We start from the raw sequence: 56672 nt of genomic DNA on the forward strand, positions 1-56672 counted from the left end.
TGTCTCGCGGCAAACACTGACCTGTAGGAGCGCACGAGCACCGCGAGGCCGCGATAGCGGTGGATCAGACAAGACGCCATCGCTGCCTCGCGGTGCTCGTGAGCTCCTACAGAAAAAATTAAAAATCAGGCAGTTGCTTTTCGTCGGAGCTAAAAAGCAACGCGAGGTAGCGATGACGGTGTGTCATATGTCCATCGGGCAAACAACCAGGACAAAAAGGTTACGACATCTTAATGAGAAAAAATGTCATTTGCGGATAGTATGTGTTCTCGAATTCCCCAACCCGGCGAACATTGATAAACGCGATTGCCGGGGAACGCCTTAAGGACATCGCCATGAGTCGCTCCGCCGCACGCCCTTCTTCTTTCGCCAAAGCCTTCATTGCCGCCACCGGCTTGTGGCTACTGGCCCAGACCAGCCACGCGGCGGAGTTGCCGCAGCGCTGGGTGTCTGCGGGAGGCTCGGTGAGTGAATGGATCGTCGAGCTGGGGGGAGAGTCTCGACTGGTGGCCGTCGACACCACCAGCCAACATCCGGCCAGTTTGGAAAAGATGCCGAAAATTGGCTATCAACGTCAGCTAAGCGCCGAAGGCGTTCTGGCGCTGCGTCCGGATTTGCTGGTCGGTAGCGAGGAAATGGGGCCGCCACCGGTGCTGGATCAATTGCGCCGGGCTTCGGTGCGGGTCGAAATGCTGTCCTCCAAACCTGAACTCCCGGCACTGGAAAACAACCTCAAGCACCTGGGCGCCTGGTTGGGCGAACCTGAACAGGCCCAGGCACACTTTGCAGCCTTTCGTGATGCATTGAATAGCCTGTCCAGCCGCCTCGCGAACAACAAAGACCAGTCACCACGAGTACTGCTGCTGGTCGGCGGCGCCGGTGACCGGCCGCTGGTAGCAGGCTCGGACACCCTGGGTTCATGGTTGCTGACCCAGGCAGGCGCTACCAACATCGCCACCCACCAGGGTTACAAACCACTGTCCAGCGAGATGCTACTGGGGCTGGACCCAGCGTTCATTGTCATCGCTGATCGACGCATCAATGGCCCGGCTGCAGCGCAGGCACTGGTTGCGCAAAACCCCGGCCTGGCCAGCAGCCGCGCAGTGCGCGAAAACCATTTGTTGCCACTGGATGCCACGCTGCTGGTCGGCGGGCTGGGCCCTCGCCTGCCCGCCGCAGCCGAAGCGCTGGCAAAGTCTTTCCGACCAACCCTTACTACGACGATCGCTCATAAACCATGAGCCTCAGACTTCAGGCCAGCCCCTTATTTATCGGCCTTGGTGCGCTGACGCTGGTCAGTGTGCTGCTGTCATTGACGCTGGGCCCGTTGAATCTCGCATTGATGGATACCTTGCGCGCGTTGGCGCACATAACGGGTTTGCCAGTCGACGCCGACCAACAGGCCGTGTTGGTCATCGGTCAGATCCGCCTGCCCCGTACCCTGCTAGGAATTGCCGTGGGCGCGGTGCTGGCAATCACTGGCGTGGCTATTCAGGCACTGTTTCGAAATCCGTTGGCTGACCCGGGTTTGATCGGTGTTTCGACAGGCGCAGCGCTGGGCGCGGCGTTTGCGATTTGTCTGGGCGGTATGGCTGCGCCTGCCTGGTTCCAGCCTTACCTGCTTTCGCTGTGCGCGTTCGCTGGCGGGCTGGGTGTCACGGCCATTGTTTACCGACTCGGCTACCGGGCCGGACAGACCCGGGTCGGCATCATGCTGCTTGCCGGGATCGCAATCACCGCCATGGCTGCGGCCTTGATCGGGTTACTGGGTTATCTGGCCGACGATGCAACGCTTCGGCAATTGACCTCATGGAATCTGGGAAGCCTCAACGGCGCCAGTTATGCACGCCTCTGGCCATTGCTGCTGATCGTACTTGCAGTCGCCGCCTGGTTGCCACGCCGGGCTGCTGCCTTGAACGTGTTGTTGCTGGGTGAATCGGAAGCCCGCCATCTGGGCATTGAAGTTGAACGACTCAAAGCCGAGCTGATTTTTTGTACCGCACTGGGGGTTGGCGCTGCGGTGGCCGCTGCCGGTCTGATCGGTTTTATCGGGCTGGTGGTGCCGCACTTGCTACGGTTGTTGGCAGGCCCTGATCATCGACTGCTATTGCCCGCGTCCCTGCTCGGCGGCGCAAGCTTGTTGCTGTTGGCAGATACCATTGCGCGCATGTTGCTGACGCCAGCCGAATTACCGCTGGGCATCGTCACCGCCTTGCTGGGCGCACCGTTTTTCCTCTATCTATTGATCCGTCGGGGGATCTGATGCTCAGCGTCTCTGGCCTTGGCCTGCAAACCGGTGACAACTGGCGTTTGCGCGACATCGATCTGAGCCTCTTCGAAGGTGAAGTGCTGGGCGTGCTCGGCCCTAATGGCGCGGGCAAAAGCAGCCTGTTCGGTGCGATGAGTGGGGAGCTTTCGCCGAGCTCTGGCGAAGTGCTGCTGGAAGGACAACCACTGAACAAATGGACCGGGCGCGAACGGGCGCAGAAAATGACGGTGCTACCGCAGACGTCCACGCTGGAGTTCGACTTTCTGGCGAACCAAGTCGTGAGCTTTGGTCGCCTGCCACACGACAGCGGTGCCCAGGCCGACGCCGAAATCGTCGAGCAGGTGCTGGCGCACTGCGCATTGGGACACCTGACTCAACGAACGTATACGCAGCTGTCCGGGGGCGAACGCCAGAGGGTGCAACTGGCTCGCGCCCTCGCCCAGCTCTGGCCTGCGGCATCCGGCAAAACCCTGCTGCTGGACGAACCCACCGCAGCCCTCGACCCACGTCACCAGCACGCCTCGCTGCAACGGATTCGCCAGCTGGCTGCCGACGGCGTCTCGGTGGCGCTGGTACTGCACGACCTTAATCTGGCTGCCCGCTACTGCGACCGGCTTCTATTGCTCGCCGAAGGGCGCATCCATGCGCTGGGTACTCCTGCCGAAGTCTTGCAGCCGCATTTGCTACATGAGGTGTTTGGTCTCGAAGTGCTCATTCAGGAACACCCCATGGATGGTTACCCGGTGGTGATCGTTCGCTAAGTCAGTGCGGTCTGACGTGGGACTGGTTTTAGCGGGGGGAAGCGTATTTCTGACGATGAAGATATCAAAGAACGCTGATTCAGAGGCGTTGATGTGGATTGACTTTGGTCGCCGCAATTAATTTGACGCGATTGGAATCAGCATCCCCGTCTTAAACAAATCGCCCAACGTCTCCGATACCAACCAGGCCTGTAGGAGCTGCCGAAGGCTGCGATGACGGCATATCAGGATAAATGCTTCGCAGCCTTCGTCAGTTCCTACAGAAAGCGCATTTCAATTCAGCAAGATGGCCCTGCTTTTCTGACACAGCGCTGTCGAACCAGCCGTTCTTCGCGGGCAAGCCTCGCTCCAACAGAAACCCTGGACCCGACAGGAGTTATAAGTAGTCTGATAAGCGCGAACGTGTCGCCAGACAACATACGATGAATAAACAACCAAAACGCAGACGCAAAAAATCCCGATTTGAGCACCAAGCTTAAATCAGGCTTTTTTGTGAAGATGGTCGGGGTAAGGGGATTCGAACTCCTGACATCCTGCTCCCAAAGCAGGCGCGCTACCGGACTGCGCTATACCCCGGGTGAAACTTTTAAAGACGCCTCAACCAGCCGTCTGCGATTTGATGCGAATGGCATCAGATCTATAAGATTCGGCCCCGGCATTGCTGCTGAGGCCAAAAATGGTGGGTCGTGTGGGATTCGAACCTACGACCAATTGGTTAAAAGCCAACTGCTCTACCAACTGAGCTAACGACCCAAAAATGGTCGGGGTAAGGGGATTCGAACTCCTGACATCCTGCTCCCAAAGCAGGCGCGCTACCGGACTGCGCTATACCCCGATACAGCTACATGTTGAAATCTGGCTCCACGACCTGGACTCGAACCAGGGACCCAGTGATTAACAGTCACTTGCTCTACCAACTGAGCTATCGCGGAACTTATCGATTTCAGATGCAACTTTTACAACTTACTGCTCTGAACTAACGCGCTGTTAACTTGTTAATTCAACCTCTTCGATGTGTTTGCATCGCTGCGTTCACGTCTCTGAGGCGCGCTATTCTACAATTTTAAAAAGAGGTGTCAACCCCTTAAATTGCTTTTAAGACAATGATTTGCGATTTTTTTTCAGATGGCCTTTCAGCCTTCGCAAATCCATCCATTCGCAGCGCCGGGCTCGTCTGGATATGCATCACCGACGAGCCCGGGCTGCTGACGAAATCAGTTAAACACGATTTCGTCGTCAACCACTGTGCCGGTCACACTGGAGCCCGGCATGAACCCACCTGACAGAATCAACTGCGCCAGCGGGTTCTCGATCCAGCGCTGGATCGCTCGTTTGAGCGGCCGGGCACCGTAAACCGGGTCGTAACCCACAGCGATGAGCTTATCCATCGCCTCAGGGCTCAGCTCCAGCTTCAACTCGCGCTCGGTCAGACGACTGCGCAGACGAGCCAACTGGATATCCATGATGCCTGCGATCTGATCGCGGGCCAGTGGCTCGAAGATCACCACTTCATCAATCCGGTTCAGGAACTCCGGCCGGAAGTGATTGCTGACGGCATCCATCACCGCTGCACGTTGCGCTTCACGGTCACCCACCAATTCCTGAATCTGCGCCGAGCCCAGGTTGGAGGTCATCACGATCACGGTATTGCGGAAATCCACCGTACGACCGTGGCTGTCGGTCAGGCGGCCGTCTTCAAGCACCTGCAGCAGGATGTTGAACACATCCGGATGCGCCTTCTCCACCTCGTCCAGCAGGATCACGGAGTAAGGCTTGCGACGTACCGCTTCAGTGAGATAGCCGCCCTCTTCATAACCTACATAGCCTGGTGGGGCACCGATCAGTCGAGCCACGGAATGCTTCTCCATGAACTCGGACATATCGATACGCACCATCGCCTCTTCAGTGTCGAACAGGAACTCAGCCAGCGCCTTGCACAACTCGGTCTTACCGACACCGGTTGGGCCGAGGAACATGAACGAACCACTTGGGCGATTCGGATCAGACAACCCGGCACGGGAACGACGGACCGCGTTGGAAACCGCAACCACCGCTTCGTTCTGACCAATCACGCGCTGGTGCAGCAAACTCTCCATGCGCAGCAACTTGTCGCGTTCGCCTTCAAGCATCTTCGACACCGGAATCCCGGTCCACTTGGACACGACCTCGGCAATCTCTTCTTCCGTGACCTTGCTGCGCAACAACTGGTTCTCGGGCTTGCCGTGCTGGTCGACCATTTGCAGGCTGCGTTCCAGGTCCGGAATGATCCCGTACTGCAATTCGGCCATGCGGTTCAGGTCACCACGTCGACGAGCTGCTTCCAGCTCCTGACGCGATTGTTCAATCTTCTGCTGAATCTGCGCAGAACCGGTGACTTCGGCTTTTTCCGAAGTCCAGATTTCTTCCAGGTCCGCGTATTCACGATCCAGACGGACAATTTCTTCCTGAAGTTTTTCCAGACGCTTGATCGCGGCTTCGTCGTCTTCTTTCTTCAGCGCCTGAGATTCAACCTTCAGTTGGATCAGGCGACGCTCAAGGCGGTCGAGCACTTCTGGTTTGGAGTCGATCTCCATGCGAATCCGGCTGGCGGCTTCGTCGATCAGGTCGATGGCCTTGTCCGGCAACTGCCGATCAGTAATGTAGCGATGGCTCAGCTTGGCCGCCGCAATGATCGCACCGTCAGTGATCGCCACTTTATGGTGGACTTCGTAGCGCTCTTTCAGGCCACGCAGGATCGCAATGGTGTCTTCCTCGCTCGGCTCATCCACCAGCACTTTCTGGAAGCGACGCTCAAGGGCCGCATCCTTCTCTATATATTGGCGATATTCGTTAAGCGTGGTCGCACCCACGCAATGCAACTCGCCACGAGCCAGGGCGGGCTTGAGCATGTTGCCCGCATCCATGGAGCCTTCGCCCTTACCGGCGCCGACCATGGTGTGCAGTTCGTCGATGAACAGGATGATCTGGCCGTCCTGCTTGGAAAGCTCATTGAGCAACGACTTCAGGCGCTCTTCGAACTCACCGCGAAACTTGGCACCGGCGATCAGTGCGCCCATGTCCAGTGACAGCAAGCGCTTGCCCTTCAGGCCATCCGGCACTTCACCGTTGATAATGCGCTGGGCCAGACCTTCAGCGATGGCGGTCTTACCCACGCCAGGCTCACCAATCAGCACCGGGTTGTTCTTGGTCCGACGTTGCAGCACCTGAATGGTCCGACGGATTTCGTCGTCACGGCCGATCACCGGGTCCAGCTTGCCTTCTTCGGCGCGCTTGGTCAGGTCGACGGTGTATTTATCCAACGCCTGGCGCGACTCTTCGACATTAGGGTCGTTGACCGCCGAGCCGCCACGCAGGTTGCTGATGGCGTTCTCCAGCGCCTTCTTGCTGACGCCTTGGCCAAGCAGCAATTTGCCCAACTTGCTGTTTTCATCCATGGCCGCGAGCAGCACCAGTTCGCTGGAAATGAACTGGTCACCCTTCTGCTGCGCCAGACGATCAGCCTGATTGAGCAGACGTGCGAGATCCTGCGACATGTTGACGTCGCCGGTCGGGTTCTGGATTTTCGGCAGATGGTCGAGCTCTTTGGTCAGTTCTTTGCGCAGGCTGTTGATGTCAAAGCCAACCTGCAACAGCAACGGCTTGATCGTACCGCCCTGCTGGTCAAGCAACGCCTGCATCAAATGTGCAGACTCAATGGCCGGATGGTCGAGACCTACCGCCAGGGATTGGGAATCAGATAACGCTAACTGTAATTTGCTGGTCAATCTATCGATACGCATTAGTCACCTTCCTATATAAGCAGGCCGGAGCAAATAAACACACCTATGAAAAAAACCTGCTGGATGCCCACTACATGCGGGCAATTGCGTAAGATTCAAGCAGAAATTGATTGACGCAGGTCAACATTGCACGAAGAAGTCTAGATGATCGTGCGTTCCACAGTCACCTCGGCCCTGTAGGAGCTGCCGAAGGCTGCGAATCGCGGTGTGTCAGCATCACCTCTTTCGCAGCCTTCGGCAGCTCCTACAGAAATTGTGCTGAAATTCGCGAAGTGGCCAGGCCCTTCAATACGGATTCAGACATGCCGCCGCAGAGAAAAAAAATCAGGCGCGATCAATCCAGATCAACGAAGCAAAGCGGCCGTTGCGAGCGCTCTGGCGGTAGGAATAGAAGCGAGGATCAGTGAAGGTATCGAAGCCACCGCCATAAACAGCAGTGATCCCGTGAGCGGCCAGCCGCAGGCGGGCCAAAGCATAAATGTCGGCCATGAACCGGCCGGAATTTTTGCTTGGGATAAAAGCTGCGTCCGTTTGCGGGTGCGTGCTTATAAAAGCTTCGCGAACCTCTGCGCCGACTTCGAACGATGGTTGACCAATGGCAGGCCCCAGCCAGACCAGAATCTCGCCGGGCGCAACTTGCAGACTATCAGCCGCCGCCTCCAGCACACCGGCAGCCAGACCACGCCAACCGGCGTGAGCAGCCGCCACACGCGTACCGGCCCGATTGCAGAAAAGAGCAGGCAGGCAATCGGCAGTCATGATGGTGCAGGCGATGCCCGGCGTGGCAGTCCAGCTGGCGTCAGCCTCGACCACTTGAGTCGGGTCAGCCTCGGCAACCACCACACCATGCACTTGTTTGAGCCAGGCAGCCTGAATATTCAGCTCCGAGGTCAGACGCAGGCGATTGGCGGCGACGGCTTGCGGATCGTCGTCAACGTGATCGCCCAGATTGAAGCTCTCAAACGGCGCCAGACTGACGCCGCCGTTACGGGTTGTGACGCAGGACTTGATCCCCGCAGGCGCGGGCCAGTCGGGAATCAGCCAGTCACTCACCCGATGAACGCCTCGCGATCCTGCTTGAGCAGCGACAGCAGCCAGACGAAATCGTCAGGCAACGGCGATTCCCAGCTCATGCGCTTACCGGTGGTCGGATGATCCAGCTCCAGGAAGCGAGCATGCAGCGCCTGACGCGGGAAGGTTTTCAGCGAATCGACCATGGTCACGCTGGCGGCTGGCGGGATGCGGAAACGACCGCCATAGGCCTGATCGCCCACCAACGGGTAGTTGATGTGCGCCATGTGGACACGAATCTGGTGAGTACGACCGGTTTCCAGCTTGACCCGCACATGGGTGTGGGAGCGGAAACGCTCAAGCACGCGGTAGTGACTCACCGCCTGCTTACCGCCTTCCATGACCGCCATGCGCTGACGTTGCTGACCGTGACGGCCAATCGGCGCGTCGATCTTGCCACCGGCAGTGACAACACCGATCACGATGCACTCATAGATGCGGCTCACGGTACGGCTTTGCAGCTGGGTCACGAGCTGGGTCTGCGCTTGAATCGTCTTGGCGACCACCATCAGACCGGTGGTGTCCTTGTCGAGACGGTGCACGATACCGGCACGCGGCACATTGATAATGTCCGGCACGTGGTGCAGCAAGGCATTGAGCAGCGTGCCATCAGCGTGACCGGCAGCCGGGTGCACGACCAGACCAGCAGGTTTGTTGATGACCAGGATCTGATCGTCTTCATAGACGATATCGAGTTCGATGTCTTGAGCGAGCCATTCGCCCTGGGCCTCCTGCTCGGCGATCAATTGCAGAACAGCACCACCGTGCACGATGTCACGAGGGCGAAGTACGCCTCCGTCCACCGTCAAACGGCCGTCCTTGATCCAGGCAGAAAGGCGCGAGCGCGAGTGCTCAGCGAATAATTGTGCGGCGACTTGATCGAGGCGTTGACCGCCCAATTCGGACGGCACCTCTGCGCGAAGTTCTATATTTTCGGACATGGCCAGACTAGGTGGCGGCTAGCCTTTGGTTTCGGCAGCGCGCTTGTGGTTAAATACGGCGTCTTTTGCCCCGGGGGTTCCGCGGGGTGCTCATCATAACAGGACGGTCACGCCCAAGACAGCGACCGTTATAGGGACGCAAGCCGCCATGCAAGTGAAACACCTGCTGCTGATAGCCATCCTCGCACTCACCGCTGCCTGCTCGTCGAAGGAAGTGATTGACGAAAACCTGAGCGAAGTCGAGCTGTACCAGCAGGCGCAGGCCGATCTGGGTAACAACAGCTATTCGACGGCCACTGAGAAGCTCAAGGCGCTGGAGTCGCGTTATCCATTCGGTCGCTATGCTGATCAGGCACAGCTCGAACTGATTTACGCGAACTACAAGAACGGTGAGCCGGAAGCTGCGAAATCCGCTGCCGAACGCTTCATCCGCCTGCACCCGCAGCACCCGAACGTTGACTACGCCTACTACATGAAAGGCCTGACTTCGTTCGACCAGGACGTTGGCCTGCTGGCGCGCTTCCTGCCGCTGGACCAGACCAAACGTGACCCGGGTGCCGCTCGCGACTCGTTCAACGAGTTTGCGCAACTGACCAGCCGCTATCCGAACAGCCGTTATTCGCCGGACGCCAAGCAGCGCATGATTTACCTGCGCAACCTGCTGGCTTCCTACGAAATCCACGTAGCGGACTACTACCTGACTCGTCAGGCTTATGTTGCTGCCGCTAACCGCGGCCGTTATGTGATCGAAAACTTCCAGGAAACCCCATCTGTGGGTGACGGCCTGGCGGTGATGGTTGAGTCCTATCAGCGTCTGCACCTGGACGACCTGGCTGCTACCAGCCTGGAAGTACTCAAGGCTAACTATCCAAACCATCCGCAACTGGTCGATGGTCAGTTCGTGCCTCGCGAAGCCGAAGCGGATAACCGCTCGTGGCTGTCCAAGGCAACACTGGGCCTGATCGAAAGCAATCCGCCGCTGCCGCCGGGTGAAACCCGCGCCAACCAGGACGTGATCAAACAGTACGAAGATGCCAAACAAGCCATCCCTCGTGATCTGCTGCCAGAAAACCAGGAAGAGCTCGACGAGCAGGAACACGAAGCCGAAGGCAACAACGACCGTTCGTGGTTCAGCTACATGACGTTTGGTGTGTTTGACTGACACCTGCGTTAATAAAAAAGAGGCCTGCGGGCCTCTTTTTTTGTGTCCCGATATTGAGCTCTCTGTAGATATCAACGCACCGTGCAATTGATTTGTAGGAGCTGCCGAAGGCTGCGAGGCGGTGTGTCTGGAGAATTGCTTCGCAGCCTTCGGCAGCTCCTACAGAAAACTCCCCCGCCATCGAATTCTCTTTGAGAAAGACCAACTTCCCGACTAAAACCGGTCCCAGGTTGCCGGCGATATAGAAGTTAGCGGCATTGCCCCTGTTAGACCCGCGCCCTGAGAGACACAACCTGCCCTCCTTCGCTACACTGCAAAATCTAAAATCACTAAGCTGGAAATCATGATTCGCTTACTTATGTGGGTCGCGCTGATCGCGGCGGTAGTGTGGTTCGTCAAGCGTCTGCTCAACCCGCCAGCCCCACGTCGCAAAGCACCGCCACCCGAAGAAGTCGCTGCGCCAATGGTCCGCTGCGCCCAGTGCGGCGTGCACTTGCCTCGGGACCGAGCCCTGAGCCAGGGACAACAATGGTATTGCAGCGAGACGCATCGCCTGGAAGGCCCGGCGGCACGTGATCGCTGAAACACTCTCGCTGGGCAGCCCTCAGGCCCAGCGCATTCTGCGTCTGTACCACCTCTATCGACTGACCATCGGCATCATGCTGGTGCTGTTGATCTCCAGCAGTCTGGACATCGAACTGCTGGAAATGGCCAATCCGAACCTGTTTCGCGCCGGATGCTGGCTGTATCTGGTTTCCAACATCCTCATCGTCGTACTGCTGGAGCGCCCCACTCGTCAGGCGCAGCTGTTTACCCTGGCGATGGTCGACGCCCTGATGCTCTCAGCCCTGTTCTATGCCGGGGGCGGGCCACCCAGCGGGATCGGCAACGTCCTCATAGCCTCCGTAGCCATCAGTAACGTATTGCTACGCGGTCGCACAGGCCTATTGATAGCGGCCGTCGCGGCCATCGGCATCATCTACCTGACCTTTTACATCAGCTTCAGCACCCCCGCTGCGGCAGGGCATTACCTCCAGGCCAGTTCGCTGGGTGCGCTGTGCTTCGCCGCCGCAGTACTGGTGCAGGCACTGACGCGACGCCTGCACATCAGCGAGGCCCTGGCCGAGCAACGTGCGGCAGATGTCGACAATCTCGAAGAACTCAACGCCCTCATTCTGCAACGCATGCGCACCGGCATCATCGTACTGAACGCCCGGCGTCGTGTGCTGCTGGCCAATCAAAGCGCTCTGAATTTGCTGGGCTATGAGCAATTGACCGGGCTGGTTCTCGATACCTATTCGCCGCAGTTGGTGTCACGTTTGCGCCAATGGCTGATCAATCCCGTGCTGACACCGCAAAGCATTTCAGTCTCCTCTACAGGCCCGGTCCTGCAACCGGGCTTCGTCGCACTCAACCGGGGTGATCAACGCCAGACGTTGATTTTTCTGGAAGACCTGTCGCAGATATCACAACAGGCTCAACAGCTGAAACTCGCCGCATTGGGTCGCCTCACAGCGGGCATCGCTCACGAAATTCGTAACCCGTTGGGTGCGATCAGTCATGCCGCGCAGTTACTTAACGAGTCCGATGAACTCGGCAGTGCTGATCATCGCCTGGGGCAGATCATTCACGAACAATCGCAACGCATGAATCGGGTCATCGAAAACGTTCTGCAGTTGTCCCGCCAGCGCCACGCCGAACCACACTTGCTGGACTTGAAAACGTGGCTGGAACAGTTTGTCGACGAGGCTCGCAGCAGGTTGAACGCCGGTCAATCGATTCACCTGCAAATAAACCCTGCTCCACTGACCACTCGCATGGACGCCGAGCAGCTCAATCAGGTGCTCAACAATCTCGTACAAAATGCTTTGCGCTACAGTGGTAAGAGCCATGAGCGTGCGCAAGTGTGGATCAAGCTGTTTCAGGCCCCGCTTAGTGATCAGGCCATTCTTGAAGTACTGGACGATGGCCCCGGCGTCCCTCAAGAACACATGACAAAGATGTTTGAGCCCTTTTTCACAACGGAAAGCAAAGGCACCGGCCTGGGCCTTTACCTTTCACGGGAGCTTTGCGAGAGCAATCAGGCGCATCTGGACTACACATTTCGGGAAGGTGGCGGCAGCTGTCTGCGTATCACCTTCGCCCATCCGTTGAAGTTGAGTTGACCATGAGCCAGCGGCAAAAAATCCTGATAGTCGATGATGAGCCGGACATTCGCGAACTGCTGGAGATCACTCTGGGGCGGATGAAACTCGATACCCGGAGCGCCTGTAACGTCAAGGAGGCCCGCGACTGGCTGGCCCGCGAGCCATTCGACCTGTGCCTGACGGACATGCGCTTGCCGGATGGCAATGGTCTTGAACTGGTGCAGCATATCCAGCAGCGCCACACACTAACGCCGGTGGCCATGATCACCGCCCACGGCAGCCTGGACACGGCGATTCACGCGCTGAAAGCCGGTGCTTTCGATTTCCTCACCAAACCGGTGGACCTGAGCAGGCTGCGGGAGTTGGTGGGCAGCGCTCTGCGACTCAAGCCGCCAATCCAGCCAGAACCGGGCATTGCTCGTCGCTTGCAGGGAGACTCGCCGCCCATTCAGGCATTGCGCCAGCAAATCAGCAAACTGGCGCGCAGCCAGGCACCGGTCTACATCAGCGGAGAATCCGGCAGCGGCAAAGAGCGAGTCGCGCGCCTGATCCATGAACAAGGGCCACGCGCAGAGCAGCCGTTTATTCCGGTGAACTGCGGTGCCATCCCGTCGGAACTGATGGAAAGCGAGTTCTTCGGCCATCGCAAAGGCAGCTTCAGTGGGGCTCACGAAGATAAACCGGGGCTGTTTCAGGCGGCCAACGGCGGGACGCTGTTTCTGGATGAAGTTGCCGACCTGCCGCTGGCCATGCAGGTCAAAATGCTGCGGGCGATTCAGGAAAAATCGGTTCGTAGCGTTGGCGCTCAGCAGGAGTTGGTGGTGGACGTGCGCGTGCTGTGCGCCACACACAAAGACCTGCAAATTGAAGTGGCCGCCGGGCGCTTTCGTCAGGATTTGTACTACCGGCTCAACGTGATCGAGTTACAGGTGCCACCGCTGCGTGAGCGGCGCCAGGACATCGAGCAACTGGCCGCACATGTCCTGAAACGCCTTGCCGATGAGTCGTCGCAGCCCCCTGCCCGACTTGATCCGCAAGCGCTGGAGGCACTCAAGAGCTACCGCTTTCCAGGTAACGTACGCGAACTGGAGAACATTCTCGAACGCGCTTATACCTTGTGCGAGAACAATCAGATCAACGTAGCCGACCTGCGCCTGGTGCAACCGTCAGCACCGTCGGAGCAAGACAGCGCCAACCTCGCCGACATCGACAACCTTGAAGACTATCTGGAAAGCATCGAGCGCAAACTGATCCTGCAAGCGCTGGAAGAAACCCGCTGGAATCGAACTGCGGCGGCACAGCGCCTGAACCTGACGTTCAGGTCAATGCGCTATCGGCTTAAAAAGCTTGGGTTGGAGTAGAGCACTTGAAACTGTAAGACGTTCGCGCAGCAACCTGGCCCCTGTAGGAGCTGCCGAAGGCTGCGATCCCGGTACGTCAAGAGAAATGCTTCGCAGCCTTCGTCAGCTCCTACAGAAAATGCATTTCAAGCCAGCGAGGCGCCTTGCCTGCCACACCGCCTCGCGAACAAGTTCGCTCCTACAGAAGCCCGACTACCCTGCCCGCTGGTGAATACGATGCTGGATTTATCACCGGCTCACGTCCGACCAGCAGGTCTGCCAGCAACTGGCACGACGCAGGCGCCAGTACCAGGCCGTTGCGATAATGGCCGCAATTGAGCCATAGCCCGGCAAACCCGGGCAGCTCGCCGATGTAGGGAATACCTTCAGGCGAGCCCGGACGCAGCCCGGCCCAATGACCAACCACCTGAGCGTCAGCCAACGCAGGCAGCAGCTCGACCGCAGAAGCCTTGAGGCTTTCCAGCGCGATATCGGTGGGGGTCTTGTCGAAGCCTTCGTGCTCCAGCGTGCTGCCGATCAGAATATGCCCGTCGCGCCGTGGGATCGCGTATCGCCCCTTGGCAAGCACCATGCTCGGCAGAAAGTCCGACGCGCATTTGTACAGGATCATCTGGCCCTTGACCGGCTCGACCGGCAGTTCAAGACCAAGCGTCTTGAGCAACTCGCCACTCCAGGCCCCGGCCGCCAGTACCACCTGATCGCCGAGAACATCTCCGGAAGAAGTACTCACGCCCAGCACCTGGTCGCCCTCGCGGACAAAACCCTGCACTTCACAGTGCTCCTGGACGGTGACATTGGGCAGCGCCAGCAAGGCGGCTTTAAGGGATTTGACCAGCCGCGGATTGCGCACGTTAGCGACGTTAGCCATGTAGATGGCCCGTGTGTAGCCCTCGCCCAATACGGGCACCGCATCGTGCACCGCAGAGATATCCACCGAACTCAACGGTCGCCCCTCGCGCACCGCCCAGTCCAGCGCCTGCTGTTCATCGTCCAGATCCAGCCAGTACAAACCGGTGGTGTGGACTTCCGGATCGACGCCTGTCTGTGCAAACAGGCGTTCGGCGAGTTGTGGATAAAAATCCTGCGACCAATGCGCCAGCGCTGTCACTGCAGCGCTGTAACGCCAGGGATAAAGTGGAGAAACAATGCCGCCGCCCGCCCAGGAAGACTCTTGCCCTACATCGGAGCGTTCCAGCAGCACGACCTTTTCCACTTCGGATGCGAGGTTGAAGGCCGTCAACAGACCGATCACACCTCCGCCAACAATCACGACCTGCCTGGACATCTTGCTCTCGTTCAAAAAGGGCGATCAGCGGCCCCAGCAGTCTTTACTGGCCAGACCCGTGGAGTTGCTGATAGCGCCGGTATTGGTAATGACGAAATTGCCGCACTTGTCACCGTTCATCATCGACCCCGCCACAGGTGTCGCAGTCAACGTGAACGTCTGATCGGCCCGAACTGCCGCGATGGTGTAATAAGCGTTACCGGGCGAAATAATCAGGTTTACCGCCGCATTGCCTCCGGCCGCAGCGACATCCGTATATTTCCCGTTGCGGGAGAAGAACCGCTCAAGTGCCTGAGTCTGCTCAGTCAACAGGCTGGCAATCTCCGCCCGATGGGTACGCCTCACATACTCCGTGTAACTGGGGTACGCAATGGAGGCAAGAATACCGACAATCGCCACGACAATCATGAGTTCCATCAAGGTAAAGCCTGTTGATCTGCTGCGCATACGCCGTATTCCTACTGTATTTGCCGCCACATGATGCGTTGGTAAACGTTGTTGCCGCTACCATCACCCTTCGTTGGAAGACGAATGAAGTTACCGCTGGAATCGATGATATACATGTTGTCATCCGCGCCAGCCAGACCGGCCACAACAGCGACCAGGTTAGGAATCCCGGTACCGATCGCGATACCGGCGACACGCGAATCGGCAGAATCGATCTTGCCATCGCCGTTGGTATCCAGAATCGAGTAGTTGAGCATCCCGCCTTTCGCGGCATCCAGCTGGAACACCCGCCCGGTGCCCGTGCTTTCACAAGGGTCCGCAGAGTTGACTGCAGCGGTGGTGAAAAGGATCCGGCCACGGGTTGTTTGTGCCGGGTAGATCACCCGCTCGCCGACAAAAGGTTCAGTCGTATTCAGAAGCAGATACCAGCCCCTCTTTGACGCCCAATCAACGTCATTGCTGGAGGTCGTGGTGTAAGAGGCGCCGTTGCCGGTGATGGTGCCCGTGATGGTTTGTGGCTGCAAACCACTTTGCGTCACGTCACCTACACCGGTATCGGGATCCCAGACGGCATAAAACCCCTGTTGGTCAGTGGTGGTTTTATCCGCGACCTCCATGAATTTACCGGTGCCGAAATAGACCATTTTGCCGTTGGTAGGATGGTCTACCAGCAGAGGCTGCACGGTGATCGGCTGTGTAGCACCACCCGGTGCGGTAAACAGGGGTTTGTTGCCAAAGGCGACGCCCCAACTACTGGCGGCCGCGCCGCTCATGTCGAACTTCCACATGCGCCCTTTCAAGTCGCCAGCATAGGCCGCTTGCACAACGTTCTGCGCGTTGACCCGCAATTTTACGGAAGACAGACCGTTGTCCGCTGCGGCATAGGCGGCCGGAATCGGTATCTCTCTGATCACGGCTCCGGTGGCAGCGTTGAGCACGAACAATGATGCGTTACCAGTAAAGCTGCCGTAGCCATTACCCACTACGACAATGCCGGTGCCGTTGGCCATACGCGCCACATCAGGCTTTGAATAGGCATAACCGAGGTTGTTGTAGAGATTGGTCGGCGTAGAAGTATCGGGGGCCTTGACCTCCCATAATGCGCCGATGTTATTGGCAGAACCCTGAAACAGACTGATCGCAAAGAACGCCTTGCCACCGGCGCCGGTGCCGCCGTAAGCAACGGTCGACCAAGTGCTTCCGATCTGGGTATCGAAGACGCCAATCTGACCGTCGACCGTAAACTTGTGGACCCCGGAACCATAAGTCGTCGACGCAATGGTCGCCAGTGACGTCAGTGCAGTTGACGGCATATATGCGTAGCGACGAGCCCCCGTGGCGGCATTGATGACGTTGAAAAAACCGTCATTGGCGTTAACCAGCAGGTTGAGGTTCATGTTGGCTGCTTTGGTCGTCAGATACGTCGCGTACGAGGTATTACCGGTCAGGTCCGCAGAGGTCTTTTCGGTAGGCTGCGCAACCGTAAGGGGTGAGTTGATGATGTCGCCCAACAAGCGAGTGCGGGTGCGCAACCGGGCGTTCGCAGTGCCTTGAGTCCACGCAATGAGCTGCGCTCCGGTGACACCTGTTGGCAAGGTTGCATTGAGGGCAGTCTGTTGTGGCGTGGAAAAATTAGTGAAGTTGAGGGTGATCTTTGCTGACGTGGCAGTGTTCCACGACTCGAAAACCGGAGGAGTTGCCGTGCTGGTGATTTGCGAGTCGGTGCTCCAGGCAGGCGTGGTTTGCTGAACGCCGGTGGTGCCATCCAGATTGTAAGCCCTGATCGTGCCGTGCCAGTCAGTCGGGTCATACAGGGTTTGATAGATCCGGGTGGAAGACGTGAGCGTCGAAGAACTCGCCGCCCCGCCGCCGCCCGAACCGGCTTTGGCATAAATATCACTCAGTGTCAGGTTGAGCGCATTGGTTAATCCTGCGCTGTCGTTAGTCTGGTAGTACTTGCCGTGCCCATGGTTGTCGTCGGCAGCGTCGATCAGCATCTGGTCCGCCAGCGTAAAGCCGATGGTGTAGGTACTCATGTTCTGCTTGTTGAAACCGGTGGTATCCCAGCTTTTGCCAGTCAGGTCAGTGCCATCCGAGGTTTTTCGCATATCAATGTCGTAGGCGAATTTAGCCAGGTCATCGAGGTAAAACGTACTGCCCTCGTCGTCACCCACCAGGGTGCCGTCGTTGGCGGCATTTAAATCCCAGTTGGGCAGCGACCGCGAGGAGTCGGCAAGGTCATCCGGATCGTTGGTGGGAAACGTCCGGTCATAGGTCGGCAAACCATCAGTGATCACCACGCCATAGTTCTTCTGGCAGCGATACTGAATCGGGCTGGTATACGTCGTTGGGGGGCTTGGGTAGTACGAAGTCATCCCCCGGAAATAACGCGTGATCTCATAGTAGGTTTCAGCCATCGGGGTATTGGCCGATGGCGTCAGCGCCGCAATGGAGTTTTTCAGATTATTGATATTGGTCGTGGCCTGCGCCTGAGTCACCGGCGTGGGCTGGTAAACCGTCGCGGTCACCGGTGAGAGGTCGGCGACAGGCCTGGAGATTCTGCCGCCGGGGCCGAGGTCGAAATTATTGGGGTCATTAAATTGGGCAAGGCCAATGCGCAACGAAGTGTTGTTGGTCACCAGATTGGTGGCGACGTTTTTAGCAATGTTCATCCGGTAATCGTTGGGGATGTTGCCGGTCGTGTAGTCCCTGAACCCCAGTAAGTTCTGCGGGACCTGATCTATCAACCAGGATAGGTAGTTGGCGGTGTAACGTGTCTGCCCGTTTCCGGCTGGGTCCGGTAGTTTCATGCAGCGCTGAAAGCCATTGCGATAAATAGGTATTCCGCCCAACAGACATTGAAGCGAAAGCCCAACCAAGCCGAGTGAGCTGACATCCGCCAGCGCCAAAGTCTCGTTTCCCGAGATCTCCTTCAACTCAAGACAAGGTACAACAAGTAACCCGTTCAGGCAGTTGGGAAGATAACTCACAGGGGTACGGGCTACAGTCGGATCAAAACCCGATGCCCAGATAATGTTGTACATACTCCCCGAGTTATCCACCAACAACATCAGGTTCGCCGGTACCGCCGGAGAGCTGAGCAGCGGCACTTGCGCGGGGGTAAACGCATAAGCGGGGGCTGTCAGGTACAACGCCAGTAATGCACCGTAGACATACTTCAGAATACGGACCGGCAACCTAGCAATTGGCATAAATACTCTCCAGTACCGTTCTCGATACCCCTTGAACTACGCTCGCCGTCACCCGATAAAGCGTGACGGAACTACTGGCCGAACAAGTAGGCGGCCGATTGACCGGCGAGGCGGTGGTGCCAATGTTCTGAATCACATAAAAGCCCCCGCCCGCAGCTATCCACGGAACCCCTGCCGAACTGTTGCCTGCGGCCGTTACCGTCGTTGAATCAGCCGGAGGCGCGCACCCGGCCGTAGTCGTGCAGGCGGCCAATGAATAACCCGCGACCTGAATAGCCGACTCACCAAGTCGCAATACCGCTTCTGCCATCTGAAAGGATTGATTGCGTACTGTCACGCTGCCCGCCATTTTTTCCTGCAGGGTAGCGTTCTGCATCGACGAGACGCCCACCAGCGTCAGCAGGAGCAAAAAGACCAGGCTGATCAACAGCACCATGCCTTTTTGCCTGGAAGGACGTCCTTTTGAAATGGCGAGCGATCTTGTCTTCATGGCATGCATCCGTTCAGAACCGGTTACGCAAAGCGGCAACTACGTTGTAGGTCTGGTCACGTACTTTCCCCGCCGGGTCAAATACGGTCAGGGTCAGGCGCACGCTGCGAATACTGGAGGCCAGTGCGGCGTTGTTGATAACCCGGGTATAGGACATCGGTGATCCGGTTATCCCGAAATCGACGGTGAATGCCCGAACGTTACTCACCAACGGCTGCGGTGCGTCAGTGCCAGTTCCGACCTTCATTCTCAGATCGCTCCCGCTCAGGCTGTAAGTGATCTTGCGCAAGGGGAAACTGGTTTCTCCCACTCCGGGCGCACGCGTTCCGTTATAGATGCGGGAGGTGGTCCTGCAATCAGAGACCACGCTCCAGGTCGGCGAACTGCCGGATGTGCCCACGTCGGCGGTCACCAGCGTCAGTGTGTTGGTAGCGTTATCCCAAAGAATCGGGTTAGTGAAATCAGCAGGCTTCGCAATCGCCGGGGCGACGACTGTTGTATCAAAGTCAAGGCAGCCATACATCCCGGTCATGCGGATTTCCTGCATCAACTTGCTCAGGGCGAAACGCGCATCTTCCTGCATCCGTGCGGCAGCATTCTGAGACTGATAAGTACCTTTGGAGGCGATGAAAATCTGCACGATGCCCATGCTCACAATCAGCCCCAGCACCAGCGCCACCATGATCTCGACCAGACCAAACCCCCGGACAGATCTGTTCATGGGGCTACCACGTCGTTAACACCGATACGTGTACTGAGGACAAACTGTTGCGGATTGGTCGCGCCCGGGGTTCTGCCCAGAAAAGTATCGCTTGCAGCGGCAGCCCGCGTGTCATCCCAGGTAATCGTGATGGTCACAACGGGTTTGGCGATCACGATCTTGCTGTTGGCACCGGCGGTTCCCGCAAAGTTAGTGATATTGGTGCTGAAGTCAGCCAGGTCTTGCGTGACGGCATTGCTCATATTGCTAGCGCTGGCTGCTGGCGCATTGGCCAATGAAGCCAGTGCATAGCTGGCCAGAACATTGGAACCATTGTTCGCGGCATTACCATCTACGTTCGCCCGGATGCGGTCCATCATGTCGTAGGCGATGAAGCTGGCCTGACTGGTCATGGCCGAGCTGTCGGTATACCTAAGTGCGTTAAGTTGAATAGCCGCAGCCCCCAACAGGCCAATGCCTAAAATCAGCACAGACACCAACACCTCGATCAGCGTCATGCCAATCTGACTACTCTTTCGTCCCTTAACCATCGCAATTTCCACTCGAAACTATTCGGCCGTTCAAGCATACATAGACAGTCTTGGTAATCGTCGTGCCCAGTGTGTAAGTCATTGCAACGGCACTCGCCGGAGCAGAGAGCCCGCCGAGGTTATTGAACTCGATCAAACTGACACCCGGAACCGCCAGCGCAGCCCCGCTGCCCATGGGGGCTGTGACCCTCAAAGCGTTCACGCTCGATGTATCGCTCGCGCGTACCACTTTGAGGGCAGTGTTCCAGGCAGTACCGTCGACATTGGGCCGAACCTGAATGCTCACTCCCCGGTTTATCGCCTCAAGCCGGGCAAAGTTGAGGGCGCGCTGCAGATCACTGACTTCGGTATCGGCCTTTGATCCCTGTATCGAGCTATTGAAACTGGGAATGGCAATAGCCGCGAGTATCCCCACCAACGACACAGTGATTAACAATTCGACGAGGGTGAACCCCTTGGATCGCTGAGTCATTGAGTGTCTCCTTGACGTTACGACTATAGGACAGCATCCAGCGCTGAAACTGTAAACAGGGATGTACGGTTGTTTGGCTGGGACGAGTGCCCGGCTGACATTCAAATGACAATTTCCAGGGAGGGAAATGCATGAAACAAGCGGGTTTTACGATAATCGAGCTGGCAGTGACGATGGTAATCATCGGACTGATCGTCACCCTTGCCGTTCCGGCATTCAGTGAGCTCGTCATGAGCCAGCGGCGGCTTGATGTGGCTCAGCAACTGGCTAGCGGCATACGCACAGCGCGAACGGAGGCGATTCTTAGAAGCCGACCAGTGGTGATCCGGGCGATCGATGAGGATTGGAGCAAAGGCTGGCAGATCGTGGTTGACCCGAAAAACAGTGAGGACGATCTGGTGCTGACCGAGCGGACTCGAAGCGGGAAAGTGCCAGTCTTCGGCAACCAACATGTCACGCGACAGATTCGCTTCAACGCTTTGGGTTCGCCATCAGATAGCGGGTTTGTGTCCGGGAGTCTCTTCATCTGCGCCGTGAATGACACGCTGAGCCATCACACAGTGGTGATGGCCAATACCGGCAGGGTCAGAATTGAAAGCGTGCCAAAGCCGGAAAAGCTTTGCGGGTAGCGCGGGAATTCCTGCAGACCTGTGCTTGCAAACGAATACCCTTCGGCACCCTGTTCTGTAGGAGCTCACCGAGGTTACGAGGCCAGCGATGGCGTCCTGTCTGACACACCGTTATCGCTGGCCTCGTAACCTCGGTGAGCTCCTACAGGGCCACTTTTTGCTTCATTACAACAGCGACTTGACCCGCAGTTCCTTGGGCATCGAGAAGGTTACATTCTCTTCACGGCCGGCCAGTTCGTCGGCACCGGTTGCGCCCCACTCGTGCAATTGCTGGATCACACCGCGCACCAGTACTTCCGGCGCAGAGGCACCGGCAGTGATGCCGATACGCTCAACGCCATCGAACCAGCCGCGCTGCATGTCTTCAGCGCCATCAATCAGATAGGCCGGAGTCGCCATACGCTCGGCCAGCTCACGCAAGCGATTGGAGTTGGAGCTGTTAGGGCTGCCGACAACCAATACAACGTCGCATTCGTTGGCCAGTTGCTTGACCGCATCCTGGCGGTTTTGCGTGGCGTAGCAGATGTCATCCTTGCGTGGCCCGCCAATCGCCGGAAAGCGCGTGCGCAAGGCATCGATAACGCGGCTGGTATCGTCCATGGACAAAGTGGTCTGGGTGACGAAGGCCAGCGCTTCAGGGTTGCGCACCTGCAGCTCGGCAACGTCATTCTCATCCTCAACCAGGTAGATCGCGCCGCCATTGCTCGCGTCGTACTGGCCCATGGTGCCTTCAACTTCCGGGTGACCATGGTGGCCGATCAGGATGCACTCACGACCGTCGCGGCTGTAGCGCGCGACTTCGATATGCACCTTGGTCACCAACGGGCAAGTGGCGTCGAAGACTTTCAGGCCACGACCCGATGCCTCAGTGCGCACGGCTTGCGAAACGCCGTGGGCGCTGAAGATCACAATGACGTCGTCCGGCACCTGATCCAGCTCTTCGACGAAGATCGCACCGCGAGCGCGCAGGTCTTCGACGACAAATTTGTTGTGAACCACTTCATGGCGCACATAGATCGGCGGGCCAAACACTTCCAGGGCGCGATTGACGATTTCGATCGCGCGATCCACTCCAGCGCAGAAGCCGCGGGGGTTGGCGAGTTTGATTTGCATGGGGTGCCTCATGTCTACGTGCGAAACAGCCCGACCGAAGCCGGGCTCAGGTTCAAGCTTGTTCAGAGCGCCTTGACCTCGAAGATTTCCACTTCGAAGCTCAGGGTCTTGCCTGCCAACGGGTGATTGAAGTCGATGGTCACTTGCGCGTCATCGAAAGCTTTCACCACACCCGGCAGCTCAGTATTGGCCGCATCATTGAAGATCACCAGCAAACCTTCCGACAGCTCCATGTCCTGGAACTGCGAACGGGGGATGATCTGCACGTTTTGCGGGTTCGGCTGGCCGAAGGCGTTCTCCGGCAAGACTTGCACAGTGCGTTTGTCACCCGCCTTGAAGCCGAACAATGCAGCTTCAAAGCCAGGCAGCAGGTTGCCGTCACCCACCTTGAAGGTGGCCGGAGCCTTTTCAAAGGTGCTGTCGACTGTTTCGCCGTTCTCCAGGCGCAAAGCAAAATGCAGAGTGACTTCCGTGTTCTGACCGATGCGCTGCTCGGTCAATACCTGTTCAGTCATTAACGGTCTCTCCGGTTTTCTTGCTCTTGAACATGTCCAGCGCCAGCATGATTGCACCGACAGTAATCGCACTGTCAGCGACGTTGAATGCCGGGAAGCCGTGCTCTTTCCAGTGTACGAAAATGAAATCGATCACATGCCCGATGACGATACGGTCGTACAGGTTACCCAGCGCGCCGCCCAGCACCAGTGCAAGCGCGATGGCAAGCCATGTCTCGTCTCGCCCCAAACGCTTGAGCCAGACCACCAGCACCACACTGACCACAATCGCGATCAGGGCGAACAACCAGCGCTGCCAGCCCGAACTGTCGGCCAGGAAGCTGAAAGCTGCGCCAGTGTTGTAAGCCAGCATCCAGCTGAAGTAGTCCGGGATGATCACGATCTGCTCGTACAATTCCAGACGGTGCTCGAAGTAATACTTGCTGGCCTGGTCAATGACCAGAACCAGCAGGCTCAACCAGAGCCAGGCCAAGCGGCCAAAACCAGCCTTAGGCATAGTGACGAACCTCGCCAGCACCGCTGATGTTGTCTACGCAACGGCCGCAGATCTCCGGATGCTCCGGGTTCACGCCAACGTCAGCACGGTGATGCCAGCAACGGGCGCACTTGGCGTGGCCGGACTTGACGACTTTGAGCTTCAGACCCGAAACCTCGGTCACCACCGCATCGGCCGGAGCATCGAGCAATGGCGCGACACTGGCCGTCGAGGTGATCAGCACAAAGCGCAGTTCGTTGCTCAGTTTCGACAGGTCGGCGACCAGCGCGTCTTCAGCATACAGAGTCACTTCAGCTTGCAGGTTGCCGCCAATCGCCTTGGCTGCGCGCAGGTTTTCCATCTCTTTGTTGACCGCCACCTTCACCGCCATGATCCGCTCCCAGTAGGCGCGGTCCAGCTCGAAGTCAGCCGGCATTTCGCTCAGGCCTGCGTACCAGGTGTTCAGCATGACCGACTCGTTACGCTCGCCCGGCAGGTACTGCCACAGCTCATCGGCGGTGAACGCCAGGATCGGTGCAATCCAGCGCACCAGCGCTTCGGAGATGTGGAACAGCGCGGTCTGGCAGGAGCGCCGTGCGGTGCTGTCCGCCGCCGTGGTGTATTGACGGTCCTTGATGATGTCCAGATAGAAACCACCCAACTCCTGCACGCAGAAGTTGTGGATCTTGGAGTACACGTTCCAGAAGCGGTATTCGCCGTAATGCTCTTCCAGTTCGCGTTGCAGCAGCAAGGTACGGTCGACAGCCCAACGGTCCAGCGCAAGCATTTCTTCCGGCGGCAGGATATCGGTAGCCGGATTGAAACCGCTCAGGTTCGAGAGCAAGAAGCGTGCAGTGTTGCGAATCCGCCGGTAGGCATCAGCGCTGCGCTGCAGGATCTGATCGGAAACCGCCATTTCACCGGAATAGTCAGTCGCCGAGACCCACAGACGCATGATGTCGGCGCCCAGCGAATCGTTGACCTTCTGCGGCGCCACGACGTTGTTCAACGACTTGGACATCTTGCGACCGTTTTCGTCGACGACGAAACCGTGGGTCAGCAATTCGCGGTAAGGCGCGTGGTTATCGATTGCACACCCCGTCAGCAGCGAGGAGTGGAACCAGCCACGGTGCTGGTCGGAACCTTCAAGGTACAAGTCGGCGCGTGGACCGGTCTCGTGACCCATCGGGTGCGAACCGCGCAGCACGTGCCAATGCGTAGTACCCGAGTCGAACCAAACGTCCAGAGTGTCGGAAATCTTGTCGTACTTAGGCGCTTCGTCACCCAGCAATTCGGCCGCGTCCAGCTTGAACCAGGCTTCGATGCCTTCTTTCTCGACGCGTTTGGCGACTTCTTCCATCAGCTCAACAGTACGCGGGTGCAACTCGCCGCTTTCCTTGTGCAGGAAGAACGGGATCGGCACGCCCCAGTTGCGCTGACGCGAGATGCACCAGTCAGGACGGTTGGCAATCATCGAGTGCAGGCGGGCCTGCCCCCATGCCGGAACGAATTTGGTGTCTTCGATGGCTTTGACAGCACGCTCACGCAGGGTGTCGCCAGCCTCAGGCTGTTTGTCCATACCCACGAACCACTGCGCAGTGGCGCGGTAGATCAGTGGCGACTTGTGGCGCCAGCAGTGCATATAGCTGTGAGTGATGGTTTCGGTGTCCATCAGGCTGCCGACTTCGGCCAGCTTGTCGATGATCGCCTGGTTAGCCTTGAAGATGAACTGGCCACCGAAGAACTCCAGCGAATCGACATATACACCGTTGCTCTGCACAGGACTGAGGATATCGTCGTTGGTCATGCCGTATTTTTTGCAACTGACAAAGTCGTCCACGCCATAGGCCGGGGCGCTGTGAACAACGCCAGTGCCAGCGCCCAGCTCGACGTAGTCGGCCAGATACAGCGGCGACAGACGGTCATAGAACGGATGACGGAAATTGATCAGCTCCAGCGCAGCACCAGTAGCGGTGGCGATGACAGTGCCTTCCAGCTTGTAACGGATCAGGCAGCTTTCAACCAGCTCGGCAGCCAGTACCAGCAATCTGTCGCCAACATCAACCAGGGCGTACTCGAACTCTGGATGCACGTTCAACGCCTGGTTGGCCGGGATGGTCCACGGGGTGGTGGTCCAGATCACGATGGCCGCAGGCTTGCTCAGCGAATCCAGGCCGAATGCCTTGGCCAGCCTGGCCTCATCGGCAACCGGGAACGCCACATCGATAGTCGAAGACTTCTTGTCCTGATATTCGACTTCTGCTTCAGCCAACGCCGAGCCGCAGTCGAAACACCAGTTCACGGGTTTGAGGCCCTTGAACACGAAGCCGCCTTTGACCATTTCCGCCAGCGCACGGATTTCCCCGGCTTCGTTGGTGAAATTCATGGTCAGGTAAGGCTTGTCCCAATCGCCCAGCACACCCAGACGGATGAACTCGGCCTTTTGACCTTCAACCTGCTGCGCCGCATAGGCGCGGCATAGCTCGCGGGTCTTGTCGGCGGAAAGGTTCTTGCCGTGAGTCACTTCGACCTTGTGCTCGATCGGCAGACCATGACAGTCCCAGCCCGGAACATAAGGCGCGTCAAAACCCGACAGGGTTTTGGAACGCACGATCATGTCCTTGAGGATCTTGTTAACGGCGTGACCGATGTGAATATTGCCGTTGGCGTAAGGAGGACCGTCGTGCAGAACGAACTTGGGACGATCCTTGCCAATTTCGCGCAGCTTCTGGTACAGGCCAATGCTGTCCCAGCGCTGCAGAGTTTGCGGCTCGCGCTGGGGCAGGCCGGCCTTCATTGGGAAGGCGGTGTCCGGAAGATTAAGCGTGGCTTTGTAGTCGGTCATTTCAGGCTCTTGATTAGCGATTGACCATGCCAATGGGCACGGGCGGCGGCGACATCCGCATTGATTGCCGTCTTGAGCGCCTCCAGGGAGGCGAAACGCTGCTCATCACGCAGCTTATGGTGGAAAGCCACCGTCAAACGCCGGTCGTAAAGATCACCGGCAAAATCCAGAAGATGCACTTCAAGGTGGGCACTGCCATCACCTGCCACGGTCGGACGCACACCAATATTGGCGACGCCCGGCCAGGTCTTGCCATCGATGCTTGCACTGACCAGATAAACACCGGTCAGCGGCACTCGACGACGCTTGAGCTGCACGTTGGCAGTAGGCGTACCCAACTGCCGCGCCAGCTTCTGGCCATGCAGAATCCGCCCGGTAATCCGGAACGGACGACCCAGCATGCGCTCGGCAAGGGCGAAATCCGCCACGGCCAAAGCATTGCGCACCTTGGTACTGCTGACGCGAACGCCATCGATTTCAACGGTCTGCGCCGCCTCCACCGTAAAGCCGCGGTCGTTACCCGCTTGTTGCAGGAAGTCGAAGTCGCCGATCCGGTCGCAACCGAAACGGAAATCATCGCCGACCTCTAGATGTAGTATGCCAAGGCCGTCGATCAGAACCGTATCGACGAACTCCGCGGCGCTGAGCTTGCGCAGCCGCTGGTTGAACGCCAGGCACAACACCCGATCAACGCCTTCAGCAGCCAGCAGTTCCAGCTTGTCACGCAAGCGTGCCAAACGGGCGGGAGCAGTCGCCGGGGCGAAAAACTCACGCGGCTGCGGCTCGAAAATGACCACGCAACTGGGCACGCCCAACTCGACCGCACGTTCACGCAAGCGCGCCAGGATAGCCTGGTGGCCCCGGTGAACACCGTCAAAGTTGCCAATGGTGGCGACGCAGCCCCGATGCTGGGGGCGCAGATTATGGAGGCCTCGAACCAGCTGCATAACGCACTTCTTGCTCATAAAGTGGCCGATTATAACCACACACAGCCCCGGACGACAGGCAACACGCCGAGGCAAAACAACAGTCATCGTTCCATAACGGAAAAAACCGACGACTACCCGTTACAACTCTTGCTTACAGGACCGCGCTGCGGGCGAAATCTTTCAGGCGGAAACCCAACAGCAACAAGGTCGCGAAATACGCCACTACGCCGGCCGCCACCAACCCGCCCAGACGAATAAAGCGCTCCAGCATTTGTCCATCGCTCCAGGCAGGCATCAAATGCATCAGCCCCAGCAACACAGCAGACATCACGGCGACCGCCAGGCACAGCTTTAACAGAAACTTCGTCCAGCCCGGCTGCGGCTGAAACAGATCCTGCTTGCGCAACTGCCAGAACAACAGCAGCGCGTTGATGCAGGCGCCCACGCTGATCGCCAGGGCCAGCCCGGCATGTTGCAGCGGGATGATGAAGGCCAGATTAAGCAGTTGAGTAACAATAAGGGTGAAGATGGCGATTTTCACCGGGGTGCGAATATTTTGTTGTGCATAAAAACCCGGCGCGAGCACTTTGATCAGAATGATGCCCAGCAAACCCACGGAATAGGCGATCAAGGCGCGCTGGGTCATGGCGGCGTCCACGGCGTCGAATTTGCCGTACTGGAACAATGAAACGGTTAACGGCTCGGCAAGAATCCCCAGCGCCAGCGTGCACGGCAAAACCAGTACAAAACACAGGCGCAGCCCCCAGTCGAGAATCCGCGAATATTCCTGACGGTCCTTGCTGGCATAGGTCTTCGACAGAATCGGCAGCAGAATCGTACCCAGCGCCACACCCAGCACCCCGGACGGCAGCTCCATCAGGCGGTCGGCGTAGTACATCCATGACACCGATCCTGCCACGAGAAACGAAGCAAAAATCGTATTGATGATCAGAGAAATCTGACTGACCGACACGCCAAGGATGGCAGGCAGCATCTGTTTCATCACCCGCCACACGCCCGTGTCACGCAGATTCAGACGCGGCAGCACCAACATGCCGATTTTCTTCAGATGCGGCAATTGATAGAGCAATTGCAACAGCCCGCCGACCAATACCGCCCAGCCCAGCGCCATGACCGGCGGATCAAAATAAGGCGTGAGAAACAAGGCAAAGAAAATCATGCTGACATTGAGCAGAGTCGGCACAAATGCCGGAACCGAAAAGCGGTTCCAGGTGTTGAGAATCGCGCCCGCCAGGGAGGACAGGGAAATCAGCAATATATAAGGAAAGGTCACTCGCAACAGATCAGAGGTCAGCGTGAATTTTTCCGGTGTATCAGCAAAGCCCGGCGCAGTGGCCCAGATTACCCAGGGAGCAGCGATAATCCCCAGCAGCGTAACCAGCGCCAGAACCAGCGTGAGCAAACCCGTGACGTAAGCCACGAACGTGCGGGTCGCCTCCTCTCCCTGCTGGCTTTTGTATTCGGCGAGGATAGGCACGAACGCCTGAGAAAAAGCACCTTCAGCAAAAATCCGGCGCAGCAAATTGGGCAGTTTAAAGGCGATAAAGAAAGCATCGGTCGCCATTCCAGCGCCAAATGTGCGCGCAATGATGGTGTCCCGAACAAAGCCCAACACCCGCGAAAGCATGGTGATAGAGCTGACGGCAGCCAATGATTTGAGTAGGTTCATTAAAGAATTTCACGCCTGGGCTAAAGGACCGGGCGATTAACCTGTCCATTTATGCAATACTCCGCGCCGCAAAAGCACAGAGGCAAAGTCGGCGAGTTTACAGGTCGCGCACCGGAAATAAATATCCCGGGCAAACATAGCGACCACTCAGCGGATCCGATCACCCCCCCTTGACAATCAATCAAGTCATCGGCATGATTCGCGGCCTATTTTGTAAGCTATTCCCTAAAAAGTCTTTCGAGGAGCTCGACGGTGGCCAACACACCTTCCGCCAAAAAACGTGCAAAACAGGCTGAGAAGCGTCGCAGCCACAACGCCAGCCTGCGTTCCATGGTTCGTACCTACATCAAGAATGTAGTTAAAGCCATCGACGCAAAAGACGCTGAAAAAGCGCAAGCTGCTTATGTTCTGGCCGTGCCAGTTATCGACCGTATGGCCGATAAAGGCATCATCCACAAGAACAAAGCTGCTCGTCATAAGAGCCGCCTGAACGGTCACATCAAAGATCTGACCGTGGCAGCTGCAGCCTAAGCGATAAGCTTAAGCCGTAAAAAAACCGACCCAAGGGTCGGTTTTTTGTTGCCTGCGATTTGATGAATTACAACAACCCACCACCCAGACGCCGCACTGTCGCGCAGCAAACATAACCCGGTAGGAGTGAGCTTGCTCGCGATAGCAGTAGATCTGTTAAGAAGATATCGCCTGAGCTGACGCTATCGCGAGCAAGCTCACTCCTACAGAAAAAGCATTTAAACCCAGATAGCTATTTATATTCGCAGCACAAAACCTCGCGAACAAGTTCGCTCCTACCGAAAAATCTTACGGCGCAGGTGCTGGCGACCACGGCAGGATCGGAATCGCAGTCACCGCATTCTGGGGACTGCCCTCGATAATCCGGTCGCTGTAAACCAGATACACCAACGCGTTACGCTTTTTATCGAAGAAGCGCACGACCTGCATAGTCTTGAAAACCAGAGAAGTGCGCTCCTTGAATACCTCGTCGCCGTCCTTCAGCTCACCCTTGAAATGGATGGGCCCCACCTGACGACAGGCAATGGACGCTTCAGCACGATCCTCTGCCAGACCAAGACCGCCCTTCACTCCGCCCGTTTTGGCACGAGACAGATAGCACGTCACGCCATCGACCTTGGGATCATCAAAAGCCTCGACGACAATTCGATCATTCGGGCCGACGAGCTTGAACACCGTCGACACCTGGCCAATCTCTTCAGCGGAAGCCAGCATCGGCAGCAGCAGCAAAGCCCCGAGCAATCCTTTCATTAGGCGCATTACGTGTTCCTTATCTTGAGATACCGGGCCAATTCACACCCAATAAACGGTGCCGCCTTTGAAATACGATACCCGGCAGGAGCGAACTTGTTCGCGAGACGGCTTTCGCCACAACGCATACAACTGCTCGCGAACAAGTTCGCTCCTACCGGGATCCCGCTTCGCTAGAGCAACGATGGGATTCAAACCAGAATCAGGTTATCGCGATGCACCAGCTCAGGCTCAGCCATGTAACCGAGCACACGCACGATCGCATCGGACGACTGACCAATAATCTTCTGCGCCTCAAGCGCACTGTAATTACTCAGACCACGTGCGACTTCGCGACCATCAGGCGCTACGCACACGACCATCTCGCCACGGCGGAAGCTGCCCTGAACCAGCTTGACCCCAACCGGCAGCAGGCTTTTGTGATCCTTGCTCAGCGCGGCCACAGCCCCCTCGTCCAGCACAAGCGTGCCGCGAGTCTGCAAGTGCCCCGCCAGCCACTGCTTGCGCGCTGCGAGCATTTCACGCTCAGGCGACAGCAGCGTACCCAGGCGCTCGCCACCCTTGAGGCGCGCAAGCACGCGCTCAATGCGCCCACCGACAATCACTGTGTGAGCACCCGAGCGGGCCGCCAATCGCGCAGCACGCAATTTAGTCTGCATACCGCCACGACCCAGAGCACCACCCGTACCGCCCGCAACAGCATCAAGCGCCGGATCATCGGCACGCGCTTCGTAAATCAACTGCGCTTCAGGGTTGTTACGCGGATCAGCATCGAACATGCCGTCACGATCCGTCAGGATCACCAGCAAGTCGGCCTCGACCAGGTTGGCCACCAGCGCCGCCAGGGTATCGTTGTCGCCGAAGCGAATCTCATCAGTGACGACCGTGTCATTTTCGTTAATGACCGGCACCACCCCCAAATCGACCAGAGTTCGAAGCGTGCTGCGCGCATTCAGGTAGCGCTTGCGGTCGGAAAGGTCGTCATGAGTCAGAAGAATCTGCGCAGTGTGGCGACCATGCTCGGCAAAGCTGGACTCCCACGCCTGCACCAGCCCCATCTGACCGATCGCAGCAGCAGCTTGCAGCTCATGCATGGCACTGGGTCGCGAAGTCCAGCCCAAACGGCTCATACCGGCAGCCACAGCGCCAGAAGAAACCAGGACCAACTCAACGCCCGCCTCATGCAGCGCCACCATCTGCTCAACCCAAACACCCATCGCCGAACGATCCAGCCCCTTGCCATCCGCAGTCAGCAAGGCACTGCCAATCTTTACAACCCAGCGCTGGGCACCCGTCACTTTGCTGCGCATCATCTTCCAACCTTAGCCAGAGAACTTTGAGAGAAACAAATTCAAGATATCAGATACAAAAACGCCGCTTACAAGTAAGCGGCGTCTAGTTTACTGCAGAGAATCAGTCACGGACGTAAATGATTTCCGGACCGTCTTCATCGTCCTCATCATCTTCATCCCAATCATCTTCACCGATGTCATGCACGCTCTTCACACCGCTACGGCGCAATGCACGCTTGTCATCCAGCGCCTGCAGCTGAGCACGCGCTTCGTCTTCAATGCGCTGATCCAGCTCAGCCAGCTCTTCAGCATAGCCAGGCTCTTCGGCGATGCGCAGGCTGCGCTCTTCGAGATAACGCATGATGTCGCGACTAAGCTGCTCAGTGCCTTCCTTGGAGATGGCCGAGATCACGTAGACAGGGCCAGTCCACTCAAGACGATCAACGATTTCCTTGACGCGAGCCTCGTGCTCCTCCTCAAGGATCTGGTCGCACTTGTTCAGCACCAACCAGCGATCACGCTCCGCCAGGGACGGACTGAACTTGACCAGCTCATTAACGATGATTTCAGCTGCATCTGGAGCACTGCTTTCATCCAGAGGAGCCATATCAACGAGGTGCAGCAGCAAGCGGGTACGCGCAAGGTGCTTGAGGAAGCGAATCCCAAGGCCCGCACCATCGGAAGCACCCTCGATCAAGCCAGGGATGTCCGCGACAACAAAGCTTTTCCAGCGATCAACGCTGACCACACCCAGGTTTGGCACCAGAGTCGTGAACGGATAGTCAGCCACTTTCGGCTTGGCGGCAGACACGGAACGAATGAAGGTACTTTTGCCGGCGTTTGGCAAACCCAGCAGACCGACGTCAGCCAGCACTTTCAATTCCAGCTTGAGATCACGCTGATCACCCGGCTTACCTGGCGTGGTCTGGCGCGGCGCACGGTTGGTACTGGATTTGAAACGGGTATTACCCAGACCGTGCCAACCGCCCATTGCAACCAGCAGACGCTGACCTGCCTTGGTCAGGTCGCCGATAATTTCCTGAGTACTTGCGTCAATAACCGTAGTGCCCACCGGCACACGCAATACCAGCTCTTCACCCTTCTTGCCGGTGCAGTCGGCGCTGCCACCATTGGAACCGCGCTCAGCATCGAAGTGACGGGTGTAACGATAATCCACCAGAGTGTTGAGGTTCTCGTCGGCGACCATGAAGATCGAGCCGCCATCACCACCATCACCACCGTTCGGACCACCGTTTTCAATGAATTTCTCGCGACGGAAGCTCATGCACCCGTTGCCGCCATCACCGGCTTTTACTCGAATCGATACTTCATCTACAAATTTCATAACGCACGCCTCCCGCCACAGGGACGAGCAGAACAACATAAATACATAAGACTCTTGCAAAAATGAGCGTTGCGATACCGATCAAAAACCAGTGACCTTCAAAGGTCAACATCACAACAGCCCGCACAAACAGCTTTGCAAGAGACTCACCAAAACACTTACAACCTGAAGCCAGCAGCCTTCATAAACGAAAAAGCCCCGTCGCGAGACAGGGCTTTTCCAGCTGCTGCATGATTACGCTGCGGAGACTTCAGTCTTCGGAACGATGCTCACGTAGCGACGACCGAAGGCGCCTTTAACCTGGAACTTGATCACGCCTTCCACTTTCGCGAACAGGGTGTGATCTTTGCCCATACCAACGCCGTAGCCAGCGTGGAATTGGGTGCCGCGCTGACGCACGATGATGTTGCCCGGAATGATAGCCTGGCCGCCATACATCTTCACGCCAAGGCGTTTGGCTTCTGAGTCGCGACCGTTACGGGTACTACCACCAGCTTTTTTGTGTGCCATGAGTCAATTCTCCTAGTGAGGGATTAGGCTGAAATTAAGCCTGAATACCGGTGATTTTGATCTCGGTGTACCACTGGCGGTGGCCCATACGCTTCATGTGGTGCTTACGACGACGGAACTTGATGATGCGAACTTTGTCGTGGCGACCCTGAGAGATCACTTCAGCTACAACGGTAGCGCCGGCAACAACAGGTGCGCCGATGTTAACGTCGTCACCGTTGGCAACCAACAGAACGCGATCAAAAGTAACGGATTCGCCGGTAGCGATTTCCAGTTTTTCGATCTTCAGGTATTCACCTGGGGCAACTTTGTACTGCTTGCCACCGGTAACGATTACTGCATAAGACATGGTATTTCTCCGTAAATCCTGCTCACCCAGCTCTTTATAAGTAGAGTATCGGCTGGCATGGCTGCTCGGGGCTGGAAAGGCCCGGTCGCAATTGCGTAAGGCAGGTGCTGCCCAGGAAAGTTAGGGTGCGCGATTGTACGCAAGGCATCAAACGGTTGCAAGAGGCGGGATGTCATACCTTGACACGCTCTAACCCGCAACCTAGCATGCGGCGCAACCCTTCTGGAGCACCTTTCGCTGATGCAACCTCAAGCCTTCTACCGCGCTGTGGCGGACGATTTTAGTGCCGTCGACGTCATTATCAAGCAGCAACTGACGTCGCGGGTACCGTTGGTCTCGAAAATCGGCGACTACATTACCTCGGCCGGCGGCAAACGCCTGCGCCCGCTGCTGGTCCTCCTGTGTGGCAAGGCACTTGGACGTGAAGGCGATGACGTGCGCCTGCTGGCTGCAACCATCGAATTCCTGCACACCGCGACCCTGCTTCACGATGACGTGGTCGACATGTCCGGCATGCGCCGTGGCCGTTCCACCGCCAACGCCCTTTGGGGTAACGCGCCCAGCGTTCTGGTCGGCGACTTCCTTTATTCCCGCTCTTTCGAAATGATGGTCGAGCTGGGCTCTATGCCCGTCATGAAGATCCTTTCGAAAGCGACCCGGGTCATTGCCGAAGGCGAAGTGCTGCAACTGTCGAAAGTTCGCGACGCCAGCACCACCGAAGAAATCTACATGGAAGTGATTCGCGGCAAGACAGCCATGCTCTTCGAAGCCTCGACGCATAGCGCCGCCGCACTGTGCAACGCCACCGAAGAGCAAAGTGAAGCACTGCGCACGTTCGGCGATCATCTGGGCGTGGCTTTCCAGCTGGTAGACGATTTGCTCGACTACCGTGGCGACGCCGAAACCCTGGGCAAGAACGTCGGTGACGATCTGGCCGAAGGCAAGCCGACCCTGCCGCTGATCTACACCATGCGCGAAGGCACCGCCGAACAGGCTGCGCTGGTGCGTCAGGCTATTCAGAAAGGCGGCCTGGAAGATCTGGAAAGCATCCGCAACGCAGTCGAGACCTCTGGCGCTCTGGATTACACGGCGCAGTTGGCCCGCGATTACGTTGCACGCGCCATCAAATGCCTGGACGCCCTGCCGCCAAGCGAATACCGCGACGCACTGGTCGAGTTGAGCGAGTTTGCGGTGGCCCGTACCCACTGATCGCCCGCTGCAGCCAAAGAGCCCGTCCAATGTGACGGGCTTTTTATTGGTAAACGAAAACGTGCTGAATATCGCGATCCTGTGGGAGCTGGGCTTGCCCGCGATAAGGCTGCACGCGATCTAAGGGTGAACCGTATTCAGCCTTATCGCGGGCAAGCCCAGCTCCCACATAACAAAAATTTTCAATGTCGCAACCTGATCCAAATCAACCACTCAGCGTAAAATGCGAACAATTCTCAATAGAGACTTGCTATTCCGCCAATAAGAATTATTCTCATTGAATTGCTCAAGGAGAATCAACATGACTTATTTGATCGACGCATGGCTGGACCGTCCTCACCCCTACCTGCGAATCCTGCATCGCGAAACCGGGGAAGTGTGTGCCGTGCTGGAGGAGGAAGCGCTGGATGAACTGCGAGATCAGGGCGATCTGGACGTCAACGAACTGAGTTCGAGCGAGCCTATCGTGCTCAAAGAACTGGTGCGTAACCTGTTTCTGTTCTGCTATGCCCGAGCGTTGCGCCCGATTGCGGAATTGCACTGACCATGAAGCCAGCTTTTGCGACGGGAGCAGACCGAGCCCGAAGACTCGCCCTGCTCCTCACTGACAGACTTGAAGTCGATCAGAGAACGTCGAGCAGCTCAACGTCGAATACCAGCACGCTGTGCGGCGGGATGCTGCCAACGCCCTGAGCGCCATAAGCCAGCTCGCTCGGTACGTGCAGACGCCATTTGCTGCCAGCGTTCATCAGTTGCAGCGCCTCGGTCCAGCCAGCGATAACGCCACCGACCGGGAATTCAGCTGGCTCGCCGCGCTCGTAGGAGCTGTCGAACACGGTGCCATCAGTCAGCATGCCGTGATAGTGAGTGCGAACCTGATCTTCACGGGTCGGCTTGGCGCCAGTACCAGTGGTCAGCACTTCAAATTGCAGGCCGGACGGCAGAGTGGTAACGCCTTCGCGCTTGCCATTCTCAGCCAGGTAAGCCAGACCGGCACCAGCAGCCTCTTCCGCTTTGGCAGCGGCTTCGGCTTGCATGATTTCGCGGATCACCTTGAAGCTGGCGGACATTTCTTCTTCGCCAACACGGCTTGGTTTGCCACCGAAAGCATCGGTCAGGCCAGCCAGGATCGCGTCCAGGTTAACGCCCGGCGGAGGGTTGTCGCGCAGTTGGCCGCCCAACTGACGGCCAATGCCGTAGCTGACGCGAGTTTCGTCGGTGGACAAGTTGACTTCGGACATATCACTGCTCCGCTAAAGGAACGCCTGAACCAGACGCTCCGAATCAAAAGGGCGAGCAGCCTAGCACATGAAGTACCGGGATACGCCACTGTAGGAGCTGCCGAAGGCTGCGAAAGCGATATTCCTGCCACACTGCTGTTCGCAGCCTGCGGCAGCTCCTACAAAAATCAAAAACTACCACTTCGAATGAAAACTGATCGGCACTCGCAGCGCCTCGCGCTTATCTACCGGCATGCCGCACATTTCGTCGTGTACCACCGCGTGCACCAGGTGAAAGGGCACAGGCTCGAAGTCTCTCAGCAGTTCACGGGCGTGCTCGACCGAGCGCAGCTTCACAGTCTCGCCCTGCTCGCCCTTGAGCAGTTGCACCACGCCTTGCGAACGGGTTTCGAGCAGGTAGATTCCCCCCTCAATGGAGATCAGGTTCAACTCGTCGATACGGCCAGCAGTCATATGCGCTGCCAATTCGCCTTCGGTCATCTGCAAATCCCTCGTTGAGCACAGTTCACATGAAAAGACTGTCGTTGTGAAAGGTAACGGATTTCAGCCACCGAAAACGACGCCGCCCGTCCATATTTCAATGGCCGGGCGGCGGGTTGAAGCGCTACAGACGGCGACAATCAGTGCTTGGTGACCTTGTCCAGGTACCCCATGGCAAATGCCGAAACAACAAAAGTCATGTGAATGATCACGTACCACATCAGGTATTGCGGCTCGATGTTCTTGGCGTCCATGAACACCCGCAACAAGTGAATCGAGGAGATCGCCACAATGGAGGCAGCAACCTTCATCTTCAGCGATGAAGAGTCCATGGTGCCGAGCCAGTTGAGCTTTTCTTTGCCTTCATCGATATCCAGCTGCGAAACGAAGTTTTCATAGCCGGAGATCATCACCATCACCAACAGGCCACCGACCAGCGCCATGTCGATCAGGGACAGCAGAACCAGAATCAGGTCCGCCTCGGCCAACGCGAAAACGTTGGGCAGGACGTGAAAGATCTCCTGAAAGAACTTCAGCACCAGTGCCAGCAGACCCAGGGACAGACCGAAATACAGCGGGGCCAGCAGCCAGCGCGAGGCGTACATGGCATTTTCGACAAAACGTTCCATTTGAACTCACAGATGCTTGGAGATGGCGGCGAGTATACCAGCCACCCGACGATTCGCAGAATGTGACCTAAAGCCACGGAGGGCGGGGTTTAAAGCTGAAATCGACGTAACCACTGCTGCCTTTCACGTCCATCATGTGAATCGCAAGGTAACGTCGTCATACCGGGATGGGCGGGCTAGCTAGAAGGGCGAAGAACGTTGGGACCTGGAGGCATCACCGTTGATTCGGCGCAATTCGCTCTGCAGGTGCAGACTCCAGATTGGAATATCGTCCGTTTCTTCGTAACCGCTCGAAGTCAGGGTTTCGGCAATCGCCAACATGACAGACTCGGCAGCCGGAGCACATGGAAACGGCCCCTGCGTCTTGATTGCAGACGGTTGCTCCCCGGTCATTCCGGCGGCAAACAGCAACGTCCACATGCCATTGTCACCAGAAAGGGGGCGTATCACACACTCTATTCGGGTCATGAGACCCAGGCATTGGCGGGTAAGGCAGAGGCTACGCGACATGGCGAGCTCCTCGTTGGCTACGGTATTCGCCGCACTAGGAAGTGCTGTAAGGCGCGTCAGTCCCTTTGACAACCGTGGTACCGAAACAGAATAGAAGAAAAGCCGGATTGGGAAAGCCGGGAGGATGAACGGCGTATCGGTAGCAATCGAAGTCTGTAGGAGCTGCCGAAGGCTGCGAATCGATGTTCCTGTCACTCCGTGGTTCGCAGCCTTCGGCAGCTCCTACAGCAATCGTGCCGATTGAGGGCCTGTGGGAGCGGATTTATCCGCGAAGGGGCCGGCACGGTCAACATCATCGTCGGCTGACATACCGTCTTCCCGAATAAATCCTGCCCCACAGAAGGCGTCGCCACTTCCGTGGTTAAGCCTTCAGTTCTGGTGCCAGTTGCGCAGGCTCCTTCTCCAGTTCTTCCTTGAGGTCTTCATCGCTAAGCATCTCGGCGATGTCGCGCAGACGTTCGACGACTCGTGCATTGACGCTGCCTTCAGGGAATTCGCCGTTTTCGTCCGGCTCACCGGCAGGCTCGCCCACCAGCAAACTCAAGGCTTCGTCAGCCTGACGTACCGCATAAACGTGGAACTGCCCCGCGCGTACGGCCTGCAGAACCCGCTCATCAAGCATCAGTGTCGCGACGTTGGCTTGCGGAATGATTGCACCCTGCTCCCCCGTCAGCCCGCGCGCCTCACAGAGACGGAAGAAACCTTCGATCTTCTCGTTGACCCCACCCACAGCCTGCACTTCACCGAACTGGTTGATCGAACCGGTGATCGCAAAACATTGCTTGAGCGGCGTTTTCGACAACGCCGAAATCAGCGTGCAGGCCTCGCCCAGCGACGCGCTGTCGCCATCCACATAACCATAGGATTGCTCCAGGGCGATGCTCGCGGAAATCGCCAACGGGAATTCCTGCGCATACCGGCTACCCAGATAGCCCGTCAGGATCATTACGCCCTTGGAGTGAATCGGCTGACCGAGATTCACCTCGCGCTCGATATCGACGATGCCACTGCCACCCGGATACACCGTGGCGGAAATGCGTGCAGGCACACCAAACGCAGAATCTCCGACCTCCAGCACCGTCAGCCCGTTGCATTTGCCAACTGCCGCGCCATCGGTATCGATCAGGATGACGCCCGCCATCATGTCGTCGAGGATTCGCGCAGACACACGCCCCGTGCGCGCAGCCTTGGCCTTGAGCGCCCGTTCGATGTGACCCGCGTCGGTCTGCTCTTCATTGGCCAGTTGGCGAATAAAATCCGCTTCACTGACCAGTTGGAACAAATCACCGATGCGTGCCGAAAGGCGTCCCTGATGCTCAGCCAATCGTGCGCTGTAGGTCGCAAGCCGCGCGACTGCATCGGCTGTCAGCGGGGCCATGCCCTCTTCCGAAGTGCGGGTTTTCAATAACTGGGCGAACTGCTCCAGCGTTTCGTCGTACATCGGGATGTCTTCATCGAAATCCACCAGCACCCGAAACATCTCCTGAAAGTCCGGATCCAGATCTTGCAGGGTGTAATACAGCGAACGCGCACCGATGATGATCACTTTGACCTGCAACGGAATGACCTGCGGGGTCAGGCTAACCGTTGCCAACCGCCCCATCTCGCCCAGCGGCGATTCCATTTTCAGCTTGCGCGACTGCAGGGCGCGCTTGAGGGCGTCCCAGACAAACGGCTCGCTGAGCATTTTTTCTGCTTCGAGAATCAGGAAACCGCCGTTAGCGCGATGCAACGCACCCGGTCGCAACTGTCGATAAGTGGTGTACAGCGCGCCCTGATCAGTGCTGTATTCGATACGGCCAAACAGATTGTCGTAGGTCGGATGCGGCTCAAACACCACCGGCGCACCGCCGCTGGCCGAGTGACCTACTACAAGGCTAGGGCTGTATTGCTCTTCAAGCAGCTTGCGCGCCTGCGCATCGGTTTTACTGTCATCGACCAGTTGCTCGACCACGGTTTTGAGCAGGTAAACCTGCATCGCCTGCAAATAAGCGCAGACAGCCGCATTTTCTGCGTACTGTTCAGACAACGGCGCCAACAGAGGCTGCAATGCCAGAGTGATGGTTTCTTCGTTCAACTGGCGCAGTTGATTACTGGACTCACGCTTCCATTGCGGCAGGCTGGCGAGTTCTTCATTCAGCCGCTCTTCAAGCCCCGAAATATCCTCATGGAAACGCTCGCGATCAGTCTCGGGCAGTTGCGAGAACTCTGCTTCGTCCAGCGCTTTGCCATCGAGCATTGGGGTGAACGCAATATTGGTGCTGTCGCGATACAGAGCGATGTCTTTTTCCAGCGCCAGACGCTCGATAACGTCCAGAGCCTTGTCATAGCGCTGATTGAAAGCGCGGTCGATAGCGCTTTTCTTCTGCTGGTAGGACGGATGCTCGAAAACCGCCGGGAATGTCGCCAGCAAGTTATCGATCAACCCACCTATGTCGGTGATGAACTGATGAGCACTGCCTGGTGGCAACTCCAGCGCACGAGGCTCGCGAGGTTCGTCGAAATGATTGACATAGACCCAGTCGCACGGAGTCTGCATGCGTTTACCTTCGGCTTTCAGGTAACGCTTCACGAACGAGAAACGGCCGGTGCCGGGCTCGCCCATGACAAATACGTTGTAACCAGGGCGAGGCATCGCCACACCAAACTGCAGGGCTTCTACTGCTCGTTCCTGGCCGAGCACACCGCGAAAGGGCTCCAGATCATTAGTCGTCGAAAAGCTGAACTGTTCAGCAGAAAAAGGACGCGTCAGCGCTTCAGGCGCAAGACGCAGGCTGGCAGCAACAGTATCGGGCATCGGGCATCCTTACATCAGGCGGGGCAGATGGCGGCATTCTGGCGCTCGCCGGACGTGACTTGCAAGACAGGAAAAAACTCAAGTCGTCACAACCCGCGCGGTACGCTGGCCAGAGCGTTATATCAGGCGCTATTTTTGATGAACATTTTGTAATAAAGGGCGGAACCCTTGGATAGCGCCTAAGCTCCAAGCTTGGCGTACCAGAAATTAAACACTGGCCGCCTTGGCGTAACTGAAGCCATGAACCCTGACCCTTGGTTGAATATAAAGAGAATAAAGCTATGAAACGGATTCTTCTTGGTAGTCTCTTCGCAGCTGTTTCCATCAACGCTATGGCCCAGGCTCCAGGCGGCCCGGATTGCGGTTGGGGCAACATGTTGTTTGAAGGTCAGCGCGGTACTCCCGCTCATTTCCTCGCATCGACCACTAACGGCACCTCGGGTAACGCCACTTTCGGCATGACCTCGGGCACCAACGGCTGCTCCACTAACAGCGCACTGACGTACGGTGGTAAATCCTGGATTGCCATGAACGGCATGATGGATGAGCTTTCCAAGGACATGGCCATGGGTCAGGGTGAAGCACTGACCACTTACGCGGTTGTGCTGGGCGTTGCACCGGAAGACCGTGCGCATTTCGCCGCTGTCACCCACGAGCACTTCAATCAGATTTTCAGCAAGGCAGACGCCACCGCTGAAGACGTTCACACCAACACCCTCGACGTACTGAAAAACGATCCGACCCTGGCCAAGTACGCTACCCAGGCATAAGCTCGTTGCGCCCGCCCCTCCATTCGGAGGGCGGGCTTTTTGTTGCGTTCACGCGCTAGACTGCCTGACTGCCCGATCCCCTGAAATAGTTGCTTTCTATGCTCAAACGCCTTGTGTATCTGGCGCTCTGCGTCTGCACCCCGCTGTCCGCCGCACAATATGCGAGCGATGAACGTTTGCAGCAACTGGCCAATGAGCCGTTCTGGATTTCATTAGGGCATTACGAAACCGCCAAGCTGGGTGGATGGCGCAGCTATGTCGACGACCCAAAATTCTTTCTCTCGGCCAACGGTGAACACGACCCGAAAGCGGAGCTGAGCGCTACCCTCGACGCTATTTATGCTCCGGCAAGCGCGGGTGAAAAACATGCGCAGTGTGTTTACCCGGCACGTACTCGCTGGCTGAAAGATCAATTACAGCTAAAAGACCTGCCAACCGTAGAGTGCAAAGCGTTTACTCAATGGTTCAAGGACGTTGCGCCGGATAGCGCGGTAATGATCTTCCCCGCGGCCTACCTGAACAGCCCCTCGTCCATGTTCGGCCATACGCTGCTGCGCATCGATCAGGCAGACGTTAAAACCAACAACACAGCGCTGCTCAGCTACGCGATTAACTTCGGTGCCTACATCGAAGGTATGGACAACAGCATTCTATATGCCTGGAAGGGGCTCGCCGGTGGCTATCCGGGCCTGTTCGCGCTGGTGCCCTATCAAGAGAAACTGTCCGAATACCGCAGCCTGGAAAACCGCGACCTGTGGGAATACCACCTGAACCTGACGCCGGAAGAAACCGGCCGAATGGTTGAGCACGTCTGGGAATTGAAGCAGATCCGCTTCGGCTATTTCTTCTTCGACGAGAACTGTTCATATCGCCTGCTGGAACTGCTGCAGGTTGCTCGCCCGGGCTTGAAGCTGACCGAGCAATTCCCGTTGACGGCCATCCCGACCGACACCGTCAAAGCCGTCAAGGCGGCGGGACTTGTCGACAAGATCGACTATCGCCCGTCTCGTGAACGTGAACTGCTGGAGCGCGCCAAGCCGCTGAACAGCACCGAGCAGCAGTGGGTACTGGAAGTCAGTGCCGATCAGAAACAACTGCAAAGCCCCGACTATCTGGCCCTGCCCAAAGAGCGCCGTGCACTGATTCAGGACGCGGCCTATCGCCTCGAACGTTACCGCGCCAACGGTCAGGAGCGGGATGCCGGACGCGCTCAGCGTAGTTTCGAACTGCTGCGGGCGATCAACCAGAACCCGCCGCCAGCACTGGATATCGAGCGCCCCGGGCTACCGGAAGACGGCCACGAATCCCGAACCTGGCAGGCAGGTGTCGGCACCCGCGATGACAAGGCCTTCGCCGAGTACGGCCTGCGCATGGCCTATCACGACCTCAACGACAATGCCTACGGCTTCCCGTTGGGGGCGCAGATCGAAATCCTGCAGCTCAAGCTGCGCCAGTACGAAGGCAATCACTGGCAACTGCAGCAACTGGATCTGGCGACTATCCGCTCCCTGACCCCGCGCAACGCACTGCTGCAGCCTTGGTCGTGGCAAGTCACTGGCGGCCTGGAACGAGTGCTGGGTAAACATGGTGATGAGACGCTGGTGTCCCATGTGAACGGCGGCGCAGGCGGCACCTGGCAGTTGGGGGACGACGTTCTGGGTTTTGCACTGGGCACCGTCCGGGTTGAGCACAACAACGACTTCGCCGAGTTCATCTCACCCGCGGCAGGCTTCAATAGCGGTATTTTGTGGCGTAACCCGGTTGGCAACCTGAGTCTGGAGACCAAAGGCGACTACTTTACCAACGGTGAAGTACGCCGCAGCATCAGCCTGAATCAGCAATGGGAATTGTCGCGCAACCTCGGCCTGCGCCTGAGCGCCCAGCGCGAGTTCAGCCAACTGAGCTCACCGCAGAACGAGGTAATGCTTGAGGTGAAGTGGTATCACTATTGAGTAACAAGCGGCGCGAATACCTGTAGGAGCTGCCGAAGGCTGCGAAAGCACTCATCCTGACGCGCCCCCATCGCAGCCTTCGGCAGCTCCTACAGAGGATTAATGCCTGCGCGATGATCAACGAAACTTATCCCCCGCACCCATGGCCCAACCTTCATTAGAGGAGAAAAGTCATGAGCCGCGCCTTCGTCAATGAAGACAATGCCGCTGCGGATGCCGACCAGCCGGTCGAGCGCCTGATCAGCGAGCAACCCAATTACGTCACCGCCAGCGGGCTGGATCATTTGCAGCGCCGCGTTGCCGAACTTCAGGCCCATCACAGCGAGATCGCTGCACTGGATCAGGACAACGACAAACAGCATCTGGCTGACCTTGAACGCGACCTGCGTTACTTCAATCAGCGCCTGCAAAGTGCGCAGGTCGTCACCCCCGCCATCTCGACGGACAAGGTGCAGATTGGCAGTTGGGTGACCTATGCCGATGAACACGGCACAGAACATCGCGTGCAACTGGTGGGCGAAGATCAGGCTGATGCAACAGCTGGACTGATCAACTGGGCCTCGCCGCTGGGCCGTGCCCTGATCGGTGCGCAATTGGGTGATGAAGTGCTATGGAAGCGACCGGCCGGCGATCAGGATATCGAGATCGTTCTGATTGAGCCGGATGTGTAGACATCCCACCGGAATGCGCGTCGTACATCCTTATCCCGGTGCCCCTGACACCGCGCTGTCTTGCCGAACACGGCCCCTGTAGGAGTGAGCTTGCTCGCGATAACAGTAGGCCTGTCAGGAGACTAGTGTCTGGGCTGACGCTATCGCGAGCAAGCTCACTCCCACAAATAAAAAATGAATAAAATCAATAAGTTATATGTTTTTTATGAAAGCGTCTCAGTCGCGAGGACGTCGGAATAAATTCAAACCAAAAAAAAGGAGCCCGAAGGCTCCTTTTTTGTACCAACTAAATAAATCAGGCCAGTTTCTTGTGGCGTACCCGGTGTGGCTGGGCTGCCGCGTCGCCGAGACGCTTTTTACGGTCGGCTTCATATTCGGTGTAGTTGCCTTCGAAGAACACCGCTTGTGAGTCATCTTCATAAGCCAGGATGTGAGTCGCAACCCGGTCAAGGAACCACCGATCGTGAGAGATCACAATGGCGGCGCCAGGGAAGTCCAGCAATGCCTCTTCCAGCGAACGCAGGGTTTCCACATCGAGGTCGTTGGAAGGTTCGTCGAGCAGCAGGACGTTGCCGCCCTCTTTCAGAGTCAACGCCAGGTGCAGTCGACCGCGCTCACCACCGGAGAGGTCCTTGACGAACTTCTGCTGATCGCCGCCCTTGAAGTTGAAACGCCCCACATAAGTGCGTGACGGAATTTCGTAGTTGCCGATGCGGATCTGATCAGAGCCGTCAGAAACCTGCTGGAACACAGTCTTGCTGCCATCCAGATCGTCACGGCTCTGATCGACACAAGCCAGTTGGACGGTTTCACCGATCTCGATGCTGCCCGAGTCCGGTTGCTCCTTGCCCATCAGCATGCGGAACAGGGTCGACTTACCGGCACCGTTACCACCGATCACACCCACGATTGCGCCTTTAGGCATGGCGAACGACAGGTTGTCGATCAACACGCGATCGCCGTAACCCTTGCTGACGTTCTTGAATTCGATGACCTTGTCGCCCAGCCGTGGACCGGCCGGAATATAGATCTCGTTGGTTTCGCTGCGCTTCTGGAATTCCTGCGATTGCATTTCTTCGAAGCGTTGCAGACGAGCCTTGGATTTGGATTGACGCGCCTTGGCACCTTTACGAACCCATTCCAGCTCTTCTTTCATAGCTTTTTCGTGGGCCGACTGCTGCTTGGATTCCTGAGCCAGACGATCGGACTTGGCTTCAAGCCAGCCAGAATAGTTGCCCTCGTAAGGAATGCCCGCACCGCGGTCGAGTTCCAGAATCCAGCCAGCGACGTTATCCAGGAAGTACCGGTCGTGCGTAATCGCAACCACGGTGCCCGGGAAGTCGTGCAGGAAGTGTTCAAGCCAGGCAACCGAGTCGGCGTCCAGGTGGTTGGTCGGTTCGTCGAGCAGCAGCATGTCCGGAGCGGACAGCAGCAAGCGGCACAGGGCTACACGACGCTTCTCACCACCGGAAAGCACTTCAACCTTGGCATCCCACGCTGGCAGACGCAGCGCATCAGCCGCAACTTCCAGCTGACGGTCCAGGTTGTGGCCATCAGCAGCTTGCAGGATAGCCTCAAGCTTCGCCTGCTCGGCAGCCAGCTTGTCGAAGTCGGCATCCGGATCTGCGTACTCTGCATAGACTTCATCAAGGCGCGTCTGAGCGTTCTTGATCACACTGACCGCTTCCTCGACCACTTCACGCACGGTCTTGGTCGGATCAAGTTGCGGCTCTTGAGGCAGATAACCGATGTTCAGTTCAGGCATCGGACGTGCTTCACCGTCGAACTCGGTGTCGACACCCGCCATGATTTTCAACAACGTGGATTTACCCGAACCGTTGAGGCCGAGGACGCCGATCTTGGCTCCCGGGAAAAACGACAGGGAAATATTCTTGAGAATTTCCCGCTTCGGCGGCACAACTTTGCTCAGCCGATGCATGGTGAAGACGTATTGGGCCATGGGATGAAAACCTGGGTTTATGACTGTTGAATAAAGACGCGAGCTTAAAGCTCCGACGTAAAAAAGCTTTTATTTGTCGACGGCACTTGCCGTTGGACGGTTCCACGCCTTGAATTATCTACATCGCGGGATGTGAGCGCCGTGGAACTGGATCAAAGTTTGCAAGCAGTGGAGTCACTCATGCAGAAGTCGGCAGAGGCTGCGCGTTGGGCAAAGCTACCCGAATGCGGGCTTGAGGGCAAACCGTCTGAGCCCACAGGACTGGCACTTAGCCACAACACAGGGCATGCTAGCCGCCCTTTGGGCGTGCAGCTTATAGTGCGCCCGGCGCTCACCACCGCGCGCCCGGGACGCAATCATTTCCAACAGCCTGTTCAGTTCAGTAGTCAGGATCAACGTTGCCTACATCAACCCACTCATCGCCCTCGAGCTTGACCAGGAGCGCAACGGCCATGCCTTTGCGCGGGTCACTGAAAGGTGTTCTGGCAGCATTGGTTCTGTTAATGCTCGCGTTGATCATCTGGCAGCTGATTGATCAGTTTCAACAGACTCAGGATCGACAACGCCAGCGTAGCCTCGATTACAGCGCGCAACTGGCTGACCGCTTGAGCCTGAACATGGAACTGAGCGCGCAGGTCGCGCTTAACCTCCTGAGCCGCAACAACCAGCAAGAGCCGCAGAGTCCTGAGCAGGAACTGCATCTGCTGAACAATTTGCGTCAATCTCTGCCGTCGCTGCGCAGCATGGCGTGGTTGGACCCGCTCGGAAAGGTGACTACCGACACCCTGGACACCACAACCGATGCTCTGTTTCTTAAACAGACGCTGCAACAAGCCATGGGCCGACCGTATTACTACGACAACAGCGATGATGGCTCGCAGGTCTATCTACTGATCCGCTACCCCGGCGATAGCAACACGAACTATTGGGCTTTGCGCCTGGCTCCCGATGTACTGAAACCCCTGACACGCCAGACGCACCAAGGCTTCCAGCCTCTCTGGCGCCTGGAAAACCGCTCCACTGATCGGCTGCTTTTCCGTGATACCACCGTTCAGAACGAACCGATAGTCAGCAGCGTGGGCGAAATCGAGAGTGTTCTGCTTCAGCCGCTGACCAACAGTAACTGGCAGTTACGGGGCCTGTTTGACGTCACCAAGGCACGAGAACAACTGCTGGGGCCATTGATCGGTAAATGTATCGTCGGCTTGTTCTGTTCGATCCTGCCGCTGCTGGCGCTCTTTAGCCTGCGTCGTCGCCAGCGCCAGTTGCACGAGAGCCGACGGCGCTATCAGGACATCTTCGAAGGTGCCGGAGTCGCCATCTGTGTGCTGGATATGTCTGACCTGCCGGACTACCTCGACACGCTGCAAATCGATAACAGCGAAGGTCTGCATGAGCTGCTCAAGGCTCAGCCCGGACAGCTGAATGCACTGTTACGCAAAATTCGCATCACTGAAGTGAACCAGGTCGCACTGAGCCTGCTCAATGTGCAATCCAATGAACAGGCGTGGCAGCACCTGATCGAAGGCTGCCCACGCAGCCGGCAAGGGATTGGCGAGCAATTGATCCACGCAGTGCTTTCGAGAAAAAGTCAGCTGGAGATCGAAATCCGCCTGACTCAGGACCGGGGCGAAGATCAATACCTGTGGCTGGTGCTGCGGTTGCCTGAAGAACTTGAAGACTTCAATGCAGTGATTCTGAGTATCGGGGACATCACCAGCCGCAAACGGGTCGAACTGTCTCAGCAGGAGCGAGAAGGATTCTGGTCGAACGTGGTGCGCACCGTCCCGGATCACCTGTATGTGCAGGATGTACTGAGCCAGCGGATGATCTACAGCAACCACAATCTGGGTCAGACTCTGGGCTACAGCAGAACTGAACTGCTGCGCATGGGCGAGTTTTTCTGGGAGATGCTGTTGCACCCCGAAGACGCCGAAAGCTATCAGGACATGCGCCTGCGTCAGCGCCATCGCGGGCACAGCGAGCTCCTGCAATGCCAACTGCGCTTTCGGGCTCGCGACGATAAATGGCGACGTTTTGACATTCGTGAACAGGCGCTGTCCCGGGATCTCGATGATCAGGTCACGCGCATCATCGGTGTTGCCAAAGACATCACCGAACAGCTGGAAGCCAGTGAATCCCTGCGTGACAGCGAGCAACGCTACCGCATGCTCGCCGAAAGCATCAGCGATGTAATCTTTTCCACTGATAACAAGCTCACCCCCAACTACGTCAGCCCTTCGGTACAGGGCGTACTGGGCTACAGCGCTGAATGGATTCTCACGCACGGCTGGAAATCCACCGTCGCCAATCCGCAGCAGCTCGCAGGCGTATACGCGCTGATGGAGCGCATCCGCAAAGTGCTGAAAAAGCCGGAAGCTTTGGCGGCTTTGCGCGACGAAATCCCCACTCAGCTATTCTTGTTCGACTGCCTGCGCGCCGACGGACGAAAAATACCCATTGAGCTGAGATTGGTGCTGGTCTGGGATGATCAAGGCACGTTCGAAGGCATTCTCGGTGTTGGCCGCGATATCAGCCAGCAACGCAGGGCGGAAAAAGATCTGCGCATGGCCGCAACCGTATTCGAACATTCGACTTCGGCCATCCTGATTACCGACCCAGCTGGCTATATCGTGCAAACCAACGAAGCGTTCAGCAGGGTCAGTGGCTACGAAGCAGCACAAGTACAAGACCAACTGCCGACACTGCTTACGGTGGACAACCAACAGGAAGCGCACCTGCGCTACATCGTCAAACAGCTGCATCAGCGCGGCAGTTGGGAAGGCGAAGTGTGGCTCAAGCGTCGCAACGAAGAGCATTACCCGGCATGGGTGGGCATCACGGCAGTACTGGATGACGAAGGCGATCTGGCCAGTTATGTGTGCTTCTTCACCGATATCAGTGAACGCAAAGCCAGTGAACAACGCATCCATCGCCTGGCTTACTACGACGCCCTGACCCACCTGCCGAACCGTTCGCTGTTCCAGGATCGCCTGCACTCGGCACTGCAACACGCCGAGCGACAAAATGCCTGGGTAGTGTTGATGTTCCTCGACCTGGACCGCTTCAAGCCGATCAACGATTCGCTGGGACATGCGGCGGGTGACCGGATGCTCCAGGAAATGGCCACGCGCCTGCTGGCGTGCGTCGCCGACGACGACACGGTCGCCCGCATGGGTGGCGACGAATTCACGTTGCTGTTGCAACCCAGCCCAACCCGCGAAATCGCCCTGAACCGCGCCATCCATGTGGCGGAGCAAATTCTCTCCAGCCTAGTGACCCCGTTCGTTCTTGAAGGCCGGGAGTTCTTCGTGACCGCCAGTATTGGCATCGCGCTCAGCCCGCAGGACGGCAACGAGCTGAGCCAACTGATGAAGAACGCTGACACTGCGATGTATCACGCCAAGGAGAACGGAAAAAACAACTTCCAGTTCTATCAGGCCGACATGAACGCCACCGCTCTTGAGCGTCTGGAGCTGGAAAGCGACCTGCGTCATGCACTGGAGCAGCAGGAGTTCACCCTCTTCTATCAACCGCAGTTCAGCGGCGATGGCAAACGCCTGACCGGTGCCGAAGCCCTTTTGCGCTGGCGTCATCCACGGCGCGGGCTGGTCTCGCCAAGCGAATTCATTCCCGTGCTGGAAGAGCTCGGGCTGGTAGTGGAAGTCGGCGACTGGGTCCTTACAGAAGCCTGTCAACAGCTCAAGGCCTGGCACCAGGCCAAGGTCCGCGTGCCCAAGGTTTCGGTCAACATCTCTGCACGCCAATTCGCCGACGGCCAGCTAGGCAACCGGATTGCCAATATTCTTCAGGAAACCGGTCTGCCGCCAGCCTGCCTTGAGCTCGAGCTGACCGAAAGTATCCTGATGCGCGAAGTGGGCGTAGCGATGCATATTCTCGACGGCCTCAAGCGTCTGGGCCTGAGCATCGCGGTGGACGACTTCGGTACGGGCTATTCATCGCTGAACTACCTGAAGCAGTTCCCGATCGACATCCTCAAGATCGACCGGACGTTTGTCGACGGCCTGCCCTCCGGCGAACAGGACGCGCAGATCGCGCGCGCCATCATCGCCATGGCCCATAGCCTGAATCTGGCGGTAATTGCTGAGGGTGTCGAAACCCACGAACAGCTTGAGTTCCTGCGCGAGCATGGCTGTGACGAGGTGCAAGGCTACCTCTTCGGCCGCCCGATGCCGCCAAGCCGCTTCGAAGCGCAATACAGCGATAATGCGCTGTTCATGTTTGATTGAGGTCGGGTGTCCTTTTGTAGGAGCGCGCTTGGTCTGGGCCGCATCCGGACGATTGGGTTCATTAGCCAACATCTTTGTCACCTGACCACAAGCAATCGCGGGCAAGCGCGCTCCTACAGGCGTGTATCGTGAAAACCACTTGTCCAGCACATGACTGCCTTTCATATGCCAGATAAAAGCCAATGGGGTAGAATGCCCCCCTTTTCTGCCCCGATCCCTGAGGACCGCCATGTTCAGCCGTGATTTGACTCTCGCCAAGTACGACTCCGATCTCTTCGCCGCGATGGAGCAAGAAGCCCAGCGCCAGGAAGAGCACATCGAGCTGATCGCTTCGGAAAACTACACCAGCCCAGCGGTGATGGAAGCTCAGGGTTCGGTCCTGACCAACAAGTACGCTGAAGGCTACCCAGGCAAGCGTTACTACGGCGGCTGCGAATACGTCGACGTGGTTGAGCAACTGGCTATCGACCGCGCCAAAGAACTGTTCGGCGCTGATTACGCCAACGTTCAGCCCCACGCTGGTTCGCAAGCCAACAGCGCCGTTTATCTGGCTCTGCTGCAAGGCGGCGACACCATTTTGGGCATGAGCCTGGCCCACGGTGGTCACCTGACCCACGGCGCCAGCGTCAGTTCTTCGGGCAAGCTGTACAACGCCGTTCAATACGGCATCGACGCCAACGGCATGATCGACTACGACGAAGTCGAGCGTCTGGCCGTTGAGCACAAGCCAAAAATGATCGTGGCCGGTTTCTCTGCCTACTCGCAGATCCTCGACTTCCCGCGCTTCCGCGCCATCGCCGACAAAGTTGGCGCTTACCTGTTCGTCGACATGGCTCACGTAGCCGGTCTGGTAGCCGCTGGCGTTTACCCGAACCCGGTGCCTTTCGCTGACGTCGTGACCACCACCACGCACAAGACCCTGCGCGGTCCACGTGGCGGCCTGATCCTGGCTCGCGCCAACGCCGACATCGAGAAGAAGCTGAACTCTGCTGTTTTCCCGGGCGCCCAAGGCGGCCCACTGGAGCACGTCATTGCCGCCAAGGCCGTGTGCTTCAAGGAAGCGCTGCAGCCTGAGTTCAAGGCTTACCAGCAACAAGTCGTGAAAAACGCCAAGGCCATGGCCGGCGTGTTCATCGAGCGCGGTTTCGACGTGGTTTCCGGCGGTACTGAAAACCACCTGTTCCTGCTCTCGCTGATCAAGCAGGACATCTCCGGTAAAGATGCAGACGCCGCTCTGGGCCGCGCGTTCATTACCGTCAACAAAAACTCCGTACCGAACGACCCACGCTCCCCGTTCGTGACTTCCGGCCTGCGCTTCGGCACACCAGCAGTCACCACTCGCGGCTTCAAGGAAGCAGAGTGCAAAGAGCTGGCAACCTGGATCTGCGACATCCTGGCTGACCTGAACAACGAAGCCGTGATCGACGCAGTACGTGAAAAAGTAAAAGCTATCTGCGCCAAACTGCCGGTATACAGCGCTTAATCAGCCCTGTTTGCAGCAGTAACAAAAAGCCCCGGTTCGTGAGAGCCGGGGCTTTTTTATAGGCGAGCCTCTATACAAACACTCTCCGTGAATAGGCTGAATAGCTCGCTAGTTCAGTTCGAAATAAAAACAACATCCGAAATAGACAGTTATTCCAAACACTGTCAACTATGACAGTATTCGACACCCACATTGCTGATTAACCTGACACAACCATCACATGATGGAAAAATCAATCAGGTATACGAAAATGGCAAACGAAGACACTGGCATCAGCAAATCATTTTATGGCGAGCTTAGTCTCGCCAGCGATGACTCGAAAGTAAACTTTTCGTCCGTAGTGTGGACTACCGCACCGGTAGGAGGCATTGATTTTCCTGGGAGCTCAGAGGACAGCCGGGGCTACAGTCTAGAATTTCTTGAGTACATGACTGTTAATACATTCGAGCATTACGCTGAGAACTTCTACTTCAAATATTCTCCACTCCTATTCCCTGATGCTGAGCGATAAAGGAACAAAGTGGATTGGCATAACAAATAATGGTTACGCATGGAAAACAACCGACTCAACAAAATGTCGCCATTTCCAGCTCGTGGGAGAAGACAAAACGACAAAGCTGAACCTTTCCGACTTGACTGAAGACATTGCAAAGGTCTACTTGGTGCTCACGTCTGGTGGAACTACGCTGAGCACTTATAGCAAAACTACTGTTAAGAATCACTCATGGAGTTACCTGACAGCACCTGGAGATAAAGGCGCACTTTTCAAGCTGAAAGTTCTGGAACGAAGCGCGACCTGGCCCAAAAGTTGATGTGGACCGCAAACAGCAAGGTCGTTGATCACCTGGATTAATGATCTTGCTGCATCACAGCCCAACAGGGTCTATCTGCATGTTTAGTCCATCGGATTCAACAGACTAAGTGCTGCTTATCCCGAGACTCTGGCAAACCCTGCCCGGATCTTCTCTTCCGGCAACTCGTCGGCAATAAACACAATCACGCTTTCGCGCTTTTCGCCTTCTTCCCACTCCGTATCCCAATCGAAGCCATACAGCTTCAGCACGCCCTGAAACACCATGCGTCGCGGTTCGCCAGCGATGTTGAGCACGCCTTTGTAACGCAATAACTGTGGGCCGTGTTCTTCAAGCAGCTCGTTCATGAACTCGCTCAGCTTGTCGATATCCAGAGGCTCGTCGGTGCGCAGAACAAGGCTGGAAATACGGTCAATGGAATTACCGGCCGGAGCCAACGGACGCAGGGTCAGGCCTGCGCCCAAGTCTGCGTTCAGGTTGAAACCACGAACATCCAGCAACTCGGCCAGATCAATCTGGCCATGCTCAACCACCCTGATCGGAGCGCGGCGGTTTATGCGGGTCAAACGGGCGCAGAGGGCGTCAAAAGCTGCGTCGTCGACCAGATCACGTTTGCTCACCAGTAGCCGGTCAGCAAAACCGATCTGCGCCTGAGCGATGGTCTGCGCCAGATGCGTTTCAGCGTTGGCCGCATCCACCAAGGTGATGATGCCATCGAGGATATAGCGTTCGCGCAGCTCTTCGTCGATGAAAAAGGTCTGCGCAACCGGCGCTGGGTCAGCAAGCCCGGTGCACTCGATCACCAGACGGTCGAAGGCGATTTCACCGCTGTCCAGACGCTCCAGCAGCAGAAAAAGTGCTTTGGTCAGATCGGTGTGGATGGTGCAGCAGACGCAGCCATTGGACAGGGTCATGACCTGTACCGGTTCGGCCCCCAACAATTGGGTGTCGATACCGGCGTCGCTGAATTCGTTTTCGATCACGGCGATTTTCAGGCCGTGCTCGGTCTTGAGCAGATGACGCAGCAACGTGGTCTTGCCCGCGCCGAGAAAGCCGCTGAGGACAGTGACGGGAATGGGTTGCGGGGTGGTCATGAGTGCTCCTGTATTTACCAAACAACACAAAACAACTGTGGGAGCGGTGCTTGCCCGCGATAAGCCCAACTCGGTATCGGAGACCGGGTTGAGCTTATCGCGGGCAAGCACCGCTCCCACAGGTTAACTGATGCAGTGGATCAAAAATTCAAATGATCAACAGCACTTGGGCCCACCCTTACCACCGTAACGGGCTTCCTGGCGTTCCCGGAAGAACGCCTCGTAATCCATCACCGGCTTGTCAGGGTGTTTGACCTGCATATGCGCGACGTAATTGTCGTAGTCAGGCATCCCAACCATCAAGCGCGCAGCCTGACCGAGGTATTTCCCGAGGCGACTCAGGTCGTTGAACATAGGCAGATCCTCTCGTTTCTCAAACGTTGGTCGGAGTCGTCAGTGCCTGGAAAGGCGCTTCTTTATCCGTACGCTCTTTGTTGCCCCATGCCGCAACGCCGACTTTCAACGCATAGAACAGGATGCTGAACACCACAAACAGGAACAGAATCGTCAGCGTCGCGTTGGTGTAAGCGTTGAAGATCACGTGCTGCATCTGATCCATGGTCTTGGCCGGAGCCAGAATCTGACCCGCATCAGCCGCGGTGCTGTACTTCTTGGCCAGCGCCAGGAAACCTACCGCAGGGTTGCTATCGAACAGCTTGATGAAGCCAGCCGTTACGGTGCAGATCAGCAGCCAGGTAGCTGGCAGCATGGTGACCCAGATGTAACGTTGGCGCTTCATTTTGATCAGGACAACGGTTGCCAACATCAGCGCGATACCTGCCAGCATCTGGTTAGAGATACCGAACAGAGGCCACAGAGTGTTGATGCCGCCCAGCGGATCGATCACGCCTTGATACAGCAGGTAACCCCAGAGCGCTACGCAACCACCGGTACCGATAGCGTTGGCAGTCCAGGACTCGGTGCGTTTAAGGGCAGGTACGAAACTGCCCAGCAAGTCCTGCAGCATGAAGCGACCGGCACGCGTACCGGCATCGACCGCCGTCAGAATAAACAGCGCTTCAAACAGGATCGCGAAGTGGTACCAGAACGCCATGGTGCTCGCACCTGGCAAGGCCTGATGCAGGATCTGCGCGATACCCACCGCCAGCGTAGGTGCACCACCGGCACGTGCCAGTACGGTGTTCTCACCGATGTCTTTAGCAACTGCTGTCAGTTGTTCCGGGGTAATGGCAAAGCCCCAACTGCTGACTGTCTGAGCCACAGTCACCACGTCACCGCCGACAATGGCCGCAGGGCTGTTCATGGCGAAGTAGATGCCTGGCTCGATCACCGAAGCAGCAACCATGGCCATGATCGCCACGAAGGACTCCATGAGCATGCCGCCGTAACCGATGTAACGGGCGTTGGTTTCGTTATCCAGCAGCTTCGGCGTGGTCCCGGAAGAGATCAGCGCGTGGAAACCGGACACCGCACCACACGCGATGGTGATGAACAGGAACGGGAACAGAGTGCCCTTCCAGACCGGGCCAGTACCGTCGGTGAACTGGGTCAGCGCGGGCATTTTCAGCTCAGGCGCAAGAATCAGAATCCCGATCGCCAGCGCAACGATTGTGCCGATTTTCAGGAAGGTCGACAGGTAGTCACGTGGTGCCAGCAGCAACCAGACCGGCAGCATGGCAGCGACAAAGCCGTAACCCACCAGCATCCAGGTGATCTGCACGCCTGTGAAGGTGAACAGCGGTGCCCATTCAGGGCTGGCCGCAACATGACCGCCTGCCCAGATCGACAGCAACAATAGAACCACACCGATCACCGAGATTTCCCCGATGCGGCCTGGCCTGATGTAGCGCATATAGATGCCCATGAACATCGCGGTCGGAATCGTCGCCATGACCGTGAACATGCCCCATGGGCTTTCAGCCAGCGCTTTGACCACGATCAGCGCCAGCACCGCAAGGATGATGATCATGATCAGGAAGCAGCCGAACAGCGCGATGGTGCCTGGGATACGGCCCATTTCCTCACGCACCATGTCACCCAGGGAGCGACCGTTACGGCGTGTGGACAGGAACAGAATCATGAAATCCTGCACCGCGCCCGCCAGAACCACACCGGCGATCAGCCAGAGGGTGCCGGGCAGGTAGCCCATCTGTGCAGCCAGTACCGGCCCAACCAATGGTCCGGCGCCAGCAATCGCGGCAAAGTGGTGACCGAAAAGAATGTGTTTGTTGGTCGGCACGTAGTCCAGACCATCATTGTTGACCACTGCTGGAGTCGCCCGCAGCGGGTCGAGCTGCATAACATGCCGGGCAATGAACAGGCTGTAATAACGATAGGCAACCAGGTAGATGGCGACCGCAGCGACCACGATCCACAAGGCGTTGATTGCTTCTCCGCGGCGCAAGGCCACGACCCCCAGAGCACATGCTCCGATAATTGCAACGATTAGCCAGGGCACATGGCGCATGAGGCTATTATTATTTTTCATTTTTTTATATTCCAGCAGATGACTGAAAGACCAGCTACGCGAGTTTAGCTCTGTCGCAGCGAAAGGCCACCCCAACCAAGGTCTAGAGCGCAAAAGAAACGTTTCACTTAAAACGGCCACTGAACCTGATCACTAGACGCGGTTCCAAAGGCCGACGAAGTGTAAATCCGGGCCTGAAAGCTATCCGGAAAGCAGGATCGGGACTATCGTCGTTACAGGCGACGCCTTGCCTGGCGTTGAACCGCTGACAGCATGTCAGTCGATTCCAAGAGAAGTGATTCGATGACCGACTCCCACGATGACCGCCGCCGCTTCAAACGCATCGCATTCGATGCCAAAACCACACTGAGCCAGGGGGACCACAATTGGCAGGTTCAACTGGTCGACCTGTCTCTGAAGGGCATGCTTATCGAGCGCCCACAACCGTGGCAAACCGATACACATGAGCCATTCCACGCTGACATAAAGTTGAGCAATGAAGTACATGTGCAAATGGACGTCAGACTGACCCACGATGACAACGGCCAGTTGGGATTTGTCTGTGAGCACATTACGCTCGACTCAATCAGCCACCTGCGACGCCTGATCGAACTGAACCTGGCCGATCACGATGAGCTTGAACGGGAGTTGGCGGCGCTGATTGAGGTGTAAGGATCTGCATGGTCTTTTAACTGTAGGAGCGCGCCCGCTGTCCCTGACACCGCGCTGTCTCGCGGCAAACATAGGACCTGTAGGAGCTGCCGA

Annotated in this window: 47 protein-coding genes and 4 tRNA genes; 17 read left to right on the top strand and 34 right to left on the bottom strand. The window is 57.2% G+C overall.

The window, feature by feature from the left end; all coding sequences use genetic code 11:
* Nucleotides 1-335: 335 nt before the first annotated feature.
* From AUC61_RS06165 to AUC61_RS06175, 3 genes are read left to right on the top strand one after another with little or no spacing between them, the layout of a single operon-like run.
* Nucleotides 336-1241 carry a heme/hemin ABC transporter substrate-binding protein gene (locus AUC61_RS06165; RefSeq protein ID WP_243245010.1) on the top strand — a complete coding sequence of 302 codons (906 nt, stop codon included), beginning with the start codon at nt 336-338 and terminating at the stop codon, nt 1239-1241.
* Nucleotides 1238-2263, top strand: coding sequence for a FecCD family ABC transporter permease (locus AUC61_RS06170; protein WP_243245012.1), 1026 nt, complete (start codon nt 1238-1240; stop codon nt 2261-2263). Before AUC61_RS06165 ends, AUC61_RS06170 begins: the two co-directional genes overlap by 4 nt.
* The gene (locus AUC61_RS06175) at nt 2263-3030 is read left to right on the top strand and encodes a heme ABC transporter ATP-binding protein (protein WP_243245014.1); all 768 of its coding nucleotides are present in this window, start codon (nt 2263-2265) and stop codon (nt 3028-3030) included. The genes AUC61_RS06170 and AUC61_RS06175 overlap by 1 nt, the downstream gene beginning before the upstream one ends.
* A 499-nt stretch (nt 3031-3529) precedes the next feature.
* On the opposite strand, the gene AUC61_RS06180 is transcribed toward AUC61_RS06175, so the two are convergent.
* The 7 genes from AUC61_RS06180 to rluD form a co-directional block, all read right to left on the bottom strand.
* Nucleotides 3530-3606: transfer RNA gene (locus AUC61_RS06180), tRNA-Pro, on the bottom strand.
* A 101-nt stretch (nt 3607-3707) separates the two neighbouring features.
* Nucleotides 3708-3783, bottom strand: a tRNA-Lys gene (locus AUC61_RS06185).
* A gap of 5 nt (nt 3784-3788) precedes the next feature.
* Nucleotides 3789-3865 (bottom strand) — tRNA-Pro (locus tag AUC61_RS06190).
* A gap of 21 nt (nt 3866-3886) precedes the next feature.
* Nucleotides 3887-3962: transfer RNA gene (locus AUC61_RS06195), tRNA-Asn, on the bottom strand.
* Between the two features lie 282 nt (nt 3963-4244).
* Nucleotides 4245-6809 carry an ATP-dependent chaperone ClpB gene (gene clpB / locus AUC61_RS06200; protein ID WP_243245016.1) on the bottom strand — a complete coding sequence of 855 codons (2565 nt, stop codon included), beginning with the start codon at nt 6807-6809 and terminating at the stop codon, nt 4245-4247.
* 324 nt (nt 6810-7133) lie between these two features.
* Nucleotides 7134-7862 carry a peptidoglycan editing factor PgeF gene (gene pgeF, locus AUC61_RS06205; RefSeq protein ID WP_243245018.1) on the bottom strand — a complete coding sequence of 243 codons (729 nt, stop codon included), beginning with the start codon at nt 7860-7862 and terminating at the stop codon, nt 7134-7136.
* Nucleotides 7859-8821 (bottom strand): 23S rRNA pseudouridine(1911/1915/1917) synthase RluD, encoded by a 963-nt coding sequence (gene rluD / locus AUC61_RS06210; protein WP_087272735.1) that lies wholly within the window; start codon nt 8819-8821, stop codon nt 7859-7861. The genes pgeF and rluD overlap by 4 nt, the downstream gene beginning before the upstream one ends.
* Nucleotides 8822-8969: 148 nt before the next feature.
* On the opposite strand from rluD, the gene AUC61_RS06215 reads away from it, so the two are divergent.
* The 4 genes from AUC61_RS06215 to AUC61_RS06230 all read left to right on the top strand — a co-directional run bounded on the left by AUC61_RS06215 (nt 8970) and on the right by AUC61_RS06230 (nt 13491).
* Complete coding sequence (locus AUC61_RS06215) at nt 8970-9983, top strand: outer membrane protein assembly factor BamD (RefSeq protein WP_122662908.1); 1014 nt, start codon at nt 8970-8972, stop codon at nt 9981-9983.
* 343 nt (nt 9984-10326) lie between these two features.
* Nucleotides 10327-10566 (top strand): PP0621 family protein, encoded by a 240-nt coding sequence (locus tag AUC61_RS06220; protein WP_122662910.1) that lies wholly within the window; start codon nt 10327-10329, stop codon nt 10564-10566.
* On the top strand, nt 10556-12148 hold the full coding sequence (locus AUC61_RS06225) for a sensor histidine kinase (protein WP_243245020.1): 1593 nt from the start codon (nt 10556-10558) through the stop codon (nt 12146-12148). The genes AUC61_RS06220 and AUC61_RS06225 overlap by 11 nt, the downstream gene beginning before the upstream one ends.
* 2 nt (nt 12149-12150) lie before the next feature.
* The gene (locus AUC61_RS06230) at nt 12151-13491 is read left to right on the top strand and encodes a sigma-54-dependent transcriptional regulator (protein WP_243245022.1); all 1341 of its coding nucleotides are present in this window, start codon (nt 12151-12153) and stop codon (nt 13489-13491) included.
* A gap of 178 nt (nt 13492-13669) precedes the next feature.
* Here AUC61_RS06230 and thiO read toward each other — a convergent pair whose 3' ends face one another.
* From thiO to AUC61_RS06265, 7 genes are read right to left on the bottom strand one after another with little or no spacing between them, the layout of a single operon-like run.
* The gene (gene thiO, locus AUC61_RS06235; RefSeq protein WP_243245023.1) at nt 13670-14776 is read right to left on the bottom strand and encodes a glycine oxidase ThiO; all 1107 of its coding nucleotides are present in this window, start codon (nt 14774-14776) and stop codon (nt 13670-13672) included.
* A 24-nt stretch (nt 14777-14800) separates the two neighbouring features.
* Complete coding sequence (locus AUC61_RS06240) at nt 14801-15223, bottom strand: type IV pilin protein (protein WP_122662919.1); 423 nt, start codon at nt 15221-15223, stop codon at nt 14801-14803.
* 11 nt (nt 15224-15234) lie between these two features.
* The gene (locus tag AUC61_RS06245; protein WP_243245025.1) at nt 15235-18435 is read right to left on the bottom strand and encodes a pilus assembly protein; all 3201 of its coding nucleotides are present in this window, start codon (nt 18433-18435) and stop codon (nt 15235-15237) included.
* Entirely contained in the window at nt 18422-18925 is a 504-nt protein-coding gene (locus AUC61_RS06250) for a pilus assembly PilX family protein (RefSeq protein WP_243245027.1), read from the bottom strand. The genes AUC61_RS06245 and AUC61_RS06250 overlap by 14 nt, the downstream gene beginning before the upstream one ends.
* A gap of 13 nt (nt 18926-18938) precedes the next feature.
* The gene (locus AUC61_RS06255) at nt 18939-19646 is read right to left on the bottom strand and encodes a PilW family protein (protein WP_243245029.1); all 708 of its coding nucleotides are present in this window, start codon (nt 19644-19646) and stop codon (nt 18939-18941) included.
* Nucleotides 19643-20176 carry a type IV pilus modification protein PilV gene (gene pilV / locus AUC61_RS06260; RefSeq protein ID WP_243245030.1) on the bottom strand — a complete coding sequence of 178 codons (534 nt, stop codon included), beginning with the start codon at nt 20174-20176 and terminating at the stop codon, nt 19643-19645. The genes AUC61_RS06255 and pilV overlap by 4 nt, the downstream gene beginning before the upstream one ends.
* Complete coding sequence (locus AUC61_RS06265) at nt 20169-20648, bottom strand: GspH/FimT family pseudopilin (RefSeq protein WP_243245031.1); 480 nt, start codon at nt 20646-20648, stop codon at nt 20169-20171. Before AUC61_RS06265 ends, pilV begins: the two co-directional genes overlap by 8 nt.
* A gap of 131 nt (nt 20649-20779) precedes the next feature.
* On the opposite strand from AUC61_RS06265, the gene AUC61_RS06270 reads away from it, so the two are divergent.
* Nucleotides 20780-21277: a GspH/FimT family pseudopilin gene (locus tag AUC61_RS06270; protein ID WP_122662929.1), complete on the top strand. Its 498-nt coding sequence runs from the start codon at nt 20780-20782 to the stop codon at nt 21275-21277.
* 165 nt (nt 21278-21442) lie between these two features.
* Here the strand turns inward: AUC61_RS06270 and ispH are convergent, their stop codons facing one another.
* From ispH to murJ, 6 genes are all read right to left on the bottom strand, one after another.
* Nucleotides 21443-22390 carry a 4-hydroxy-3-methylbut-2-enyl diphosphate reductase gene (ispH, locus tag AUC61_RS06275; RefSeq protein WP_243245033.1) on the bottom strand — a complete coding sequence of 316 codons (948 nt, stop codon included), beginning with the start codon at nt 22388-22390 and terminating at the stop codon, nt 21443-21445.
* Between the two features lie 62 nt (nt 22391-22452).
* Nucleotides 22453-22905, bottom strand: coding sequence for an FKBP-type peptidyl-prolyl cis-trans isomerase (gene fkpB, locus AUC61_RS06280; protein WP_122662933.1), 453 nt, complete (start codon nt 22903-22905; stop codon nt 22453-22455).
* Nucleotides 22898-23401, bottom strand: a complete 504-nt coding sequence (gene lspA, locus AUC61_RS06285; protein ID WP_122662935.1) for a signal peptidase II — start codon at nt 23399-23401, stop codon at nt 22898-22900. The genes fkpB and lspA overlap by 8 nt, the downstream gene beginning before the upstream one ends.
* Nucleotides 23394-26225: an isoleucine--tRNA ligase gene (gene ileS / locus AUC61_RS06290; RefSeq protein WP_243245034.1), complete on the bottom strand. Its 2832-nt coding sequence runs from the start codon at nt 26223-26225 to the stop codon at nt 23394-23396. The genes lspA and ileS overlap by 8 nt, the downstream gene beginning before the upstream one ends.
* Nucleotides 26222-27172: a bifunctional riboflavin kinase/FAD synthetase gene (gene ribF / locus AUC61_RS06295; protein ID WP_243245036.1), complete on the bottom strand. Its 951-nt coding sequence runs from the start codon at nt 27170-27172 to the stop codon at nt 26222-26224. The genes ileS and ribF overlap by 4 nt, the downstream gene beginning before the upstream one ends.
* A 133-nt stretch (nt 27173-27305) precedes the next feature.
* Nucleotides 27306-28844, bottom strand: a complete 1539-nt coding sequence (murJ, locus tag AUC61_RS06300) for a murein biosynthesis integral membrane protein MurJ (RefSeq protein WP_243245037.1) — start codon at nt 28842-28844, stop codon at nt 27306-27308.
* Nucleotides 28845-29096: 252 nt separating this feature from the next.
* On the opposite strand from murJ, the gene rpsT reads away from it, so the two are divergent.
* On the top strand, nt 29097-29375 hold the full coding sequence (gene rpsT, locus AUC61_RS06305) for a 30S ribosomal protein S20 (protein ID WP_122662945.1): 279 nt from the start codon (nt 29097-29099) through the stop codon (nt 29373-29375).
* 288 nt (nt 29376-29663) lie between these two features.
* Here rpsT and AUC61_RS06310 read toward each other — a convergent pair whose 3' ends face one another.
* From AUC61_RS06310 to rplU, 5 genes are all read right to left on the bottom strand, one after another.
* Nucleotides 29664-30134: a CreA family protein gene (locus tag AUC61_RS06310; protein ID WP_243245039.1), complete on the bottom strand. Its 471-nt coding sequence runs from the start codon at nt 30132-30134 to the stop codon at nt 29664-29666.
* A 182-nt stretch (nt 30135-30316) separates the two neighbouring features.
* A complete protein-coding gene (gene proB, locus AUC61_RS06315; protein ID WP_087272787.1) occupies nt 30317-31435 on the bottom strand; it encodes a glutamate 5-kinase in 1119 nt (372 codons plus the stop codon).
* A gap of 103 nt (nt 31436-31538) precedes the next feature.
* Nucleotides 31539-32762, bottom strand: coding sequence for an Obg family GTPase CgtA (gene cgtA / locus AUC61_RS06320; RefSeq protein WP_122662948.1), 1224 nt, complete (start codon nt 32760-32762; stop codon nt 31539-31541).
* A gap of 234 nt (nt 32763-32996) precedes the next feature.
* Nucleotides 32997-33272: a 50S ribosomal protein L27 gene (gene rpmA / locus AUC61_RS06325; RefSeq protein WP_002551972.1), complete on the bottom strand. Its 276-nt coding sequence runs from the start codon at nt 33270-33272 to the stop codon at nt 32997-32999.
* A gap of 34 nt (nt 33273-33306) precedes the next feature.
* Entirely contained in the window at nt 33307-33621 is a 315-nt protein-coding gene (gene rplU / locus AUC61_RS06330; RefSeq protein WP_003176051.1) for a 50S ribosomal protein L21, read from the bottom strand.
* Nucleotides 33622-33861: 240 nt separating this feature from the next.
* Here rplU and AUC61_RS06335 point away from each other — a divergent pair, with 240 nt between their 5' ends.
* Together AUC61_RS06335 and AUC61_RS06340 are read left to right on the top strand one after the other, a co-directional pair.
* A complete protein-coding gene (locus tag AUC61_RS06335; protein ID WP_243245041.1) occupies nt 33862-34830 on the top strand; it encodes a polyprenyl synthetase family protein in 969 nt (322 codons plus the stop codon).
* A gap of 301 nt (nt 34831-35131) precedes the next feature.
* Nucleotides 35132-35374: a PA4570 family protein gene (locus AUC61_RS06340; protein ID WP_027901849.1), complete on the top strand. Its 243-nt coding sequence runs from the start codon at nt 35132-35134 to the stop codon at nt 35372-35374.
* A 79-nt stretch (nt 35375-35453) separates the two neighbouring features.
* Here the strand turns inward: AUC61_RS06340 and AUC61_RS06345 are convergent, their stop codons facing one another.
* The 5 genes from AUC61_RS06345 to AUC61_RS06365 form a co-directional block, all read right to left on the bottom strand.
* Nucleotides 35454-36071 (bottom strand): BamJ family beta-barrel-assembly machinery protein, encoded by a 618-nt coding sequence (locus AUC61_RS06345; protein ID WP_122662953.1) that lies wholly within the window; start codon nt 36069-36071, stop codon nt 35454-35456.
* 174 nt (nt 36072-36245) lie between these two features.
* Nucleotides 36246-36551 (bottom strand): DUF6482 family protein, encoded by a 306-nt coding sequence (locus tag AUC61_RS06350; protein WP_243245042.1) that lies wholly within the window; start codon nt 36549-36551, stop codon nt 36246-36248.
* A 140-nt stretch (nt 36552-36691) separates the two neighbouring features.
* On the bottom strand, nt 36692-37180 hold the full coding sequence (locus AUC61_RS06355; protein WP_027901846.1) for a TIGR00645 family protein: 489 nt from the start codon (nt 37178-37180) through the stop codon (nt 36692-36694).
* A gap of 180 nt (nt 37181-37360) precedes the next feature.
* Nucleotides 37361-37690, bottom strand: a complete 330-nt coding sequence (locus AUC61_RS06360; protein ID WP_243245044.1) for a PA4575 family protein — start codon at nt 37688-37690, stop codon at nt 37361-37363.
* A 361-nt stretch (nt 37691-38051) separates the two neighbouring features.
* The gene (locus tag AUC61_RS06365; RefSeq protein WP_243245046.1) at nt 38052-40487 is read right to left on the bottom strand and encodes a Lon protease family protein; all 2436 of its coding nucleotides are present in this window, start codon (nt 40485-40487) and stop codon (nt 38052-38054) included.
* 281 nt (nt 40488-40768) lie between these two features.
* Here AUC61_RS06365 and AUC61_RS06370 point away from each other — a divergent pair, with 281 nt between their 5' ends.
* The 3 genes from AUC61_RS06370 (at nt 40769) to AUC61_RS06380 (ending at nt 43880) form a co-directional block, all read left to right on the top strand.
* A complete protein-coding gene (locus AUC61_RS06370) occupies nt 40769-41257 on the top strand; it encodes a DUF3015 domain-containing protein (protein ID WP_027901843.1) in 489 nt (162 codons plus the stop codon).
* A gap of 98 nt (nt 41258-41355) precedes the next feature.
* Nucleotides 41356-43209, top strand: a complete 1854-nt coding sequence (locus tag AUC61_RS06375) for an Lnb N-terminal periplasmic domain-containing protein (protein WP_243245048.1) — start codon at nt 41356-41358, stop codon at nt 43207-43209.
* A gap of 173 nt (nt 43210-43382) precedes the next feature.
* Nucleotides 43383-43880 carry a GreA/GreB family elongation factor gene (locus AUC61_RS06380; protein WP_243245050.1) on the top strand — a complete coding sequence of 166 codons (498 nt, stop codon included), beginning with the start codon at nt 43383-43385 and terminating at the stop codon, nt 43878-43880.
* Between the two features lie 295 nt (nt 43881-44175).
* Here the strand turns inward: AUC61_RS06380 and ettA are convergent, their stop codons facing one another.
* Entirely contained in the window at nt 44176-45840 is a 1665-nt protein-coding gene (ettA, locus tag AUC61_RS06385) for an energy-dependent translational throttle protein EttA (RefSeq protein ID WP_243245052.1), read from the bottom strand.
* Between the two features lie 452 nt (nt 45841-46292).
* Here ettA and AUC61_RS06390 point away from each other — a divergent pair, with 452 nt between their 5' ends.
* Both AUC61_RS06390 and glyA read left to right on the top strand, forming a co-directional pair.
* On the top strand, nt 46293-50090 hold the full coding sequence (locus AUC61_RS06390; RefSeq protein WP_243245054.1) for a sensor domain-containing protein: 3798 nt from the start codon (nt 46293-46295) through the stop codon (nt 50088-50090).
* A 229-nt stretch (nt 50091-50319) separates the two neighbouring features.
* Nucleotides 50320-51573 (top strand): serine hydroxymethyltransferase, encoded by a 1254-nt coding sequence (glyA, locus tag AUC61_RS06395; protein ID WP_243245057.1) that lies wholly within the window; start codon nt 50320-50322, stop codon nt 51571-51573.
* 928 nt (nt 51574-52501) lie between these two features.
* Here glyA and yjiA read toward each other — a convergent pair.
* The 3 genes from yjiA to AUC61_RS06410 form a co-directional block, all read right to left on the bottom strand.
* The gene (gene yjiA, locus AUC61_RS06400) at nt 52502-53479 is read right to left on the bottom strand and encodes a GTPase (protein WP_243245059.1); all 978 of its coding nucleotides are present in this window, start codon (nt 53477-53479) and stop codon (nt 52502-52504) included.
* 156 nt (nt 53480-53635) lie between these two features.
* Complete coding sequence (locus AUC61_RS06405; protein ID WP_032627364.1) at nt 53636-53833, bottom strand: YbdD/YjiX family protein; 198 nt, start codon at nt 53831-53833, stop codon at nt 53636-53638.
* Between the two features lie 19 nt (nt 53834-53852).
* Nucleotides 53853-55928: a carbon starvation CstA family protein gene (locus tag AUC61_RS06410; RefSeq protein ID WP_243245061.1), complete on the bottom strand. Its 2076-nt coding sequence runs from the start codon at nt 55926-55928 to the stop codon at nt 53853-53855.
* Nucleotides 55929-56210: 282 nt separating this feature from the next.
* Between AUC61_RS06410 and AUC61_RS06415 the strand changes: the two genes are divergently transcribed.
* Nucleotides 56211-56579 (top strand): PilZ domain-containing protein, encoded by a 369-nt coding sequence (locus tag AUC61_RS06415; protein WP_243245063.1) that lies wholly within the window; start codon nt 56211-56213, stop codon nt 56577-56579.
* The last annotated feature ends 93 nt before the right edge of the window (nt 56580-56672 follow it).

Source organism: Pseudomonas maioricensis (genome assembly GCF_022790535.1).
In the GTDB taxonomy this organism is placed as follows: Bacteria; Pseudomonadota; Gammaproteobacteria; order Pseudomonadales; family Pseudomonadaceae; genus Aquipseudomonas; species Aquipseudomonas maioricensis.

Excerpts from the sequence above, each read along its gene's own strand:
- AUC61_RS06165 (WP_243245010.1), top strand. The coding sequence starts at position 336 with ATGAGTCGCTCCGCCGCACGCCCTTCTTCTTTCGCCAAAGCCTTCATT.
- AUC61_RS06170 (WP_243245012.1), top strand. The coding sequence starts at position 1,238 with ATGAGCCTCAGACTTCAGGCCAGCCCCTTATTTATCGGCCTTGGTGCG.
- AUC61_RS06175 (WP_243245014.1), top strand. The coding sequence starts at position 2,263 with ATGCTCAGCGTCTCTGGCCTTGGCCTGCAAACCGGTGACAACTGGCGT.
- clpB (WP_243245016.1), bottom strand. The coding sequence starts at position 6,809 with ATGCGTATCGATAGATTGACCAGCAAATTACAGTTAGCGTTATCTGAT.
- rluD (WP_087272735.1), bottom strand. The coding sequence starts at position 8,821 with ATGTCCGAAAATATAGAACTTCGCGCAGAGGTGCCGTCCGAATTGGGC.
- AUC61_RS06215 (WP_122662908.1), top strand. The coding sequence starts at position 8,970 with ATGCAAGTGAAACACCTGCTGCTGATAGCCATCCTCGCACTCACCGCT.
- AUC61_RS06220 (WP_122662910.1), top strand. The coding sequence starts at position 10,327 with ATGATTCGCTTACTTATGTGGGTCGCGCTGATCGCGGCGGTAGTGTGG.
- AUC61_RS06230 (WP_243245022.1), top strand. The coding sequence starts at position 12,151 with ATGAGCCAGCGGCAAAAAATCCTGATAGTCGATGATGAGCCGGACATT.
- thiO (WP_243245023.1), bottom strand. The coding sequence starts at position 14,776 with ATGTCCAGGCAGGTCGTGATTGTTGGCGGAGGTGTGATCGGTCTGTTG.
- AUC61_RS06240 (WP_122662919.1), bottom strand. The coding sequence starts at position 15,223 with ATGCGCAGCAGATCAACAGGCTTTACCTTGATGGAACTCATGATTGTC.
- AUC61_RS06245 (WP_243245025.1), bottom strand. The coding sequence starts at position 18,435 with ATGCCAATTGCTAGGTTGCCGGTCCGTATTCTGAAGTATGTCTACGGT.
- AUC61_RS06250 (WP_243245027.1), bottom strand. The coding sequence starts at position 18,925 with ATGAAGACAAGATCGCTCGCCATTTCAAAAGGACGTCCTTCCAGGCAA.
- AUC61_RS06255 (WP_243245029.1), bottom strand. The coding sequence starts at position 19,646 with ATGAACAGATCTGTCCGGGGGTTTGGTCTGGTCGAGATCATGGTGGCG.
- pilV (WP_243245030.1), bottom strand. The coding sequence starts at position 20,176 with ATGGTTAAGGGACGAAAGAGTAGTCAGATTGGCATGACGCTGATCGAG.
- AUC61_RS06265 (WP_243245031.1), bottom strand. The coding sequence starts at position 20,648 with ATGACTCAGCGATCCAAGGGGTTCACCCTCGTCGAATTGTTAATCACT.
- AUC61_RS06270 (WP_122662929.1), top strand. The coding sequence starts at position 20,780 with ATGAAACAAGCGGGTTTTACGATAATCGAGCTGGCAGTGACGATGGTA.
- ispH (WP_243245033.1), bottom strand. The coding sequence starts at position 22,390 with ATGCAAATCAAACTCGCCAACCCCCGCGGCTTCTGCGCTGGAGTGGAT.
- fkpB (WP_122662933.1), bottom strand. The coding sequence starts at position 22,905 with ATGACTGAACAGGTATTGACCGAGCAGCGCATCGGTCAGAACACGGAA.
- lspA (WP_122662935.1), bottom strand. The coding sequence starts at position 23,401 with ATGCCTAAGGCTGGTTTTGGCCGCTTGGCCTGGCTCTGGTTGAGCCTG.
- ileS (WP_243245034.1), bottom strand. The coding sequence starts at position 26,225 with ATGACCGACTACAAAGCCACGCTTAATCTTCCGGACACCGCCTTCCCA.
- ribF (WP_243245036.1), bottom strand. The coding sequence starts at position 27,172 with ATGCAGCTGGTTCGAGGCCTCCATAATCTGCGCCCCCAGCATCGGGGC.
- murJ (WP_243245037.1), bottom strand. The coding sequence starts at position 28,844 with ATGAACCTACTCAAATCATTGGCTGCCGTCAGCTCTATCACCATGCTT.
- AUC61_RS06310 (WP_243245039.1), bottom strand. The coding sequence starts at position 30,134 with ATGCGCCTAATGAAAGGATTGCTCGGGGCTTTGCTGCTGCTGCCGATG.
- proB (WP_087272787.1), bottom strand. The coding sequence starts at position 31,435 with ATGCGCAGCAAAGTGACGGGTGCCCAGCGCTGGGTTGTAAAGATTGGC.
- cgtA (WP_122662948.1), bottom strand. The coding sequence starts at position 32,762 with ATGAAATTTGTAGATGAAGTATCGATTCGAGTAAAAGCCGGTGATGGC.
- rpmA (WP_002551972.1), bottom strand. The coding sequence starts at position 33,272 with ATGGCACACAAAAAAGCTGGTGGTAGTACCCGTAACGGTCGCGACTCA.
- rplU (WP_003176051.1), bottom strand. The coding sequence starts at position 33,621 with ATGTCTTATGCAGTAATCGTTACCGGTGGCAAGCAGTACAAAGTTGCC.
- AUC61_RS06335 (WP_243245041.1), top strand. The coding sequence starts at position 33,862 with ATGCAACCTCAAGCCTTCTACCGCGCTGTGGCGGACGATTTTAGTGCC.
- AUC61_RS06340 (WP_027901849.1), top strand. The coding sequence starts at position 35,132 with ATGACTTATTTGATCGACGCATGGCTGGACCGTCCTCACCCCTACCTG.
- AUC61_RS06345 (WP_122662953.1), bottom strand. The coding sequence starts at position 36,071 with ATGTCCGAAGTCAACTTGTCCACCGACGAAACTCGCGTCAGCTACGGC.
- AUC61_RS06350 (WP_243245042.1), bottom strand. The coding sequence starts at position 36,551 with ATGACCGAAGGCGAATTGGCAGCGCATATGACTGCTGGCCGTATCGAC.
- AUC61_RS06355 (WP_027901846.1), bottom strand. The coding sequence starts at position 37,180 with ATGGAACGTTTTGTCGAAAATGCCATGTACGCCTCGCGCTGGCTGCTG.
- AUC61_RS06360 (WP_243245044.1), bottom strand. The coding sequence starts at position 37,690 with ATGTCGCGTAGCCTCTGCCTTACCCGCCAATGCCTGGGTCTCATGACC.
- AUC61_RS06365 (WP_243245046.1), bottom strand. The coding sequence starts at position 40,487 with ATGCCCGATACTGTTGCTGCCAGCCTGCGTCTTGCGCCTGAAGCGCTG.
- AUC61_RS06370 (WP_027901843.1), top strand. The coding sequence starts at position 40,769 with ATGAAACGGATTCTTCTTGGTAGTCTCTTCGCAGCTGTTTCCATCAAC.
- AUC61_RS06375 (WP_243245048.1), top strand. The coding sequence starts at position 41,356 with ATGCTCAAACGCCTTGTGTATCTGGCGCTCTGCGTCTGCACCCCGCTG.
- AUC61_RS06380 (WP_243245050.1), top strand. The coding sequence starts at position 43,383 with ATGAGCCGCGCCTTCGTCAATGAAGACAATGCCGCTGCGGATGCCGAC.
- ettA (WP_243245052.1), bottom strand. The coding sequence starts at position 45,840 with ATGGCCCAATACGTCTTCACCATGCATCGGCTGAGCAAAGTTGTGCCG.
- AUC61_RS06390 (WP_243245054.1), top strand. The coding sequence starts at position 46,293 with ATGCCTTTGCGCGGGTCACTGAAAGGTGTTCTGGCAGCATTGGTTCTG.
- glyA (WP_243245057.1), top strand. The coding sequence starts at position 50,320 with ATGTTCAGCCGTGATTTGACTCTCGCCAAGTACGACTCCGATCTCTTC.
- yjiA (WP_243245059.1), bottom strand. The coding sequence starts at position 53,479 with ATGACCACCCCGCAACCCATTCCCGTCACTGTCCTCAGCGGCTTTCTC.
- AUC61_RS06405 (WP_032627364.1), bottom strand. The coding sequence starts at position 53,833 with ATGTTCAACGACCTGAGTCGCCTCGGGAAATACCTCGGTCAGGCTGCG.
- AUC61_RS06410 (WP_243245061.1), bottom strand. The coding sequence starts at position 55,928 with ATGAAAAATAATAATAGCCTCATGCGCCATGTGCCCTGGCTAATCGTT.
- AUC61_RS06415 (WP_243245063.1), top strand. The coding sequence starts at position 56,211 with ATGACCGACTCCCACGATGACCGCCGCCGCTTCAAACGCATCGCATTC.